Source organism: Nostoc sp. FACHB-888 (assembly GCF_014696655.1).
Classification (GTDB): domain Bacteria; phylum Cyanobacteriota; class Cyanobacteriia; order Cyanobacteriales; family Nostocaceae; genus Nostoc.
Window position 1 is genome coordinate 230,686 of record NZ_JACJQM010000001.1, and the last position, 57,671, is coordinate 288,356.

Here is a 57,671-nt window from a genome sequence, read left to right on the forward strand (position 1 = left end):
TGTGAGAGCAGTTGGATCAAGTTGACGATCTTGAGGAGAATAGACAGCGCCAGTAATTTGTTCGTGATTAACTTGAGGACAAATATTTTTGAGTTTAGCCGTATCCCATATTTCTAAATGCCAGCCTTGAGAGTGGCGAACTTCTACCAGTTTTTCCCATGCTGCTAAATTTTCCTCTTCCAAACCAAGACTGAGAATTCCCTGGCGATTAAAAGGAATTTTGCGACCTGTTAAAGCTTCTAGTTCAGGAATCAAAGTTTCATAGCGTTGGATGCTAGTTTGTCGCATCTGCCAAGCTTTGCCTTTAATTTTTTGGCTAACTGCGCCCATTAAAACGCCAAGTGCAGCGCCTGTAGAAGCTTGTGCTGGTGGTTGCCGATCGCAAACCGTGATTTTCAGCCCTTTTACTTCACTCAGTTCATAGGCGATCGCAGCCCCAACTACACCACAACCGATAATAACTACATGACTCATTGCTATTTTGAGGCGAAGATGGGGAGATTCGGGAGATGAGGGAACAGGGGGAGCAATTTTTACTCTCCCTCATCCTCCTCATTCCCCTCAGTTCATCTTAGCTTGCGCTTAACTTGCCTCTGCTTCACTGCTGGTTTTAGGAAGCAGATCGAGGAATTTGTCAATGTCTGCAAAAGCAGCTTGGGATTTACTCAAGGCAACTTGAGGATTGCTAGCACTAGTAGCTTTATCAAGTTTAACTAGGTCATTAAACAAATCTCGCGTTATCTGACGTGCTGCGGGTTGGTCTTTGGGCAGAAGGTTGGAAGTGACATAAGTCAGGTTCAGCCTCGCTTCTGTTATGGGCCCATGTATAAAGTTACGCACATTGATCCAATCACCTCTTTGGATTAGCCTTTTCAACTCATCTGAGCGATCGCGCACAGCCTGAATTTCAGGAACGTATGCTTGAATTCTTTCAAGTTGCGTTGCTGTGTAAGTAGGAGGTGCTACCGCGACATTAGGGCCGCCACAACTAATGAGGAATGTGGTCAATAATACTAGGACAAATGAAAAAATCGAGCGTTGACGCGCCATACAATGAACTTAATTGCTTTTTGTTTGCCGATTAACAGTGTCATTTTAGATCGTCGCTAGCGCAATTTATCGTTCTTGTCTGCCAAGGATTTTGCAGAAAATCTTGATATTTTTTAAAAAGGGCAGAGTTTCATCTGCTTTTCAGGAAAATTTAAGTACAATTACTTAATAGGTGTTAGACAGTCCCAACAAGAAGCTATTTTTTACATTTGTTAGTAACAACGATTGTTAGGGAAGTCTGATTTAGAGTTGCTAAATCTCAAAGGTCTTGATAAGCTGAAACACCAATAATGTAAGCCTTCTGGCGGTTTTTATATCTTCAGATACCCGAAGATGCCGACGCAATTATAGGAGTGTTTTTTAGTGAACGCAGCTGAACAGGCAACGAATCTTGAACTCGCCAGCAACATAGCTACAGTGGTTAATTTGTTCAAATGTGAGTTTCCTGATGCCAAATCTGATCTCAAACCCTGGAAGAATGATCCGGAAACCAGAGAGTTAGTCGATCCAGACTCTATAGATATTGGCTTTCACTTTCCTGGTATCAGCAAATCTTGGCGAAGTCGCAGTATTTTAATTCAAATCCGATTTTATCAAGATCCCATCAATAATTCCCGGCGTGCGATCGGCGTGGAGGTGGCTGGATTCGATCATCGCGGTGAAGCGTGGCGACTTTCTACGGTAGAAAACTGGAGTGTTGTCGGCGCATCTTCGCCTTCTGGTGAAATCGAGGATAAGCTCAAACAAATTTGCCGACAGATTTTAGAAGTTTTTAATAAATCAAGTGAATGAAATTAACTTGCGTCAGAGAAAGTAGCGAGGAATAATACAGAGGAAAGCTTTGCGATTACTCTTTTTTCTTCTTGAGTTTTGTTTAAGTCCAGTCTAAGCTTGTGAAATGCTTTTTCAGTTGATGTTAAGATGGCATTTGGATTGGCGGGACTAACCAAAATAAGAAAAGACTACCAATTTAAAGCTTGGAATTACAACAATCCATGCTTCGTCTTTGGAGGAGTAGTAGCTTCCTTTTTTAGAAGCAGGGAGAAGGATTTGAGACAACAGTGAACGACTTGCACCCGAACAACCCAAACCTGGCCAAGTGCCTTCACTCGTCCATGAATTGGGAACTGGTGTTTCTTTCCATGAACTATAGGTGTAGCGGCGCTCTTTGCTTTTTCTTGAATAGAGAGCGTCGTTAAAAAAATCGAGACCTTTACGGGAAATGGCATCCGCAGTTGCATCTGATAGTCGAAATATAGCTGCGCCACAACCCTCTCGAATAATACCACTCACACCGCCAATGTGTATGGCGTAGGTTATCTCAATTTTCGCGGGAATAAAACCACTATACCAATAGTAATTAAAAACCGAGCATACTACATATACAGTAATAATTATTGAGGTAATGATTTTTACAATTTTTTTCATTAGCCAGACAAAGGAGTTGAACAGTTCAAAGGGAACTCCCTATCATAGCAAAACCTTCCTTTTCGTCAACTTTTAAGGAATAAAAAGCCAAAATATCCCATTTCAAAGTTATTTAACCCTTGAATGATATTGAATAATTTTCTAAATTAAGGCAAAGTTGAAAGCAATGTCAGCTTTCTAACTAACTCTTTATCAGCAATATAATTAATTACACAATGTCATTGCGATCGCACCAAAGCAGAATAATGCGATCGCAACGCCTAGAACTACTTCTCTACGATATGCTTTGCGAAGGGAGCGATCGCAATGACTGTAAATATTTTTGTTTATCTACTTAACGAGCCTCTGAACTCCGTCAACAAGTATTTTATCTCCGTTAACGAGCCTTTTATCTCTGTTAACGAGTCTCTAAACTCCATTAATGAGCTTACAATTGACCACTAGTATCACTTATTATATAAGAGCAGTTTAGTCCTGATGATGAAGGCAGATAGATGCCTACTACTGGTTTTTGTCTAGTGGAACCAAAATGTAAGTTGTCTGGTTATTAGGTATATTAGCGCTTTCACTAGCAGATGGAGTCTCATCCTCAACTGCATTTGTAGCTACGTCCACTGTACCTTTTACAGTGTCTTTAACACCCTCAGCTGCACCCTTAACAATATCTACTGTATTGTTTACAGTATCGTTAATGCCTATAGCTGTACCTTTAACAGCACCCACTGTATCTATTGCAATACTGTTAACATCTAAAGCTGTATCTTTAACAGCATCTCCTACATCTTTTACAGTTTCGTTAACGCTGTCAGCTACAGTCTTTATTGCATTTCCGACATTTTTTACATTTTGATTAAAACTCCCAGTTGCACCTTTTACCGCATTTCCTACACTTTTTACAGCTTTGTCAACTTTTTCAGTTGTACCTTTAATAGTTAAAGCTGTAGCTATTGCGCCCACGGTAGCACCAATCAGCGCTCCAATTGCTACTTTAGCTAAATCATTCTTTGAGCTACTACCTGCTGTATAATTATTGGGTTGATCTGTAAGCGGATCAATATTTTCTTCAGACTGCTCTGAAAACTGCTGATTCTCATTCATAATAATCTTCTATTTTGTATTTTGTGCTAGGACAGGAAAGCAATATCTAAAAATTTTTCCTTGGTCTGACAGAGTCTAATTTCAAAAAACGTAAGTTTTTTGGTAACTAATAACTCATGAACTTTCTATGTTTGCAGGTAGTCCTCAAAAAGGGATAAGTATATATACTTTAAAAAAGAAACTATTGCTTATCCTTAGTCTTTAAGAACTACCCTATTAGTTGCAGCTATTTCCGCTTGTATGGATTGCTCTGATTTTCAGATGCTTTGGGATTTTCTGCTGTATCCTTTGCCTTGTCCGCAGCACCTTGTACAGCTTCATTAAGACCCTGTGATGTACTCTGTACTGCGTCTAGTGTTCCTACAGTGGTTTCCTTGGCTACGTCAGCGACATTTTCTGCTGTATCCTTTGCATTATCCGCAGCGCCTTGTACAGCTTCATTAAGACCCTCTGCTGTACTCTGTACTGCGTCTAGTGTTCCTACCGTGGTTTGCTTGATTCCCTCAGCGACATTTTGTGCTGTATCCTTTACTGTGTCCACAGTAACTTGTACCGCTTGATTCACACCTTGTGCTGTGTTCTGTACAGCGTCCAGTGTTCCTATAGTGGTTTGCTTGGCTAGGTCACTAACGCCCTCTACTGTGTCGATTGTACCGCCTACAACAGCTTGGATAGTACCCTCAGCGACACTCTTTGCCGCGTCCCCTAGACCTTTTGCGGTTTGACCAAGACCATCACCAATAGTCTTTGACGCGTCTCCTATACCTTTTACAGTGTGCTTAAAGCCTTGACCTATTCTTTTGCCAGCAAAAGCGCCAGCTAATGAGCCTAACGTAAGACCAATGAGTCCCCCTACTAGCGCTCTATTTAATGCAGGATTACTACCTTTGTTTGCAGGACGAGCATCGGATTCAGGCGTAATTGTAGGAGCATTTGCAGATACAGGTCTTCTAGTGCCTATGTTCGTACCAGTTGAATCAGCATAAGATTGACCCGTTGTTGTGCGGTTATCATACTCGGTTTCAGATACTCCAGCATTTATGTTTGTGCCAGTTGAAGCACCATAAGATTGACCCGTTGTTGTGCGGTTAGCATACTCAGTTTCAGGTAATCCAGCATTTATGTTTGTGCCAGTTGAAGCACCATAGGATTGACCTGTTGTTATGCGGTTAGCATTTTCAACCTGTTTATCTAAAGCTTGCTTATTCTCAACCATATCAACAATCTCCTTGATTAAAACCAGATGGCTATTAGTTAACTCTTACACCTAACCTAGCAAGCATAGAACACGACTTAATCGCTCCAAAGAAACACATCTGGGGTGAGATGATCTTGAGCCTGGGAAGATTTTACTAACGTCAAAGAGCCTACAATCAAGCCTTACGGTAGGGTGAAAAATGCTATATCCTTTAAGAAAAATTTCGGCAGTGAATGTCCAGATGTGGCAGCTAGCTTCATCAATTTGGCATTATAAATCTGGAATACTTGCGGCGGCGGAATCGTCAGCATTAAAGGGGATTTAAATTTACCTTAAGTATGTAAGTAACTATCGAGTTTTTAGTACGTTAGCAATGGCGTAATGCACCCTACAAAACTAGATCAAAATGTAATTTATAGTCTCAAACTGCTAGATACTTACAGCTTGAGCAATAATTGGAAGTAATGAAGGATCAATTGAAATACCCCACCCCTCAGCTACACGACGACCATACGGAACAAGGGGCTTAAGCCCCTTGTCTGGAACCCACGCAGGTGGGTTTTGTTCGTGTAGACGCGGTTTCTAACCGCCCTTTTTACGTTAATTTGACTAATCCTAATTTAAATGTTTGAGAATCAACGAGCAAACATCTGTCGCCTCAATGCGATTTTCACCAACTAGGTGAGTTTGATGGGTGATAAATAGAGGCCCTTCATCTGGAGAAGTGCTAACGTTACCGTGAGAACCGCGTACAAGGGAAGCATCCAGAGGAATCACATCCATTAAGTAGCGAAAACCCAGTTGTTTCTTCAGTAATTTGAGGGCAATTTTTCCTTGAGGAAATTTAATTTGCGGATCAAGGAAAAGTTCTACAGGATCGTAACCAGGTTTACGGTGGATATCTACAGTTCTGGCAAAATCAGGCGCTTTTGCATCATCGAGCCAATAATAATAGGTAAACCAAGCGTCAGATTGAGCGATCGCCACCAACTCTCCCGATCTAGGATGATTGAGATGGTAGGTTTGCTTACCCTCTTCATCCAATACCTGGGCTATGCCTTCAGTCGCTTCTAAAAGCGATCGCACTTTCGGGATGTATGCCGGATCGTTCACATAAACATGAGCAATTTGATGATCGGCAACAGCAAAGGCAATGCTAGCACCAAAATCGAGCAGTTCTCGCCCTAATTCTTCCCGCACAGCAATTAAACCGTTTTCCCGTAATACACGGTTGATATCCACAGCTTTAGAGACTTGGGTAATGCCATACTCGGAAAGAATAATTACCTGAGTATTACGTGCTTGATAATATTCAATTAAATCGCCACAAACAGCATCAATTTCTCGCAAATCAGCTTGGATGTGTTTTTCATCATGACCAAATTTTTGCAGACAGTAATCTAAATGTGGCAGATAAACTAGTGATAATGTAGGGCTGTAACGTTCCTCAATCCATTTTGCCGAATTGGCAATCCATTGACTAGAACTAATGGTAGTTTTTGGGCCCCAAAAATCGAATAAAGGGAAGTTACCTAAATCAGATTGAATTTGCGATCGCACATCACTAGGATGGGTATAAATATCAGGTAATTTTCTGCCATCTGCGGGATACATCGGGCGCGGCGTAATGGCATAATCTACTGATGAATACATGTTGTACCACCAAAAAAGATTGGCACAAGTGAAATTTGGATCAATTGATTTAGCTATTTCCCAAACTTTGGGAGCTTGCACTAGTTTATTAGACTGCCGCCAAAACTTCACTTCACATTCATCGCGGAAGTACCAACCATTAGCGACAATTCCATGTTCATCAGGCAATTTTCCTGTTAAATAAGTAGCCTGAACAGAACAAGTTACAGCAGGTAAAACTGTTGCGATCGGGGCTACTTGGCCAATCGCCGCCCAAGAAGATAAGAACGGTGTGTTTTCTCCTAGCAAACTGGGCGTTAATCCCACGACATTTAGAACAACAGTTTTCTGCATAAATTAATCTCCTTTTAATTTGCGGCAAATTCTTTTAATACCCACTCATATTCTCGCTGAATAGAAGTCAGCAAATCTATCTTCATTTCTGCTGGTAATACATCCCAAGTGTAAGTTTCAATTTCTAAATGGGAGCAAGCATTGTTTGTTTGAAGTAGATGTAAAACGGTAGCAATATCATCTTGGGTAGACTGCAAAATTTGATAATCATGAATAAAAATTGGGACATGAAAGTGAGTACGCCATTCTTCAGCTAGAGATTGTTCTAAATGCGGTAATGCAGTTATTAAGTCAGGATAGTGATGGAGTGTACCATCACTGCGACGTTCTATTACTTGGTGAAGATAAGTAGATTCAGCAAAAGGACTTAAGCGTTCAACTATCAAACTGCGTTTTTCAACATCAGCAGGTATTTTTACTTTAATTGCAGCACTGATTTGAATTTTGCCAATCTTAATTCCTGCCGATTGGAAACGTGCAAATACAGATTGTGGTTCCTCATATTCAACTGCAAAATGGCAGGTATCATAGCAAACCCGAACGTGTTCTAGCAATTTAGTTTCTGCTAGAGTCTGTTCAATATTTAATTTTTCTGATAAATAATTCCCGCCAATTGGTAATAGCCAATTTTGATAGAAATCAATTACTTCTGAGGTATTTTCAATTAATCCATCAGGCTCAGGTTCTAAATCAATATGAAGTATCTTTCCTGTTTCTTCGCAGATGCGAATCATTTCTACAACAACTGATGCTATGTTTAAACAACTCTTTTTCAAAACTGTCTCGATTGCTTGGTCTTTTTGCCACCAAGGTTTATAAGATAACGGCAGCGTAGAAATTCCGCCATCAAGTTCTTCTGGTAATAAAGTAGCTAAAATTTGTACCAAGTTTAATGTATAATCGACCCGTTCTTGTGTAGACCAATCTGGTGCATAAACTTGGTCTTTTACTACCTGTCGGTGGAATCCGCCATAAGGGAATCCATTTAAAGTGAAAACGTATAAATCTTCTTGACTAAGCCACGCTTGGAATTGAGCCAAGTTATTATTTTGTAACAGTTCTTTAGCAGCTACATCTGCTAATCTTAAACCAATACCAAAAGATGCTGTTGGCGATAAACGTGATTTGAGATTGAGAACATATTTTTCTAAATTGCTAAAAACCTCTAGCCAACTTTCACCAGGGTGAATATTGCTGCAATAAGTTAAGTGATTATTGTTTTTTGTAATTTTCATTTTCTAGCTTTATCCCTTGTATATGTAATTTCTTGGGCTTATACTATTTCACAAAATACCTGCCCCATATTCAGTTGTATGGGCGCATAGATGTGCGCCCATACAACCAATTCATGGTATTACTGGGTGTATACATTCAAATTTAAGTAACAGCAAATACTTTTGCTAACTTAATCGAAAATGGTAGCAAAATTAGAACAAATAAACCGTAATACAAACCAGCAAAACCAGATGCAATAGTTGCATCTAAAACTATTAGAGATAACACGCCTATTCTTACGGCAGTTCGGACATTTTCGGCGACTGGTTCACGCGCAGCTTTGATAAAATTAGGCAAGACTCTGATAGCTAATAAAACAGCAAATGGTAGTGCTGCGATCGCTGCATAGTCTCGTAATAATCCTAAAGCTAAAACAGCCGTTAAAACTATTGCAATCAGCAGTAATGCGAGTACTCCCGTAATCTTCTTACCTCCGTGAACTTCACCCTGACTAATTGCGGTGATAGCAGCAATGTAAATAACCGGAATTAGCGCTAAATACCAACGTTCTCCTATCATTGCTGGTACAGCACTTACGCCTAATAATAAGTTACTGCCACGACACAAACCCATATTTAAAGGGCCAAAAAAAGGATGATGTTTGGCAAGTGAATTATAGAGTAGGCATGAAAGAGTGATAAATATAGCGATCGCACCACTCACCAATGATACTTGAAAAGCAGCTAGAATCCCGATCGCAAATAGTATTCCCCCCAATAAAGTAGCATTTTCACGAGATACGCGACCACTGGGAATTGCTCTATTTGGCCGCTCTTTTGCATCTAATTCAGCATCAAAAACATCATTAAAAACTACACCACCGCCGTATAAACCAGTTGTAGCCAATAACAACCAAGCTAATGGAATTAGTATGGTAAAACTTGCTTCTCCATTGATTAATTGAGCAAAAATAATCCCAGAGCCAGAAGCTGCAAAACCAACAAGAATATCCGCCCAAGCAGTAACAATATTAGCAGGACGCATCAATTCCAGATAACCCCGCCAGCTTTGAAAATTTAAGCTTGCAACATTCACTTATCTGCCTCCGTACCTAATAATTTCTCAAAATAAACCGCATATTACATTATGCAATTCCTCATCCCTACTCCCTACTCCCCACTCCCCGCTCCCAATTTATTACTCAATCAACACATAATCTGAAACTGATTTGATTCCCGGTTCTTGTCCTCGCAACACAGAGTTGCCATTGAACAACTGACGCTGATCAATAGATTCGGGATTGAGCCAGTCTGATGCCTGCATCTGCCCAGTTTGACTGTAAGCAGATAAGGCATTTTCATAACAAACTGCTCGTACATGTTCTTCAGGAATACCCCTGTCTAACATCAACTGAGCCGTTTTTGGGACTGCCAAAGGATCGCTAATACCCCAATCAGCACTACTATCTACAATGATGCGATCGCGTCCATACTTACGGACAACTTCAACCATCCTGGCGTTACCCATCTTCGTCTGTGGATAAATTGTAAAAGCTGCCCAAAAACCTCGTCCTAATACTTCCTCAACGGTTTCCTCGTTGTTGTGGTCAATAATTACTTGCGAAGGATCTAAGCCATATTCAATACAGCGATCCATACTCCGACTAGCACCCGCTTTTTTATTACGATGAGGCGTATGAATTAGCACCAACATATCGAGTTCTTTAGCTAATGCTAACTGTTGACAAAAGTACTTATCTTCTGCTTCTGTCATGTCGTCGTAGCCAATTTCACCAATGGCAACAACTCCCTCTTTACAGGCATAAAGTGGTAGCAGTTCTATAACTTCTGCTGCTAGTGCCTCGTTGTTAGCTTCTTTCGGATTGAGGCCAATTGTGCAGTAATGTTGGATGCCAAATTGACTAGCACGAAACCGTTCCCAGCCCACAAGACTACTGAAATAGTCTTTGAATGTGCCAGCGTTCGTTCGCGGTTGTCCTAACCAAAAGGCTGGTTCAATAACGGCGACAATGCCATATTCCCGCATTACTAAGTAATCGTAAGTAGTGCGCGAACACATGTGAATGTGAGGATCGATAAACATAATGGTTTTAATGATTGGGGATTGGGAAAGAGGAGGCAGGAGGCAGGAGGCAGGAGGCAAAAGACAGGAGGCAGAAATACTTTAATTTTGATTTGATTTCTCCCTCATCCCCACTCCCCACTCCCTTTTATTTGTAAACAAAAAGGCCATCGCCGCTAAAACTATTCCAAGTCAGATTACCTTTTTGAATGGATGACTGTAAATCTGGGTAACGGGAAAGTAATGCTTGTGCTTGGGGTAAAGCAGACTCAGCACAAGCTAACGCTGCTGCTTCTTGCTCGTGTATATCCCCATTAGCCAGTACTTTTTCCAAATCTGTGATGATTGCACTATCCGCAAACCGCCCTACAGGTCGCCAAAGTTCTGGCGTAACTGAGCGTTTAGCTGCCCAACGTTCATGGGCATAGTCTGCTAACATCTTCGCCAATTCTGGGTTAGCACGCCGATCGAGTCCCCAAATTAGATGCAAAGGACTGCCAACAAACACAGCCTTCAGCACCATCTGATTCCAAGCAGCATTATCTAAATAATCTGCTGGATAAGGGTTTTGTAGTGCGATCGCTTGGAATACATTACTCATATTGCTGCGAATTCCCTCAGCAGCGCGATGGCGATGTAACTCTGGATGTGGTAGTAACGGCAAACTTTGATAAAGGACAACTAACTCCCCCATATCGGCAGTGGAGAAGAATTTATCAAGCGATCGCACATAGCCCTCAGCATCATCATGGGGCAAAGCTAGAAGTAAGAGTGTACGACCTGCTTGATCTACACTCCAATCACCAGGATACCAGCCGGGAATCACATCCTGTGCTGCTTCCAAGTCCTGGAATGTTATTTGCAAATCCTCTTTACCTAGATAACGCGGCACAGCACTAAAAGCCGTAAAAAACACTCTCTCAGCAGCGCCGCTAGCAATTTGTGCTTGCTTCTGTTCCAGCCAAGCAAAAGCTTTCTCTGAAACAGACTTTAACAGCCAGTGATGCAGTAACTCGTTTACTTTACTCATGATGAATTTTAGGAAAAGTTGCCCAACTTTTTTATGGCAACTAAGTATAAAATCTAGCACTAAACTTGATACTTTGTGATTCAAGCAGCTAGTTTATATACTACTGAGATTATAACTTCACTGAATCTATAAAAATATCCTGACTTTCGATAAGATACTGTAAAGATACCATTTCAATTAGATCAAGGATCAATTTTTTTGACGGAATAAAATTAGAATTTAATGTAATAATGATATTTATAAGCAATCTTAAATATAAAGTTTAGGCAATCAACAAAGCTATTAATAGATGTAGTTTTGAATTTTTCAAATTAAAGTAAACGCACTTAAAAAGTATGATATATTTTTTAGCTCAATTTTAATACTAAATTATTTTAAATTGTAGCTTTAAACTAATTTATTTTTTCTTTTACTATCATTGCAATTGCAATATTGCATATATTTACACTTACTTAATAAGTAATAATATTCCAATGGCTATTCAGCAAAAAACCGTTCTTAATCTTCAACCAATTAACCAATGTGTTCGCGTCACCTTTAATTATGATGTTCACTTTACTAGAGGTTTGTTTCAGTTAGATAATCCTTTACTCGCACAAGTGATCGCCGCAGATGGGGAAACGACCCCAAAACAAGTGCTAGCAGTGGTAGATGCAGGATTTTTACAGTATCAGGATGGGTTGTTAAAAAAATTATCAGTCTATGCTCAGTATTATCAAGATGTACTAACACTGAGCAGCGAGCCGATAATAGTTCCGGGTGGAGAAGCAGTCAAGAATGATTCTAGATTTATAGAACAAATTCATCAGCAGATAAATGCAGCTGGATTGTGTCGTCACTCCTACATCTTAGCAATTGGAGGTGGAGCTGTCCTAGACATGGCCGGATACGCAGCAACAACGGCTCACCGAGGAATTAGACTGCTACGGGTACCGACAACAGTATTAGGGCAAAATGATTCTGGTGTAGGCGTAAAGAACGGAATCAATGCCTTCGGCAAGAAAAACTTTTTGGGTACATTCATGCCACCTTATGCTGTCTTGAATGACTTTGATTTTCTTACTAGCCTTGACGATCGAGATTGGCGATCGGGTATTGCAGAAGCTGTGAAAGTGGCGCTGATTAAAGATGCAGATTTCTTCGATTTCATTATGACTAATGCCAATAAATTGGCTAATCGAGACATGGACATAATGGAAAGGCTAATCTATCGCTGTTCCCAGTTGCACTTAGAGCATATTGCTGGTAGTGGCGACCCCTTTGAAATGGGTTCATCGCGTCCTTTAGACTTTGGACACTGGGCTGCTCACAAACTAGAGCATTTAACTAATTACAGCCTACGTCATGGTGAAGCTGTAGCGATCGGCATTGCTTTGGACACAACCTATTCATATTTAACAGGGCAACTCTTGCAATCTGAGTGGCAAAGGGTTATAACTACACTCAAAAAATTAGGCTTTACTTTGTACGTATCGGCATTGACAGAGCAATTAGATCAACTAGATCATCCGCATTGTCTATTTAGGGGGCTTACGGAGTTCCGTGAACACTTGGGAGGAAATTTGACCATCACCCTTCTAAAAAGAATTGGGCAGGGAATAGAAGTTCACCAAGTAGATTTGTCTTTGTATAGAGATGCTATTTTGATGCTACAAGATTGGGAATTTTTACATTAATTTTCCTTTGGGTGCATCACCCAATTGCGATTATTCTATGCAAATATATTGCTTAAAATTCCAGGCGATCGCTACTTCGTGGTTCTAAATTGCGAAATACTTTTTAGTTCCTCTTCTTCTTCCTTAAGAACGTAGTAAAGTTCCCAATTCTGTTGGAGGTTTAACCAAAACTCTGAACTATTTCCAAAAAATTTTGATAACCTTATTGCCGTACTACCTCATCCCCCTTATTTCCTCAAGCCCCCTTGGTGTTCACAATGAAAACCTCGATTCTCCCAAGCTTGCATATCTACTTGAGTAAGTCTGGTTACATTTGAGCATTGCGGTTGAATAATTTGACTTACAATCGCCCAAAATAAGCTGCGTGTTACATCTAATCCAGTTTTGGGCCAAGATTCACGATTACCAGGAACACCCGACTCCTGAACAATCTCTGTTTCTACCCAAATACCATGAGCGCCCAAAAGAATCTGTGCCATCCATTTGGCTCTGGGTAAATGACTCTGCGAGGTAATCAACATGACTTTATGCACTCCCCAACGTCGCAAAATTGGAATACCATAATAAAAATTTTCAAAAGTAGAATTCGCGCACTTTTCTAACCAAACGTTTTGTAACTCTGCTAATTCTGCCTGAAAAAGTAACCATATACAGGGGTCTGGGGAACCATGAGAAATTAAAATTGGAGTTAGCGGGTATTGTTTTGCTTGTTGGGCAACATAAGTTTCTCGACGAATACTCCCACCAAGCACAAAGAAAGCATCTACTGGCTGGGAAGAAGCAAAAACTAAGGTTATAGTAGTGAAAATCAGCCAAGTGCCCAAAACAAAGTACAATCCACCAGTTAGTTTTTGTAACAGTTGCCACAAATCAGCAAAATTTTTTTTAATAGAAATTAATGATTTGATGGTAAATTTACGTTTCATGACTTAGGTAACAAAACACGATTTAATCGCTGTCTAACAGTGCTGCATTTCAGTGATCAAAGTGCTATCTTATAAAAGTAATAAAGAAATACAAACATGACGCTGATCAAAGTGTCACATATTGAGTATAGCCTTCCGGAGAAGGCTAAGAAACTAAGAAGTCGTTGTTAATCATGCAGTATTTTCAGCATCATTCAACGATAAAAATTATGAACAGAGCATAGCTTAGTTTGGGGTATAAAAACTTAAAAATTTCTAGAAAGCCTGATTGCTAAACTGTCAATAACACAATTATTCCAGCTTATATACATGAACCAATCTGCGAAAAGTTACTCGCCGCTCCAAGTAGCCTTGATTGGTGGAGCGATCGCCACTACTGCTACGATGTCTGTGTTCGGTTCCGCTTGGACTCGTGCTGTCCGTGCCTCTCTAGCCCTACAAGACAGCCCGAAAGTGATAGTTGACCAAGTTTGGCAACTGGTGAATCATGAATATGTTGATGGCAAATTTAATCAACAAAATTGGCAAGCAACCAGGCAAAGCCTGTTGAGCAAAGACTATTCTTCTCGTGAAGAGGCTTATGCTGCCATCCGTGAAGCTTTACAAAAGTTGGGAGATCCTTACACTCGATTCATGGATCCCAAACAGTTTGAAGCCCTCACTAGCCAAACATCTGGGGAAGTCTCTGGTATTGGCATTCGGATGGAAGTGAACGAAAAAACTCAACGGCTCACTGTTGTCGAAGCCATAGAAAATTCTCCAGCACTGAGAGCTGGGATCAAAGCAGGCGATGAAATTTTGGCAATTGACGGCAAACCCACTCTCAAAATGAAAGTGGATGACGCCTCTAAGCTAATTCGTGGCAAAGCGGGTACTCCTATCAAACTAAAACTGGGGCGGAGAGGGGTAAATGCCTTTGATTTGAAGCTGACAAGAGCAAATATTGAAGTGCCAACGGTACGTTATACCCTCAAGCAAGAAGGAAATCGCCGCATTGGCTATATCCGTTTGCGGGAATTTAGCGCCCACGCCGCAGAACAGATGCAACGAGCCATCCGCGATTTAAACACTAAGAAAGTCGATTCTTATGTCTTGGATTTGCGAGGAAATCCTGGTGGGTTGTTGCAGGCGAGCATTGAGATTGCCCGGATGTGGTACGATGAGGGCGGAATTGTCAAGACAGTAAACCGTGTGGGCGGCACTGACGAAACTAAAGCCAATCGCACTGCTCTGACAAATCGTCCATTGGCAGTCTTAGTGGATGGTAATTCAGCTAGTGCTAGTGAAATCCTTACAGGGGCACTCAAGGATAATAAGCGGGCGGTAGTCGTAGGTGGACAAACCTTTGGTAAAGCGTTAGTGCAGTCCGTTCATGAGCTTGCAGATGGTTCCGGCTTGGCAGTTACCATTGCCCATTACTACACCCCTGCGGGAACAGATATTAACCATAAAGGCATTGTCCCAGATATCAAGCTAGACTTGACAGAGGCACAAGAGCGGCAGTTAGCTTCTAATCCAGATTTAATCGGAACTAAGAATGATCCGCAATATGCCCGGGCGATCGCAATTTTATCCAATAAAAACTTTGCCCAGCCGCCAGCAAATCAGCCTACTCGACCCATGAGCCGCGCCGATAACCTGAAATTTTAGATTGACGCGAATGATTTGTTGTCAGGTGTTTATATAGTAGTATTCCCAAATCCAGATTTTTGGAGTTATGAAAACTGCTTGATATACCGTTCTAGGATTTTGGATTGGGAATACTAGCTAGAAATCCCATCTCTAAAATCTCAGATTTATGAATCATCAGCCAGTTGATGCAACCACCGCCACCAGTTTTTTACCAATGGTGTCGGTGGTTGTCCCTATTTATAACGGTGAGGCAGATTTACCAGAGTTAATCGATTGTCTGTTGTCTCAAACTTACCCGAAAGACCGGGTAGAGTACTTGTTGGTGGACAATAATAGTAGCGATCGCACTCTCACCATCCTCAAAACATTTGCCGAAAATTACCCGATTACAATTCGCCCCTTAAGCGAAAACCAAATTCAAAGCTCCTATGCTGCTCGTAATACTGCTATTCGCGCCGCTACGGGTGAAATTATAGTTTTTACCGATGCAGATTGTCGCCCACAACCTCAATGGTTAAATTCATTAATTCAGCCTTTTGTCAACAAAGAAGTGATAATTGTCGCTGGTGAAATTTTGGCACTACCAAGCACAACTTTGCTAGAACAGCACGCAGATCGTCAAGAAACTTTGTCGCAAAAGCATACCCTTAACCATTCCTTTTGTCCCTATGGTCAGACGGCTAATTTGGCAATTCGACGCATTGCCTTAGAAAAAGCGGGTTTATTTCGTCCCTATCTTACCACTGGTGGCGATGCCGATATTTGCTGGCGGATTTTGGGGGAAAACATCGGACGTTTGGAATTTGCCCCGAATGCGATCGTTCAGCACCGCCACCGCGCCACACTTAAAGAACTGCAAAGTCAATGGCGGCGCTATGGACGCTCAAACCGCTATCTACATGAACTGCATGGTGTAGATTTGATGCGAGAGATTACACTCAAAGAATGCGGCTATCGTTTAGCACGTTGGTTATTGAAAGAAATACCAAGGGATATTAAAAAGGCGTTGGCGCAGCCCGCCGCAGGCATCGCGGGTCAAGCTACCCTTGTAGATTTATTGAATACTCCCATTGGTTTGTTCACAGCTAGGGCACGTACTGTTGGGCAACGAGATGCCAAGCTGCCAGAGAATGCTAAGATAATTGATCGACTGTAATAATATTTAGGGGCTAGCAGTCAATTCTGTAGGGAGTGTAAAATGCGGCGTTGCATAAATGCGGGATGAATTGGCGGTTGAAACTATTGAAAACTCGTTCTAAATTAAGCGAAATCATCCCATAATTCAGCAACGCCTAAAATGCTTCTTAAACTGTAAGTTACTGGCTTATAAACTTTCGTTGCCTAGCTTTTAGTCCTTCGACATTTATTTTTGCTTGCATTGAAATGCTCCCGTTATGTATTACATTTTATACTACGAATACTCGACCAAGTCAAAAATAAGCTAATGAACATTTAAGTTGCATAAAACCAGGGCTGAAGCCCTTATTACAAGCGAATCAGTCTGGAAAAATGAATGACGATTAGCTTAATGGGTAAAGGCAAAGGGAGAAAAGAACTTGGTTTTCTTACTATAAAACCCCACTGAATTTCTTTAATGGACTACTAAGCAGCTAAGTAACAAAAAACGCTTTTGTCATTAATATCACAAAAGTGAATATATCTTAAGAAATATTTAAAAAATAGGCACAGCAAGTATACTGTTATGGTAAAATTTAACTTTAATAAATTGAAATTGTATTTAATAAAGTAAAAATCTTAACAAGTAGGGCTTGCTCCAACTTTGTACTTTGGTCATTAATGGACAAGTTTGTGGCACTGAATAGTGCGAAGAGTTGATTTGAGTGTGGACAAATTTGTTTGCTTTCTCATCATTGATAGATAAATTAGTAAATCAATAAAATAAGTTCTGCCATATTTATTTATAATATGTCCGCTCTTGCAAGTAACCCAATTCTCGCTTGCTCAAAAGGATTTGAACCCTTGAGGAAGGTATGGTGTTTGCTTCTCTTACTCTCTTCATTCACACCTACGTTTCATAGTTTTGTGAGTTGAGCAACATGAACGTGGATGCATTTAGCCAAGAGATAAAAAAATTGTGCTTACAGATACAGGGACTATTACAATGCAATGGAACTAAAGCAAGCTCACAACAAGACATAATAACAGAGGCTTTCGAGGAACTCCACACCGCAATGGAAGAACTATTGACAGCCTCCGAGGAGTTAAAGCTAACACGAGCGGCAGTGGAGAAAGAGCGCCAGCGTTACCAAGATTTGTTTGAGTTCGCTCCAGATGGTTATTTGGTAACTAATGCCGCAGGGATAATTCTAGAGGCTAATTATACCGCAGCAACCTTGCTTGGTGTCCACCAAAAACATTTGGTAGGTAAACCATTAATTCTGTTTATTGCTCAACAAGACCGTCAGTCCTTTAGCTTTCAGATGAACAATTTGCAGGAGCTACTGAACTGGGAAATTAACCTACAACCACGGGGAGGAGATCCTTTTCCTGCTATGAGTAAGGCATCTGTGGTGTACGACTTCCAGGGGAAGCAGGTTGGCTGGCGTTGGCTTCTATGCAAGGTCAGCGAACACAAACAAGCTGAAGAAATGTTGTACCAAGCTTACGATGAGTTAGAAATACGAGTAGCAGAACGGACAGCCGAACTGGTAAAAGCAAATGAGAAATTGTTAACTGAAATTACAGAGCGTAAACGAGTCGAATCACAACTGCTGCACCTTGCGTTTCACGATGCACTGACGGGTCTGCCAAACCGCGCTGCATTTATGAACCGCCTAAGACGTGCGATTAATTATTCAAAACGACATTCAGATTATCTATTTGCGGTACTCTTTATTGACCTAGATCAGTTTAAGGTGATCAATGACAGTTTTGCACACTTAAAAGGAGACCAGTTTCTACTTGCTATTGCAGGTAGGCTAGAACTATGCGTACGCTCCATAGATACAGCCGCACGGCTTGGAGGAGACGAATTTACAATCCTGCTTGAGGGAATCCAGGATGTGTCAGACGCTATCAAAGTTGTTGAACGGATTCAACAGGAACTGAAGTTACCCTTTGAGCTTGACGGACAAGAAGTGTTTACAACAGCAAGTATTGGCATCGCGTTGAGTTCGACAGTAGACTATAAACATCCAGAAGAACTGTTGAGGGATGCTGATACAGCAATGTACCGAGCCAAGTTGCTGGGCAGAGCGCGTTATGAGCTATTCAACTCAGATATGTATGCTAATACTCTGGCAAAATTGCAGTTAGAGAGCGATTTGCGCCGAGCAATTGAACGCCTTGAGTTTCGAGTTTATTACCAACCGATTGTTTCGCTTACTAAAGACTCTATTTTAGGTTTTGAGGCTTTGTTGTACTGGCAGCATCCTGAGCGTGGCTTACTTAATCCAGCAGATTTTATTCCCTTGGCAGAAGAAACTGGACTAATCTACTCCATTGGCAACTGGGCGTTGCATGAAGCCTGTCGCCAGGTGCAAGCTTGGCGAATGTGCCATCATTCCAACTTTATAGAGAAAATCAGTGTCAATCTCTCCCTCAAGCAATTTTCCCAGCCCGATTTGATTGAGCAGATTCGGCAAATTTTGCGCTCAACTGGTCTGGATGCTAGCACTCTAGTGCTAGAAATTACTGAAAGCGTAATTGTGGAAAATGGCGATAAGGCAACTGCCGTACTCTTACAACTTCGAGAGATGGGCATTGAGTTATCAATTGATGACTTTGGTACGGGCTACTCCTCATTAGGTCGTCTTTATAACTTTCCGATTAGTGTGTTGAAGATTGACCGTTCTTTCATCAGCCTGATGGCCAGTAATAGTAAAAATTTAGAAATTATTGAGATAATTATCACATTGGCACACAAACTGGGTATGGATGTGCTAGCCGAAGGAGTAGAGACAAAAGAGCAACTAGCACTTTTAAGAAAGTTGAATTGTGAATATGCCCAAGGAAATTTTTTCTCTGTTCCATTAAATAGTTCAGTAGCAGAGGCATTAATTATGACAAATCCTCGGTGGTAAGAGTTATTTAAAAAAGTTTGTAATGGTAATTAAAGACAGTTTCAAATGGGCATATAGCGCAAAACCGGAGCGGAGGCTTCCTCAAATCTAGATTTTGTAAAATAGTCTTCGGCTGAAACAAACCCGTTACCGTCGTTATCAGACATCACCAACGTTAACAAGCTCTCTCGTTTTTCCTTTATCCCTTTTGTTCAATGACTGTCAACTTTCGCTAAATTGGAAAAAGGTAAACTTAAGGGAATTTTAAATGTCAGCACAATTGTTACTGGTGGATGATGAACCAGGGATACGGGAAGCCGTGAAAGACTATTTGCAAGAGAGCGGTTTCAGCGTTCAAGTCGCCAGTAACGCCCTTGAAGGTTGGGAATGGATGCAAATGAATACACCCGACCTAGTGATTTCCGATGTCATGATGCCTCAAGTGGATGGCTATCAGTTCCTGAAACAACTGCGAGAAGACCCTCGCTTCCAAGCGCTCCCAGTAGTATTTTTAACTGCTAAGGGTATGACAGGCGATCGCATCCAAGGCTATCATGCTGGTGTCGATGCCTATCTACCCAAACCCTTCGATCCAGATGAGTTAGTGGCTATAGTCGAAAATTTGCTCGCCCGCCGCGCTGCTAAGGCTCCAACTACGGGAGATGACGTTGAAACGCCTGATCTTGCTGAACTAGCCAATCAGATTGCTCAAATTAAGGCATTGTTAACTCAAAAAAATGCCATTTCTCAATCGCCAGCCCCTTTCAAAATTGATTTGACTCCCAGAGAACAAAGTGTTCTAAATTTGGTCGCTGAAGGGCTGATGAACAAAGAAATCGCCCGTCGCTTGGAAACCAGTGTCCGCAATGTAGAAAAATACGTCAGCCGTTTGTTTAGTAAAACTGGCACCAATAGCCGTACAGAGTTAGTTCGTTTCGCCCTAGAACACGGTCTTGCTAAATAGACATTGGGCATGGGGCATGGGAGAATATTCTCCCATGCTCCCTGCTCCCTGCCCTCCTCTTTGCGTCCTCTTCGTTAAATGTTTTTTTGATATGGGTAATAGGTAACTGGTTGCTAAACCATGACCTATTACCAGTGATAGATAAAACATAAGTATTTCAGCAAATCAGGCACTTAGCTAAAGTAAAAAGCTAAAAGTAAGTTATTTATTTTAACTTTGGCCTTTTAGGCTTTCATTGAATTCGCGCCTGTTGTTCAATTCCCCATCTGTAAAGACACAGGGTTTTGTTCTTCCTACAATGTCTTGATAAAAACTCGGTAAAATGCACCCGGCTGAATTTGCTTTCAGATTCTACCAGTACCCTTTGCTACAAAGTTTTTAATAGAGGAAACTGTTCCTGGGACTTCGTGCTGCTAAATAAGACTTTCACAAACTAGAAATCACAATATTTTATGAATTCTATTTGCTGCTTAGTTTTTATGGCAACGGGGCTATGGGATCAACATTTGATTTGATACCCAATTCATGTTTTTTCACTACTTAAATTACACCCTTAAGTTTGGGGATTTTCAGCAGCATTACGTAAACGCATCAGTTGACGTCGCATTTGAGGTGAGGCTTTAAACTCTGATACTTCTTGCGCTTTAACGGAGGCTTGCAGCGTCTCTAGAAAGTCGTCAGAACCCTCAGTCAAGGCATCAAGTAATACCTGTAAGAGTTGTTCGCGATCGCCTAATAGACTCTTTTCCTCAATCAACCGAAATTTGAGATGGATTTCGCACTCATAAACACCTACTTCGAGATTATTTATCTGGCGTGGTAATGCTTTGGAGTTCATAGCTATTGAGATTCCTTTACTTGGTGGTCATGAGGGTAAGGAGGTAGATGCCCAGCAAAATTCTTTATATCTTCTTTGAATCCAAAGTGCTTGAATTAAGAATTTTTCTTCATCAATCACCTTTGTATTCCATTTCAGTCTCCTGTGTTTTATTTTCAAGCTAGATTTTGATGTTCTTGTGCCAGATGTAGCTTAATGGTAAGCCATAACCATTATTCAGTTTTTAAGATTCTACACAATAAAGTTTCTGTAAGAAGTTGTTCGACCTTTTTAAAGCTTTTTACACCAACTTTATGTTAACGTCAATAACAGTTGGACTTGTTACTTGAATTTTGGTGTTTATACGTAAGTAAAACCGCTTAATTTTTTTGAGTTTACTAAACCCAGAGGTCGATGTAGCGCTATTCAGTAATATTACTTGATGTGCGTTTTTTTCAACATAAAATTCTGGAGAAATTAATCAGCATAATTATTAAGATAAAGATTTTAGTTACCCATAAAAAAATGTACATAGATTAAATTATTCTTGCCGAGCGCCCCGCCCTACTGCCTTCTATGCTTGATAGAGTACAAAAATCTTAGCTTTAGGTAAGACTGGCACAGCGCTTAGACTTGTCTGTATACGCCAAATAAAAACACTCCAACTAGTAATTTTTACAGAAAAATAATTAGACTACTGTCAGTACTAGCAACTAAATTTATCTTCAATTCCTAACAGAAGTAGCAAGTTCATCAGTAGAGATGATATTTTTACTTATGCCCATTCAATATACCCTTTTGAAATTGCTTTCAAAGCTTGTAGATTGAGAGCATTCACGCTTGAATATAGCGTTTACAATAATTTCAGTGTAATCCACCCAAATCTTACACCCTTTTATGGCTAACCCGATGCTGCTCAAGTCCACAACCCGGCATATCCGCATTTTTGCAGGTGAAATTGACCGGGATGGCGAACTGGTTCCAAGTCAACAGGTCTTAACGTTAGATGTTGACCCAGATAACGAATTTAACTGGAATGAAGATGCGCTGCAAAAAGTTTATCGAAAATTTGATGAACTAGTAGAAGCATCTAGTGGCGCAGACCTCACAGACTATAACTTGCGCCGTGTTGGGTCAGACTTAGAACATTATCTGCGATCGCTCCTACAACTTGGGGAAATCAGCTACAATCTTTCTGCCCGTGTTACCAACTACAGCATGGGAGTCCCCCAAGTTGCAATTGACGGCAAACAATAAGCTCACGCAATGTCAACTTCATATTCAGAGGCTCTCTTTTATAAAAAGAGAGCCTCTGAATTCTCCCTTTTCCCCAAAACTACGGTGTACACAAAAGTCTTTTAGAGTTGCCCCAAAGGTTTCTGATCCCCCAACCTTCTTTAAAAAAGGGGCAATAAATCTCAAAGTCCCTTTTTTAAGGGTGGCTTAGGAGGATCACACGATGTTTTGTATTGTGTGTAGAGATGTGTGTACACCGTAGCTAGTGCCTCGTTCCCAGCCTCTGGCTGGGAATGCCCTCTGTGAAGCTTTGCGATTTCCCCAAAGACGAACCCGGAAACAAAATTACGGCGTTGCAGAACAGTAGGATAAATTGGGGCAAGCAGGAGAGGAATTTTAGAAGTTGCCAAATCATCCCGCAGCTATGCAACGCCAAAATTACAAAATTTTTAAAGTCACTTCATTCGTCAGGTACTTTTGCCAAAATTATATTTAATTATCTTAATTCTTAATTAAAGTTAATTGTTGCTATCCTACTTATAAACTAAATAAATACCAACATTATCTACCTCTTGATGGTCGAGAAATTCAGCAAAAGCTTGGGGCGCAGTTATGCTTGGGTTATGCTTTGGTAACAGGGTTGGAGTTAGTTGCTTTGGCGATGGAGAGTCACAGAGCAATAGAAGCTATGATGAGGCTGTAGGGTTGACTTAGGAGCGTATTCTTTAGATAAATAAGTATTAGCACCTGCTGATATCCGCCAGCTAAAATCATCATCTAAAGTCTGGGTACGTGAAGTTTAAGAAAGATGAGCGGTCTAGATTGTCCCGAATAATGCTGTTAAAGAAATTGCCAATCGCTTCCCGGTGCGAAAACTATGGAAAATGACGCGGCAACGCTCTACTGTCCAAATGAAAATTGTCAGGCTGCCAACCCCCTGACTCACAAGTTTTGCCAGCGATGTTCTACGCCCCTACCCAAAAATTACCTCTGGGCTGTGGTAGATGGCCCGAGTGTGGGTAGTCCTGGAGAAATATTAGCCGATCGCTATTTAGTTATTGATAAATTTGTTCTTTTAGATACGAAGCCAGGTTTATTAGCTTTAACACCTGAAGTAGATCATTTACAGCCTCTAAAAGCTTACCTGAGACTGGTTCCCTACCGTTTAAATGTACCGCAGGTATATGGAGTGCTTTTTCTCGCTGACGGCCCCTCCCATCGAGAAATATTACTTTTAGAAAAACCTCCATTATTAACTGTAGATGAAAAAATCCAACAAGTGCGTTTGGGCAACGATTTAACCACCGCTTGGCGTGATGCTACATCGATGCGCCAGCTCAATTGGTTATGGCAAATAGCTCATTTGTGGCAACCTCTTGCAAGTGAAGGTGTCGTCTCTAGCTTGCTTGACTCAGATGTATTACGGGTAGAAGGATCATTAGTCCGTTTGTTAGAATTGCGTTTCGACGCAGCAACATTACCAGAATTACCCCAATTAGGTCAATTTTGGCAGCAGTTGGTTAGTGGTGCTAAACCAGCCATAGGTGAATTTGTTGAACACATTAGCCTTTCTTTAGTTCAAGGAAAGATTAATTCAACTGATCAATTAATTGCAGTTTTAGACCAGGGACTAGCACAATTAGGGCGATCGCAAACACCCACAATCAAAATTATCACCAAAACCGATACTGGGCCAAGCCGCCAACGTAACGAAGATGCTTGTAGCCCACCCAGTGGAACTCTAGTGAGTAAACCACCGCAGTCAACAGCCTTAGCAATTGTCTGTGATGGCATCGGTGGACACGAAGGTGGCAATGTCGCATCAAATTTAGCCATTGAAACAATCCAGCAGCAGGTACAGCAACTCACAAAAGTTCCCTACGACCACATAGACCCCTCACTGCTACTGAATGACTTAGAAAAGGCAGTGGCAATCGCCAATGACAAAATTAGTCAGCGCAATGACGGTGAAAATCGCCAAGGTCGTCAACGGATGGGTACGACTTTAGTAATGGCATTGCCTGTTGCTCATGAAATGTACATTACCCACGTCGGTGATAGTCGTGCTTACTGGATTACCCGTCACGGCTGTTATCAAGTAACCCTGGACGATGATGTTGCTTCCCGTGAGGTGCGGTTAGGCTATGCCATTTACCGTGAAGCTGTACAACAAAGCGCTGCTGGCTCTCTTGTCCAGGCTTTGGGCATGGGGCCTAGTACTTCGTTACACCCCACATCTGCACGGTTTATGCTCGACGAAGATGCTGTTTTTCTGCTCACATCCGATGGTTTGAGTGATTTTGATCGGGTGGAGGAATACTGGGAAACAGAAATCTTGCCGATTCTAGCTGGGGAAACAAATATAACAAATGTTGCGGATAGATTAATCGAAATCGCTAACGCTAAGAATGGACACGATAATGTCACCATCGCTTTAGTTCATTATCAAGTCCAATACTGGGAACCAGAAATCACGATCAAAGCCGTAATTCCAGAGAGTTATTCTGCCAAAACTGTTGATTTGGCATCCAGAAAGCCTGATGCGACACTTTTAGGTAGCCCAAACCACAAAACTCAGGTGATTCCAGACACTGAGTCTGCAAGAACTCCTAGTTTACCGCTACAGTGGATTGTTCCGTTAATATTTGTAGTAGCAGCAGGTTCTTTAGGATTGTTCGTGAAGCAACTGCGATCGCAATCAGGGCGTTCGCCAATCTTTTCCAATCCATTACAAACTCAAAACCCTACCATCGAAGCAACACCCGCAGCGCGATCGCTTGCTAATCTTTCTCCTGGTTGGGTTATTCAAACCAACAATCAAATATCCTTGGGAAAAAACCAATCACTTCCCCCTAGAGCTTTTTTAGAAGTTATCAACATAAAACCAAATTCTCAACCAGCTTCTGGGGATTTGTTGGTGTCTATGCGAGTCTGTCCAAATAAAAGCACACAAACTTCAGCTAATACTAATAATCCCGCAGGAACTTCCTCTGTTTCATCAAATTCAAAACCTTTGCCGGAAGAGAAAACAGTATTGCTGTTATCCCAACTGAAACGCTTTGGTGTCTCTGTTTTACAATCAGATGTAAAAAGCCCATGTACAACCGACACACAACCGCCAGCGATTCAATCACCTGCACCTGACACCAGTCCAACTTAATCAAATACTCGTTAAACTGGTAAAAACCTGGAATAATAATCAGGTAACAATTAAAGTAAAACTTACAAGGTAAAAAAGTAAAAAGTTTTAACCTTGGAGAATTCTTATTTGAAATTATTTGTTTTAAATTTTAATTTAATGAATCCATGCCATCCCTGAATTTGGCGATCGCCCGTCTCCTAAACACTGGCACTGATAATTTCGCTATTTGGGTGGTCAAAGCTCCCTATCCCAGTGGCTACGTTTTACGTGACTCTGTATGGCCTGATGAACTCAATCAAGTCTGGCAAGAATGGCAGCAGATGTTTGCTGGTCACAGTCATTTAGATATTTCCCCAAACTCAACATCTCAAAAGTCCAACCCATTCCCCATAGATTGGATTTCTCCCCCTTCAGGTCAAACCACTGGTCCCTACAGCAGCCGTCTGATGCAATACTTGGGAATGAATTTATGGCGCTGGATATTCGACGGGCAAATTCTCGGTAGTCTAGAACGCAGTCGCGGTATTGCTATGGGTCAGCATACACGTTTGCGCTTCCGACTAGAAATCCGCGACCCGGATCTAATCGCTCTCCCTTGGGAAATTATGCAGCGTGAGCCTGGTCAATCGGCTATGTCTCTCTCCCAAGATTTGCTATTTAGTCGCACCAGCAGTGAAGTTGACCCCTTACCGTATTTGCGAACTGACCAAGCTTTAAGTATCCTGCTGGTTTTAGGTCATGACGACAAGTTAGAACTGGAACAAGAAGCTGCGATGTTACAGCAAACTCTTGCAGATACTTCTGTGGATGGTAATTCCCAAAGATATGCACCTTGTATAGTGAATCAACTCCTACAACCAACTCCACAGGAGTTGATTCAAGAATTAGAAACTAGAGCATACAATGTTTTCTTTTACGCTGGACATGGTTTGCCAGACCCAGACGGGGGGTTACTGTTTTTGCGCTCAGATATGCCCTTGAATGGGATAGAATTGGCTCAAGTATTGACCCGCACCGGCGTGAAATTAGCGGTTTTCAACGCCTGTTGGGGCGCACAACCAGCTTCTATCAATCATCAAGCTATACCTGCCAGCAGTTTAGCAGAAGTGCTGATTCGTCATGGTGTGCCTGCGGTTTTGGGGATGCGCGATGAAATCGCAGACCACGAAAGCCACAGTTTTATTCAAGCCTTTACCGAAGCTTTGCGATCGCACAAACCAATTGATGAAGCCGTAGCACAGGCTAGGCAAGAGTTGTTAACACTGTATAAATTTAATCAACCTGCTTGGACTTTGCCTGTTCTCTACCTGCATCCAGATTTTAATGGCGAACTAATTAAGAATCTGGATGAAGGTATTACTGAGCTACCAGACACAGCCATTCCTGATGTAGGTTCCTCCCTTCCAGCTGCAACTTTGCGATCGCTCGCCCCAAAAGGTAAAACCTGGTTGCTGCGTAATGGAGTCACCCGCATCGGACGCACAAAAGACAATGATATTGTCATCCCCGAACCATCTGTATCTAAACGTCACGCCGAAATCTTCTGCCGTAATACCCTTACTGATGCTACGTTGGTGCGAAGTTATTACTTGCAAGATTTTTCGACCTACGGGACAACCTGGTTTTTAGGCCCTAATGGTTGGCAACAAATCCTCCGAGAGGAAGTCCCCTTGAAATCGGGGATGCAGTTAAAGTTTGGAAGTGCTAGAGGTGAAACCTGGGAGTTTATTATTGAAGACTCGTAGCACAATAGCAGAAAAGGATTTGACCCTTTAGCATCAGCCTTTAAAATCTATTTTTACTGTAGAAAAATTCAACTGTTTTTGCGGAAATCTCTTCTTAGGAATTGTAGCTGTCAATACTACCAAATAAATAATTGTGAGGAAATAAAAAATGGCTAATAAGATTAACGGCTCAGATACTTTCTCTTCTTTGCCATCTCAAGTAGATTTAGAGTTATTAGAAGCCCTACTGGAACCAGACGATGCTACCTATCCGTGGAATCCAGCTGATGAAGAGTCAGAAGCTTATTTTCAGGAATTAGAACAACAGTTCGGAATGCAAGATTTGCTTGACGAAGAACTGACAACGCGATCGCAAGATTTTTACAATAATCTAGATATGCTTTGGTCTGGTATTACTTCTACACCAGAGTACAATCACAATCTACAACAGTCAGTAGTGCTTAATCTTCAAGAAACATTATGTGCTACTTTTGCCGCCTGTGTCCCCCAAGCATTGCTCAAGACCATCGCCATCAAGGCTGCTGAAATTCTAGCTGCCCAGCAATCAATCAGTGAACAACTGGTTGAGTGTGTTCAGACAGTACTACCAAATTGGGGAACCGAGGATCTTTTAGTTTTGGCTCGTCCTTTTGCTTACGCGATGCGAAGTAGCGAATCGCAAAACGCAGCATCTGCGCTTAGTAGTCTTCAAGATACGGAGTGGACAGCTTTATCAGAAGTAGAGAAAGCAAAGGTTAGTTTAGCGATCGCTTCCTATGCTTTCAATGAAATCAACAAGTCTCAGTCTGAAGCATAACTTGAGCTAACTGTCTATCTTTTCTACATAAATTTCAGGGGCAGGCATATTTATCTGCTGATAACGGCTGATAAACTTTGAGCTGCAGTTTTGAGCATCCACTAATTTTCAATTTTTTTGTATAGTGAACTTTAAGTAACATTTAAGCTAACTGTCAGATTAGGCCATCTATCCAAAGATATAAATATTCAAAAGTCAAGGGTTATTTTCTTCGTTTTCCCTTTCCATTTTTTATTTTGGGCCAAGAAATCGGGTAGCAAAATTTTGCGATCGTGTTGGTGACAGCGCCCGGGCCTTGAGAATTGCCGCCATCAAAAAGGCGTAAGATAACACTCCAACAACTACCAACAACAATGCATTGATTGATCCTGTAGCATTCCATAGAGCGTGAAGAGCAGAAGCACTAAGATAACCAATAGAAAGAATTTGCCAACTTCTACTGGGTTTGAGAACAGCCAGCCCGATAAAATAACCCAGGTAGCCACTATAAGCCATGTGTCCAGCTACAGAGCCTAAAATTCGCGGAATCAGCAGTTGTAAACCCGCCAGTTGACCAGCAGCGCCTATACCCACCTGTTGCGTGACATTTTGAGTGATATCTGGCACATACTGTCCGAGAGTTTCCAGTAAAGTGAAGCCTACAGCAGAAGCCGTTCCCAAGAGAATACCATCTAGAGGTTCCAAGACCCCAATCCGTTCCCGCCAAGGTGAAGGTAATCCACTGCCGATAAAATATGCACCGATTATAGGTAATGCCTTGAGTAATTCCTCCATCAGCCCAGCGCCAAAAAACATCCGCACCAGCAACTCTGTGAAGGTAATTGATTCTTGAGGTGAGGACAAGTTTCCAGGTAGAACGGTGCGAAACACAAAGATAAATAGATCCAACACCGGACTTATTAAAATCAGTATCGTACTCAATGCCGCAGCCATTAGCACCCACCAAGGCTTCTGTTTGCCGCAAAGTTGGTAAACAAAATAGTAGGCAGCAAAGGCGATGTAAGTTGCTACGATCACTTGATTATCTTGGGGCCGACCGACTGTAGCAAACATTAGCACCACAAAGATTACGGTCAGTATTCCCGGTACGAGATAAGCTTTACGAGTTAAATCTTTACCAGTGGAAATAATCGGAAAAAGCTGGGTGAAGCTAACAGAATCTGGCTGCTTTAGTTGTGTGTGACCGTGGTAGTTCGTCGCCGAAGGCAGTGGCACAACTTGGTTCACTGTCGTCGCCGGGGTAAGTGAGGTATACTCGTACTCAAAAACGTATTGTGGCCCATCAGCACCTAGAGAAATGCGATCGCCTGGGTGCAATTCTTGACATTCATACAAGCGTTGTCCATTCAAATAAGTGCCATTAGCACTATTCAAATCACAAAGCACCCAGCTGAATTTGCTATCTGGCGATAGAGAGAGGGGACGAACCACTGCATGACGACGAGATACCATTCGGTACATCATGGCATCCAAGACAACTTGGCAGCTGGGGTCGCGTCCAATTACCATCTCTTTACTGGGGGGCAGCGAGTAGCGAGATCCTGATCCAGAAGCTGCCCCATTACCAGACACTAGCCGCAGAAATGCATTATGTCTTGCGTGTTTGCCTGTCATCGATAAGAAGTGCGTTTCTAAACTAATTCTTCACATAATTTGGCAGCAGGACTAACCTTAGCCACATTGCTAAATCCACTATAGCTTCACTTACTGCTAAGAAATTTAAATTCTAAATGCAAAACTTTAAATTCTTTCACTTAATGTAAATAAGTATTCAATTTACTAAGATTTTGTCCCAAATCTGGTTTGTTAGGCGGATAAATCAGATTGTATCAGTAGTGTACTCTTGCGATTCTGGCTACAAATTTAACCTACAGCAATTTATCAAAAAGAGTAGTTTTTACTGCATTTAGTTTTATTCCAAAAATATATAATTTTCAGTGGCCTGTTATGGGCCAGTACTGATAATTGACTAATCTCCTTCGGAGCAAGGAGTAGGGAAAGAAACTGCCCCGAAGATGGAACCAAAAGATTTTTGGGATCTTGCCTCAAACAACTTTAGCTAGTTCTGGGTGTTCAATTTTAGTTCCAAGTACTGTGAGGAATTCTGCCAACCAATGGGGGTGAGCAGGCCAAGCTGGTGCTGTTACCAAATTGCCATCAACTATTGCCTGGTCAACAGGAATATCAATATAAATACCTCCAGCACTCTTGACATCTGGGCTACAAGCAGGGTAACCAGTACATCTTTTGCCTTGCAGGACATCAGCAGCTGCCAATAACTGCAAGCCGTGGCAGATGGCAGCAATCGGTTTATTCGTTTGGGCAAAGTGACGAGTGATTTCTAGCACCTGCTGATTCAGGCGGATATATTCTGGTGCCCGGCCTCCAGGAATGACTAAAGCATCGTAGGTTGCGGCTTCTACTTCTGCAAACGTGGCATTTAAAGTGAAGTTGTGACCGGGTTTTTCGCTGTAAGTCTGATCTCCTTCAAAATCGTGAACTGCTGTCCGCACCTTGTCGCCAGCTTTTTTGTCTGGGCAAACTGCATGGACAGTGTGTCCCACCATTTGCAACGCCTGGAAAGGAACCATCACTTCATAGTCTTCTACATAGTCCCCAACGAGCATCAAAAGTTTCTTGGCAGCCATATTTTTCTTACTCTCACTTATTAGTCCATAGATAACTATTGACTAATTAAAGCAGATCAAATTCTGTGATCGCTCTCTTAAAGTTTTTGCTTTCATGTCCTGGGCGGCTGAGTTTAATCAAGGCAAAACGCTGTAAGGGTGTTAAAGCTGCCCAATGTTGCTCTGTCAGGGTTACACCTAGTTCTTGAGCTTTTTCCTGGAGGCTAGGTGGTACAGTGGCAGAGTCTAGCCATGCGGGATGTGGCTCAATGGGCAATTTTGTAGCAGGTATACCCGTACGTTGTAAAATTAATTGCTGGATATGCTCGCGGTAAGACTGAATTTCCGTTTCTGTAGTGCAAGGTAATTCGACTAAAGCTCGACGCTCGGCTGTAGTCATTTGATTCCAATCAGATAATTTTAGCTTAATGCCACAGGTATCTAATTTGCAACGCACTTGCATAGGGATACAACGCAGGGAATCAACAAAGTCTGCTTCAAATTGAAAGAAATCTGTCACGTTGCTTCGCTCCGAATTCATAGTTCAAAATTCAAAATTAACAATCCCCATAAATAAGTTTGGGGGTTTGTATCCTTTTATTTTTCAATCATAAGAAAGTATTTAAAATTAGCTTATTATGCTGTTGCTCAACAGATTTAAAACTACTGAATGAGTATTGGGAGTAGAGAGTAAAATAATATTTGTTAAATACACAAAAGTGTTTTTAATTTTTTATCTTGCGTCTCTAGAATTACTAAGACGAATTATTAAATAACTAATCGATAGAGCGAGAATAGCAATTCCTAAACCAATTATATCAATACCTCCAACTTTTTCTAAGTCAAGAATAATAATTTTCCTGGCAACAGCAATCAAAGATGTAACAATAACTAATTCAACCTGAAAAACGTGTTTTCGCAAATAGGCTGTAATGTTTTCTAATATTTCTAAAGCGATTAAAATATTTAAAAACAAACCAAAAATTTTATACAATGTTGTGTTAAATTTACCATAAGGCGCTGTAAATAACTCTTTAAAAATAAATACTCCTAAATCTGCGATCGCTACCAAAATCACAATTACCATGAATAGAGATAGAGCTTTAGAAACTAGCACTTCTATGTTTTCAATAAAGTGCATGAAGTTCTCATCTTTGGTAGCTTCTGAAATTCGCCTCAGTAACCTTTTCATGTGATGCACCCAATTTTTAAATAAAATAAAATCCTATAGATAAATCTAGAGGATTAAAATAAGATGATTTTTAATACTATCTAATTTTCATTCTTTACCATAGCTCAACTCGACGCTAGTAAAACTTCTGGTTACTCCAAATTTAGCCTCTTTAGATATGGTAATCGGTATGAGTCAAGAGTAGAGAGCCATAAAAAATGATAATAACTATTAGCTATTGATTATTGACTAAATTACCTATTGGTGACTATTAATTATCTCTTGAGCGGTACACTTAGGAGCTTACCATTGGGAGGACTGGAGTTGATAATCTTTAACTGTAACTTCTACAGAGATTGGTATCAGCTGCACAGCACAGGCTTTTAATTCTGGTTGCAGCGAATCGGGGCAAGATTCTGGATGAGTTAGGGCGTTGGCTTCGGCATTATCTGCCCATAGATAACCCCAATGCATGGGGACAAAAACTGTACCAGGCGCGATCGCTTTTGTCACTTTAGCAGGAAACTTAGCTTTACCCCGACGCGATCGCACTTCTACATACATACTATCTACAATACCTAACCGAGCAGCATCACGGGGATGAATTTCGATAAACGGTTCGGGATGCATTTTACAAATTTTTTCAATTCGTCCGGTGCGTGTCTGCGTATGCCAGTGTCCGTAAAGTCGTCCATTAGTTAGTACAAAAGGATAATCTGGGTCTGGCGGTTCTGCCAATCCCTTTGAGTAATATGCCCCAAATCGAGCGCGTCCATCAGAGGTGTGGAAACGCAAGTTAGTATATAACCGTTTCCCAGAGCGATTGGCAAATACTTCTCCCCCTGCTTCCCCTGCTTCTCTGCTCCCCCTGCTTTCTTCTGGGTGAGGCCATTGAGTCGGGCCTTCTGCTTGTAATTGCGCGTGACTGATACCCGTCATATCGCAGGGACGAGTTTTAGTTAATTTGACAAACTCAGCATAAACTTCGGCGGAGTTAGCAAAGGCAAATTCTTTCTCAAAACCTAATCTCCGTCCAACTTCGGCGAAAATTTCCCAATCGGCTTTAGCTTCTCTTGGCGGTTGGCGAAATGCTTGACACAAAGTTACCACCCGTTCGGAGTTTGTCATTACACCAGTTTTTTCACCCCATTGGGCGGCTGGTAACAGAACGTGAGCGTAAGCAGAGGTTTCTGTAGGATAATATGCGTCTTGGTAAATAGTAAAAGGCGATCGCAATAATGCCTTTTTCGTGCGCTCCAAATCTGGCATACTCACAGCTGGATTAGTAGCTGCAATCCACAGTAACCCTACAGCGCCATTTTCCAAGCCAGTTATCATATCCCAAGCAGTCAAACCGGGATTGGGCGAAATCTGTCCTGGCTTAAGTCCCCAAAACTGCTCAACTTCTGCTCGGTGCTGAGGATTTTTCACCACCCGATAACCCGGTAATAAATGCGCCAAACCTCCGGCTTCCCGTCCTCCCATTGCGTTTGGCTGACCAGTGAGGGAAAAAGGGCCAGCCCCAGGTTTACCAATCTGTCCAGTCATCAGGTGCAGGTTAATGATAGTTCTTACCTTAGCCGTCCCTTCTGACGATTGATTCACACCCATTGACCACAAAGACAGTACGCGCTGTGATTCACCCCAATAGCGAGCTGCTGTTTCTAAATCTTCAATGCTAATTCCACATTGACGAGCCACCACTTCTGGCGGATAATGCCGAATCACCTCAGCGTATGCGGGAAAATTACTGGTGCAGTCGTCCATGAACATCGTATCGATGTAGTCCCAGCGCATCAACAAGTGAGCGATACCGTTCAACAAGTCGATATCTGTACCGGGACGAATCGCTAAATGCAAGTCAGCAGCTTCTGCGGTTGGCGTGCGACGGGGATCAACCACAATCATTTTGACTTTGCGGTTCTTTTTGTGATATTTTGCCAGCCGATTGAAAACGATGGGGTGACATTCGGCTGTATTAGTACCAATTAAAAATGCACAGTCAGTTAATTCCAGGTCTTCGTAACAGCAGGGCGGGCCATCTGCGCCAAAGCTTTGAATGTAGCCAGACACAGCACTCGACATACATAAGCGAGAGTTGGCATCAAAATTATTAGTACCCAGACAGCCTTTCAACAGTTTCTGGGCTATGTAATAATCTTCAGTTTGAAACTGACCGGAACCATACATGCATAAGGCTTCTGGGCCTTGGGTGAAGCGTACTGTTTGAATGCGCTGCGTGATTATATTAAAAGCTTCATCCCAACTAACCCGGCGAAACTCTTGATCTAAGGAGTCTCGCACCATTGGGTAATGTAATCTATTTTTATCTAAAGATTCTGCGATTGTTGCGCCTTTGACGCAAACCATTCCTTGACTAGATGGATGGGCTTTATCGCCACGCACCCGCCAAGTTGGATTTCCTTGGCTATCTCGATTAGTTGCTTTGTTATGTTGGGCTGGAGGTGAAACTTCTAAACCGCAGCCAACACCACAGTAAGGACAAAGAGTTTTGGTAAATTCACTCATGGCGGTTGTACCATTTTGTTATTTTGATTGTGCAACCTCAGATGTAGCGACTGTTTGAAAAGCGCAAGTTAATACAGCTTTGCGTAAAATCGTGGTGAATTGAGGGGTGAAATTTAAACGCAGAGGGGCGCAGAGTATAGCGCGGAGGAACGCAAAGTTTGTTTGAGTCCATTCGCTACGAACTATAAGAATTTATTTTCCCTACTCTCTATTTTCAAGACACGTCTATTCTTCCGCTAAAAAGTTAGGGTTTTTAGTTGCGGTTTCTGGTGGTTCACCTTCGTAAGCAGCGGCAAAGGAGCCTTTTGGTTCTTTGAGGAAGAAGGCACACATGAAAGCACAGATTAAAGCAGCTATACCCATCGTGGTAAATAGTGTTGGAGCGTCGGTTAAGCTAAAAATTGTTAGGTAAACTACGCCGCCAAAATTACCGTAAGCTCCCACATTTCCAGCAATTTGTCCAGTGGCTTCCTTCTTAATCATGGGTACGATGCTGTAGGTTGCACCGCAGCCAGCTTGGGCAAAGTAGGCGGCAAACATTGTAACTGCGATCGCTAGCGGAATCGGCCAGTTACTATTAATAAAATGTGCCATTAGATAACTAACACCAATGCCGACACTGATAATTGTCATTGTCCATTTACGCGAACTAAATTTATCAGAAATTAAGCCACCACTGGGACGAGAAATCAAATTTAAGAAGGGATAGGTAGCAGCAATCATCCCAGCTACAACATGCTCTAAAGCAAAGGTTTTTTCAAAAAATGCCGGGAGCATAGAAACAACTGCCAATTCGCTGCCAAAGTTAGTTATGTAAGTGAATTCTAGTAAAGCTACTTGACCAAATTGAAAGCGTTCCGATGGAGCGTAAGTTTTTTTACCACTTAGAAGTTCTCGGTTTACCTGCCAAGCTTGGTAACTTTGGTAAGCAAACAATCCTGCTAATAGCAACCAAGCCAGATACATTTGGCTTAAAGTTAGAAAGTGAATATTCTTTTGTTCTAAACGCCAAGCTAATAAACCGAGAGCGAAAATTAAACCAAAATTAGAGACAATTAGCGCCCAGAAGCTTTTAATGCTGGTCACTTCTAGAGAACCATTTTTCTTAGGTTTCTTGTAGACTTTACCAGTGGGTGTATCTTGAACGCTGTTGTAATAGATTACGCCGTAAATAGCAGCAATGATCCCTGTAAGTGCGATCGCAAATCGCCAGTTAGAAGCACCACCAGCAAAAAAGCTAGTAGAAACTGCAAGTATCGGCAAAGCAAACTCTGCGCCAAAAGCCCCAAAGTTGCCCCAACCGCCATAAATGCCTTGAGCAATTCCCATCTCCTTCGGCTGGAACCATTCCGCCACCATGCGAATACCGACGACAAATCCAGATCCAACAATTCCCATCAGCAAACGACTGATGACTAATTGATTGAAATCTTGCGCTAGCGCCGTTGCTAAACAAGGAACAACCGCAAACATCAGCAGGATTGAGTAGGTGATTCTGGGGCCAAAACGATCCAGAAGCATCCCAATAATGAGCCGTGCAGGGATTGTAAGGGCGAGGTTACAGATGCCCAAAGTTTTGATTTGCTCAGGCGCTAAACTGAGTTCTTTGCCAATAGTTGTAGCGAAGGGAGCGAAGTTAAACCAACAGACAAAAGTGAGGAAGAAGGCAAACCAAGTTTGATGTAAGATGCGGTAGCGATCGCTGAATGAAAATAAATTTTTAAGCATTCAAATCTTCCTAAATTAAAGAGGACACATAGAAGAGGCAGGGGAGCAGGGAGCAGGGAGCAGAGGAGCAGGGAGCAGGGGAGAATAATAATTCCTGACAAATGACTAATGACTCCGCGAAGCAGTAATTACTCGTCAGCGTGAGCAAATCGCCGGAATAGGAAGTCTAGAGCGTAGTTTCGCAGGTTGTAGTATTCCGGATCTTCCATGATGCGGCGGCGATTGCGGGGGCGGGAGAAGGGAATATTCAGGATTTCACCGATGTGAGCAGATGGGCCGTTAGTCATCATTACAACTCTGTCTGCAAGGAAAAGCGCTTCATCAATGTCATGAGTAATCATCAGTACGGTAACTTGATGTTCACGCCAGATTTGCAGGAGTTCTTCTTGTAATTCTTCTTTTGTGATGGCATCTAATGCCCCAAAGGGTTCATCAAGAATCAAAACTTGCGGACGGATAGAAAGGGCGCGAGCGATCGCAACTCGCTGTTTCATGCCACCAGAAAGCTGATTGGGTTTCTTGTCAGCTGCTTCTGTGAGTCCCACCATTGCCAAATGTTCTCTGACGATCGCCCGTTTTTCTGCCTGGGGTTTTTTAGGAAACACCGAATCAACCGCGAGATAAACGTTATCAAAGACACTCAACCAAGGCAGTAGACAATAATTTTGGAACACCATCATCCGGTCGGGGCCTGGTTCGGTGATGGGTTGGTCTTGCAGCAGGACAATACCATCGGTCGGAGTGTTAAACCCGGCAACCATGTTGAGCAGGGTTGATTTGCCGCAGCCAGAGTGACCGATTATGCAAACAAATTCGCCTTCTTGAACTTTCAGGTCAACTCCATCCAGTACCTTGTAAGGGCCTTCAGAAGTTGGATAAATCTTGCTTACCCCTTCAATCACCAAAAAATCTTCTGCTTTTTTCGTTTGCAGTTTATGAGTTTGGGTATTTCTGTTTACTATTTGCATCGTAAGTTTATCTATGGGTAGTTTGTTATTTGTTCTTTGTCAGTCACAAATGACTAATGACCAATGACCAATGACTAAATAAATACTTCTTCAATACGTATTTGTCGTTTAATTTCCAGACTTTTGAGATACTCTATCGGCTCTGATGGGTTAAAAACTTTCCCATCAAATAAGTGAACAGGGTCATCTTCTCCGATGTCGAGTAAGCCGAGTTCGCGGGCAGCAGCACCAAATATGTCTGTGCGACAAACTCTTTCAATTACCTCTACCCAGTTTTTCGGGAAAGGTGTTAAACCCCAACGTGCTAGCTGAGTGGCCATCCACAAAATTTCAGTGCGGTTGGGATAGTTGGTTTGATTGAGATAAAACTGGTTGTAGGCTTTAAATTCTTGTGGTTCTGTACCATCGCCGCGATCGTAGCGATCAACGAAACCAGGACGAACATATATAGGATCTATATCTAAGTACTCGGGACGGCAGAGTATTTCTAAAATTTCTTCGCGGTTGCGGAAATCGTCACAGTATTTACAAGCTTCTAGCAGTGCTTTAACCAGAGCAAGATAAGTTTCTGGATATTTCTGCGCCCAATCTTCTCGCACTCCCAACACTTTTTTCGGCTGTCCTGACCAAATTTCTAAAGCTGTGGCGGCAACAAAGCCTAAGTCTTGATGAACAGCAAGATAATTCCAGGGTTCTCCAGCACAGTAACCGTCAATATTTCCGGCTTTGAGTTGAGAAACCATTTCCATTGGTGGAATCACCGTTAAGCTGACATCTCTATCAGGATCTATACCGCCAGCCGCCAGCCAATAACGCAGGATTAAGTTCACCATTGAAGTAGAGTGAGCTACACCCAAAGTTAGAATTTGGTCGGGAGCAGCGTTAATTGCTGTTTTTAAGTCAGCCAAATTTCTGACACCTTGGCTATACAATCTTTTGCTTAAGGTGATGGCGTTCGCATTGCGAGAGATATTTAGGGCATTGATTATAGGAATTGGTTTTTTACCACCAGCACCCAAAGTTAGGGCTAAGGGCATTCCCGCCAGCATTTGGGCTGCATCTAATTTGCCACTAACAACCCCTTGAGCTATTTCCTTCCAGCTATTAGCACGAGTGAGGGTGATATTTTCTAAATCGTACTGAGCAAAAAAGCCTTTTTCTTGAGCAACCATTAAAGGTGCAGCGTCAGTCAGAGGCATAAAGCCAATTTCTAAATTGACTTTTTCTAAGCCGTTGCGGGATATGGCTACTGCTGCTGAAGCCTGCTGTGCTTTACGTTTCTTAACCAGCTTTTGTTGGTTGAGAAAGTAAATCATTTCATTCCGCAGACTGTAGTAGCTGGGATGTTTGACGACTTCCAAGCGTTGACGCGGGCGAGGGATTGGCACTTCGAGAATCTGCCCGATGTGAGCTTCTGGCCCATTAGTGAGCATGACAACGCGATCGCTCAATAAAAGCGCCTCATCTACGTCATGTGTCACCATCACACAAGTAACGTTGTGTTCGTTGCAAATTTTCATCAGTTGTTCTTGCAAACTACCCCGTGTTAGGGCATCCAAGGCTCCAAAGGGTTCGTCTAGCAGTAATAACTTGGGACGGGTTGCTAAGGCGCGAGCGATCGCTACCCGTTGTTTCATTCCCCCAGATAACTCGCTAGGACGTTTATTTGCCGCCAAACGCAGCCCCACCATATCGATATGTTCTTCGATAATGCTTCTGCGATCGCCTTTGGACTTACCTTTGTACACTTCATCCACAGCTAGGGCGATATTTTCCCGTACTGTTAACCAAGGCAGCAAAGAGTAGTTTTGAAACACAACCATCCGATCTGGACTGGGTTCTCTAACTTCCCGCCCTTCTAAAGTCACACCTCCAACACTTGCTCTATCTAAACCTGCAATGATGTTGAGCAAAGTAGACTTACCACAACCAGAATGTCCAATTAGAGAAACAAATTCCCCTTCTTGGATTTTCAAATCAATGTTTTTTAGAGCAATATATTTGCCGCCATTCGGAAGTTCAAATACACGGTCAATGTGGTCAACTTCAACAAAAGTAGTCATTTGTTAATTCGTAATTCGTAATGACGCTCGAAGACTCGCTAACGCTACGCTAACGTAATTCGTAATTGGGGAAGTAACTTATTTGCTATTCCCTATTCCCTATTCTGGTACAACTTTGCTAGCTATAAAGCCAACCATTCTATCTAGAATCAATCCGACCAAACCAACATAAATTAGTGCGAGGATAATTTCGCTTAAGTTAGTTTCTGTGGTTGTGTTGTAAGCATCCCAAATAAATGAACCAATCCCCACGCCGCCGACTAACATTTCTGCTGCAACGATTGCTAGCCAAGATAAACCAATGCCAATGCGTAACCCTGTGAATATATAAGGAACAGTGGCAGGAAACACAACTTTTAGGAAATACTTTAGTCCTTTCAAACGTAAAACTCTAGCTACGTTTACATAGTCTTGAGGAATTTGTTGTACGCCTACCGTGGTGTTGATCACAATTGGCCAAATGGATGTAATGAAAATCACGAAAATAGCTGAAGGATTCGCTTGTTGAAATGCTGCCAGGGAAATTGGTAGCCATGCTAGAGGCGGTACTGTCCGCAACACTTGGAATATAGGATCTACAGCATTATAGAGTAACTTATTAGCACCAACAAAAATCCCCAATGCAATGCCAACAATTGCTGCTAGTGAAAAGCCCAAAGCAACTCGTCCCAAACTACTAAGTATCTGCCAGCCCAAGCCTTTATCACTTTCACCATTATCGAAAAATGGATCAATGATAAAAGGATTCCAGGTTTCTGAAAAGGTTTCTATTGGGCCAGGCAAACCAAAGTTAGGCGTTAAACAAACTAGTTGCCAAATCACTAAAAAAATAGTTAATGCTACCAGTGGTGGCACAATTTTTTGCGAAACTAATTTATTGAGATTTTTGCGGTTATTTTTTCTGAAATTGCGACTTCCAAGAATAGCTGTCATTTTCTTTGTTCTCCGGTTGCCTTTACGTAGCTAGGCGTAAAATTAAAGTTTGTAGTAAGTTAGCGCAGTATTATCACAAAGGGAGATTGTGCCTAAATACTTCATTAAACTTTCTTGATTTTTAAACTTTGCAAATATTCTTCTGGTTTCTCAGGGTCAAATTTAACTCCATCGAAGAAAGTCTCAACTCCCCGAGAAGTACTCTTAGGAATCTCAGAATCAGCAACACCAATAGCTTTAGCTGCCTGTTTCCACAAGTTCTCTTTATTCACTTGATTAACTATTTCTTGAACTTTAGTATCTTTTGGTAAATAGCCCCAGCGAATTTCTTCTGTTAAAAACCAAGTATCATGACTTTTGAAAGGATAGGAAGCATTATCTACCCAGAATTTCATTGGATATGAAAAGTTTTGCTCAGTCCGTCCATCGCCGAAGTCAATATTGCCTTTAGACCTTTCTAAAATATCTGCAACAGCAACGTTAAAGTATTTACGACCAGAACATATTTTGCACATTTCCTCTTTATTTTCGGCGCGATCGCACCATTGTTGAGCTTCCAAAACTGCCATCAACAATGCCTGTGCAGCATTAGGATTTTGATCAACCCAATCTTTCCGCATCGCAAAGGCTTTCTCTGGATGATCTTTCCACAACTCGCCTGTAACTAAAGCTGAATAGCCTAATTTTTGGTTGACCAATTGAGCATTCCAAGGCTCTCCTACACAGAAAGAATCGATAGTAGCAACTTTCATATTCGCCACCATTTGTGGTGGTGGTACAGGTGATAAAACCACATCTTGATCTGGATTAATACCGCCAGCCGCTAGCCAATAGCGCATCCATAAATCGTGAGTGCCGCCAGGAAAAGTCATACCAAATTTCAAGGCTTTTTGCTCGGCTTTGGCAAGATTCGCAGCTTCTTTCAGGGCCTTGCTTTCTAATTTTACATTCAGGTCTTTAAATTTATTTGCAACAGAAATAGCCTGACCATTGGTATTTAATCTTGCCAAAAGATACATTGGCACTTTATCGTTAATGGTCATCAAATAAGGCATGGGACTGAGGATGTGTGCGCCATCAATACCACCGCCAGATGAGCCTATTTTTAAGTTATCACGGGTGACAGGCCAAGATTTTTGTTTGATGACCTCAACATCAGTCATACCGTATTTGGCAAAGAAACCCTTTTCTTTAGCAATAATTAGGGGAGCAGCATCAGTTAGAGCGATGAATCCTAATTTGGCTTTGGTTGTTTCTACCTTTGGCGCATTCGCTACTGTAGAGACATTGGCAGCCGGAGCCGCAGAGGGTGTGTCACCACCTGTTGACGCTGTATTGCTACCGGAAGAACAACCATGAGCCAGGATAGAAGCCGCCGCCGCAGTAGTGGTGGTTAAAATAAATTTTCTACGCGAAATATTTTTCATTTGTCCTTTATTATTTGTCATTCATTAAGCACTACCAATTCAGTAACGAGGCGTAAATAAATTCAATTTTGTAGTGAGGACTTTAGTTCTAATAAACTTTGCTCACTCACTACGAACTAGGATTTTATTTCCTATTTCATGCTCCCCAGCTACTTACTAACTGTTAATTACTAAAGCTTCTTGCTTGAGTTTTGCCCCAAAATTTTTGATTAGTAAATCTTGCAATACTGGCTGTAAATCTTCGCATGGTATGCCTTTGGTAACGCAAGTTCCTAAATGAGCGTCTTTGCCAACTTTGCCACCCATATATATGTCAACGCCTTCCAAGGTTTTGCCATTTTTACGAGTTTTAGTTCCCATCAAGCCAATATCTGCAACTTGAGGCTGTCCGCAAGAGTTGGGGCAACCTGTCCAGTGAATTCGGACTGGATTGGTGAAGGTTAAATCTTCTTCTAAGGCTTTAATCATTGCCAGGGCGCGGTTTTTGGTTTCGATGAGGGCAAAGTTGCAAAATTGTGCGCCTGTGCAGGATACTAGCGATCGCGTTAGCAAACCTGGATCAATAGAAAACCTTTCTAGCAAAGGCTCTGTCAAAAATGTTACTAAACGCGAGTCAGAAATGTTGGGGATAACGATGTTTTGCTCAACCGTGAAGCGAATTTCGCCACTGCCGTAAACTTCTGCTAGACGGGCAATTTCAAACATATCTTCGGCATACAACCGCCCGACAGGAATGTTCAAACCTGCGTAATTTAATCCTGGTTGTTTTTGTTTATATACCCCGGTATGGTCGCGTTTTTCCCAGTCAATTTCGTCTTTTGCGGCTGCGGGTAACAATGATTTACCCAAACGGCTTTCTACTTCTACTCGAAACTTTTCTACACCCCATTCATCAATTAGCCACATTAGGCGCGATTTTTGCCGATTAGCACGCGGGCCATGATCACGAAAGACTTCCAAAACGGCTCTACATACAGCAACTACATCTTCGGGAAGTACCCAAGCATTCAGAGGAATCGCCGCCTCACAGCGTTTAGCTGAGAAAAAGCCACCGACAATAATGTTGAAACCAAATATTGGTGATTGGGAAAATTCTTGCCCAGTACCAAGTACCCAGTCCCCAGTCCCTTCCTTAAATGCTGGAACAAAAGCTAAATCGTTAATTTCAGCGTGAACTGAATTGTCTCGTCCACCTGCGATCGCAATATTAAACTTCCGTGGTAAGTTGCTAAACTCTGGGTTCCCTTCGCCTTTGTTGGTGAGCATATCTTGAATTTGCTGTACCAACTCTCGTGTGTCATACAACTCATCCGCATCTAGCCCCGCTACCGGATCGCCTGTGATGTTGCGGACGTTATCCATTCCTGACTGGATACTGGTTAAACCAACTGCGTGAAATCTATTAAAGATATCTGGTAAATCTTCAATTCTGATCCCCCGTAATTGGATATTCTGTCTCGTAGTAATATCAGCGCAACCATCATCACCGTAACGTTGCACTACTTGGGCTAAAATACGCATCTGACTGCTGCTGAGAATACCGTTAGGCATCCGCAACCGCATCATAAACTTACCTGGGGTGACTGGGCGAAAAAACACACCCACCCATTTGAGTCGATGATCTCGATCGATTTCGTCCATTGCTTCCCAACCAAGGGCAGCAAATTTCTCTATCTCACCCTTGATGGTGAGTCCATCTTTTTGCGCTTTGAATTTCTCGAACTTATTGAGGCTGGTAGTGGTAGTTGCTGTGTCTGTCATGATCTGACTCTCAATGCAAATTACTGAATCTAGTGATAACTTGTGATGATGCTTGCTCAATATCAATTAACCCGTAGTTCCATCAGGTGTTGTATCTACGAGGCTTAGGAAATAAAAACTTAATATTTGCTTATGGCTGATTATTTTTACTTAAGAGCATTCCAAAGCGAAACTCCAAATCCGTGATTAGTTAAGAAAAACTTATTGCCATTTACATCTTGGAAATTTGTCAAGCAGGTTTGGATAATGTTCATGTAACAATTTCGATACTCATAAGTTAAAGCCAGATTTATGTTAAAATCGTATAAATTGTTACGGTTTTTTGGTAAAATTGCTGAAAATGAATAAATTATATGCATTTTTTGCATCAAAGCCAGCCAATGAGCCACGCAAAGCGCTTAATGCAGGGTATTTGAAATGATCAAAGGGATTTTGGATTGCTGTAGATCAATTCTGAATCCAAAATTGAGTAGCAGATGTTAGCTAAAACTTAAATATCATTTCAGCACCTATGAAACGTCGTGATTTTATTAATTGGGTAGGTTTGGGTGGGATAGCGAGTTCTCTACCTATAGCGATCGCAGCTTGTTCTTCTGGGACAACTTCAGCAACGGGAGATTGGCAAACAGTAGGAACTTCGGCAGAATTAGATAAAACAGGTCAATTGCTGGCGAAAAACTCACCTGCTGGGCCTGTGTTGGTAGTCGGTACATCTAAAGGCGCAAATCTGACTGCTGTTAACCCTACCTGTCCTCACGCAAATTGCACCGTAGCATGGCAAGCTGAGGCAAAAAAATTCGCCTGTCCCTGTCATGGTTCGGAATTTGGCATTGATGGTAAAGTGCAAAAAGGCCCAGCGACAGAAGCGCTTAAAACTTACGCCGCCAAGATTGAGGGCAATTCAGTTGTAGTCAAGCCAAGTTAAACAATACAATTTAGGTTATCGTGAGTAATATCAACCAGCTTTTAGTGCAAGCCCAGACAGCACATGATACGGCTGATTGGTCATCACTAATTCAATATTTACAACAATTAATTTTAGGGATAGACTCTGAGCATCCAGAGATAGTTAAAAATCGAGAATATCTGCTGAAATTAACACTTTCAATGTTAGAAATGGGGGATTTTCAGCAACGCTGGGAAATCACTAAGGCGTTGACTCGCTTGGGAAATATTGCCATCCCACCACTCATTGAGATATTAGAAGACGAAGATACAGAGGAAGAATTACGCTGGTATGCAGCACGGACTTTAGGCGAATTTCAGCACCCAGAAGCGATCGCACCCTTGGTTGAATTATTGAAAACTGATGACGATGAAGAACTCAAAGCGATCGCAGCTACAGCAATAGGGCAAATGGGTACTGTTGCGATCGCTGCACTCTCTGAACTTTTATTAGATGAAGATACAAGGCTTTTAGCAGTGCGCTCGCTTTCCTGTATTCCTCAAACAGAAACCATCACACCTCTATTGAGTGTAGTGCAAGATTCACAAGCAACAATCCGCACTGCCGCAATTGAAGCCCTCAGCAGTTTTCATGACGAACGTGTACCACCAGTATTGTTAAACGCTTTGGATGATATAGCCGCCACAGTTAGGCGTGCAGCAGTACTTGGTTTAGGTTTTCGCCCCGACTTACGCGAAGCATTAGATTTGGTGACGAGACTACAACCCAAGCTTTACGACTTTAATATTGATGTTTGTTGTGCAGCCGCAGTTTCCCTTTCTCGGATGGGTTGTGATGAGGCAGCCCAGGAATTATTATTTAAGGTGCTAATATCACCCCATACACCGCTACCACTGCAATTAGAAACCATCCGCACTTTGGTTTGGGTGGGGACACCATCCAGTTTGGAATATTTGCAAACAGCATTTAATCAAACCACTTCAGAGACACTTTGGCAAGAAATTGTTACAGTTCTGGGGCGAGTGCAAAAGCCGCAAACTACACAAGCCGCAGAAATTTTACTGCAAATACTGCAATCGCAGCATCCAGCCACAAAGATTGCTAATGTAAAAAGTGCGATCGCTTTATCTTTAGGACAGTTAGGTGAAATGCAAGCTATTGAACCATTGATTTCACTGCTAGCTGATTCTAATGTATCGGTGAGACTGCACGCGATCGCTGCACTGAAAAATTTGGATGGGGAAGTTGTACATCAACAATTGCAGCAGTTAGCAAATAACCCCGAACTAAAACCAGATATACAACAAGGAATAGCGATCGCTTTGGCGGAATGGTAAATTCCCTCAAATAGCAACAAGACTGATTTGTATCAGCAAATGTATCAAACCCAGATTTCACAGTTATAAATGGTCTCTCAAGGTATTTTTAAAATAACTCTATAAGGATTTTACTATAAATACCCTCTGATAAATATTATCCTCACAATCAAGGATTTATGGCTTTTTGAGCGACAATATGTCATCAAGCCGAGTATATTTGATGAAGACAAGAATATCTTGTCTTTTTATTATAGAAAACTACCAGCTAAATGCGAGTCCGTTTTTTTATGGCTGACACTTATTACTTTATTAAAGACTTGATTAATGATTTGGAAAGAGGAAGAATTAAGATTCCATCTTTTCAAAGAGGTTTTGTTTGGGAACCAAACCGCGTTGCCTATTTTATAGACAGTATTTATAAGGGTTTCCCTTTCGGCTCTGTATTACTTTGGAGAACTAGAAATCCTCTACGAACTGAAAGAAATCTAGGCCCTTACAAGCTTCCTGAGAATGATCCAGAGTACCCTATAGATTACGTTCTTGACGGGCAGCAAAGAATAACCTCTATTTTTGGGATATTTCAAAACTCTCTTATTGCTGAAGAGGATGAAGGAACTGATTGGACAAATTTGTTCTTTGAACTTAATAGTAAAGAATCAGTTCCATTTAAGCATCTAGATGATTTTACAAATTATGACAGCCAGAAGTTTTTTCCACTAAAATATGTTTTTAATTCTCCTATATATAGACAACTAACTAGAAATTTGGATGAAGATTTAGCACAGCAAATAGACAACTTAGTTGAAAAATTTACAAAAGCTCGAATACCGGTAGAACGTTTTGAAAGCGAGGAAAGAAAATATGTCGCAACTGTTTTTGAGAGGATAAATCGACAAGGTGTTGAGTTAGATACTTTTCAGCTCTTATCTGTATGGAACTGGAGTGAAGATTTTGATCTCCAGGAAAAGTTTAAGGAACTTACTGAAGAGTTACAACCATTTGGCTTTAAGGAAATCGGTTCAGATTTACTTCTAAAGTGTTCTTCTGCGGTAGTAATGAATCGTGCTGATCCAGAGAATTTTATGGAGCTTCCCGGTAGTGCAGTAAGAGAAAAGTTTGATGAAATCAGGACAGGTATATTTAGAGCTATAGACTTTCTAAAAACTGATTTAAATGTTTTCTCTCTCAAGCTTCTACCAATGGAGAATATTTTAACTGTTCTCACGGCATTTTTCGCTTCTTCACAAAAACAACCTCCCCCTATTCCTCAAGATCAGTATGAAGTTATCAAAAGGTGGTTTTGGCGTGCATGTTTTTCTCAGAGATATGCAAGAGGAGGAGCTAAAAGTACTGATCAAGATTTGCTAGAAGTTCAGAAACTTAAGGCTGGTGAAGATCATAATCTCGGTGATTTTGACGTATCTTTAGACACTGATTTTTTCACAAAAAATGTCTTCAGAATGTCTTCAGTGGCAACTAATACTTTCATTCTGCTTCTAGCACAGGCTAAACCCTTAAACTTTATTCAGGGTACAAATATATCTTTACAGGATGTTTTATCTCAAGGTAATCGAAAAGAGTTTCATCATATCTTTCCTAAAGCCCATCTACAAAGATTAGAAAATCAATATAAGGATGAACAAATCAATTGTCTGGCCAACTTCTCAGTGCTTTCCAGAACCGATAACAACAAAATTAAAGATCAATCCCCTAGTAAGTATCGTTCTGAAATGCCTACTGATGATCAGATTCTTGACCAAATCTTGGCAACGCATTTTTGCCCAATTAATGTGTTTACAGACGATTATGAAGGCTTTTTAACTTCAAGGGCTGAATTGCTTCTAAAAAAAGCAAAAGAACTGTCACAGGTTATTTAATATGCTAGACCGTTCCAGTGAACTTAAGTAGACGGCAAGAGCATTTGACATGGAATTTGAATGGAACCCAGACAAAGCGGCGTTAAACCTTGAGAAACATGGTATTTCCTTTCCCGAAGCCGCAACCGTATTTAACGATCCGCTATCTGTGACCTTTCTCGATCCTGACCTTTCTATCGGAGAAAGTCGTTATATTATCATTGGTGTATCTAGGTTTGGACAACTCTTAGTCGTTGCACACACTGATCGAGAAGAAAAAGTACGAATTATCAGCGCTCAAAAAGCCACCCGTAAAGAGAAAAGGTTTTATGAAGAAAGAAATTGAAAATGAAATGGAAGACGAATTACGTTCTGAGTACGATTTTGCTCAAATGGAGGGAGGAATCAGAGGTAAGTATATTGAGCGGTATCGTCATGGGACAAACTTAGTACTTTTAGATCCCGATGTTGTCCAAGCTTTTCCTAATGATAAAACGGTGAATGATGCATTGAGGTTGTTAATTCAGGTTGCCCAACGCCAGCAGCCTAACACTGTGGTGCAGCAGACAGAATAGAAATAATCAATATAATTCGTAATTAGTAAATGCAAGTATGACGCGATCACAGGCGTATCCGCAAATTGCACAGCTATCTGCTTAAGGTTACACAGAAACTTACTTGTGTTGGCCAAACTTCATAATCCGCCGCATATTTTAAAAGTCTTATCTAAAAATTTATATATTTCAGCAGAAAATAGTCAATTTTTTTGGCGATATTTTCCGAAAAAACCCGTGCAAAGCGGATAATTGACGATTAAGGCAGTCAAATCTGTTTTACACAAATGTAAATCAGAGAAAAATTAACGTAACAAACTATACTAAATTGCAGATAATAAACCGTTAACTTTAATGAAAGTTATAAATGTAATTCAGGCTACATAAAAATGCGCCTAGAGCAGTTGCAAGCCTTTCTAGCGATCGCACAAACCGGCAGCTTTCAACAAGCAGCGCGAACATCTGGTGTTACCCAATCGACGATTAGTCGCCAAATCCAGGCGTTAGAAGCAGATTTGGGTGTCGAACTGTTTCATAGAAATAGTCATGCAAAATTGACGCTGGGAGGCGAATGTTTACTACCCCGTGTCCGCAAAATTTGCCAAGAGTGGCAGACAGCTACAGAAGAATTAGCCGATTTAATCGCCGGAAAGCAACCAGAACTTTGCATTGCCGCGATTCACTCCCTCTGTGGATCTTACTTACCCCCAGTGTTGCAAAAATTTTGCCATGATTATCCAGATGTGCAATTGCGAGTGACTTCATTGGGAAGCGATCGCGCCTTGAAAGTCCTTAAAGATGGATTGGTGGATTTAGCAATTGTGATGAATAATCGCTTTTTAACCACTGGTAGAGAAATGGTGGTAGAAGTACTTTATGATGAACCGATAGAAATTCTAACCGCAGCCAATCATCCACTAGCTCAATATGAATGCGTTCCTTGGTCGGAGTTAATTCGTTATCCTCAAGTAGTTTTTAAAGATGGTTATGGGATGCAGCGCTTAATACAAGATAGATTTGAACGAATGGAAGCTACACTTCAAGCAGCTTTAGAGGTAAATACGCTAGATGCCTTCCGGGGAGTGGTGCGCCAAGGAGAACTGATAGCTTTACTACCTCAATCAGCATTAATAGAAGCACGTCTTGACCCTACCCTGGCGATTCGTTCCTTAGCCAGCAATAGTAGCAGTGGTTTAGCAGATGGTTCCAGTTTGACTCGGCGGGTAGTAATGGTAACAACTCAAGATCGACTGCAAATTCCCCCCATCAAGCACTTTTGGCAACTCGTGCGCGAAAATATCCCATTACAAATTGATCAGCAGCGATCGGCTTCTTAAATGTCATTAGTCATTTTCAGGAGAGACAATGGACAAATGAAAGTGGACAAAGGACAAAGGACAAATGAGCAATGCATTTAGAGAATTACTGAAAAAAGTGGGTAGCGGAAACCATACAGGCGAGAACTTAACTCGCGCCGAAGCGGCTACCGCCACTAAAATGATGCTGCTGGGTGAAGCTACACCAGCCCAAATTGGAGCGTTTTTGATTGCTCATCGAATCAAACGTCCTACAGGAGAAGAGTTAGCAGGAATGTTGGATGCCTATGATGAACTGGGGCCAAAACTGCAACCATTCGACTCTCGGCGACCAGCGATCGCTCTTGGCATCCCTTATGATGGCAGAACACGCACAGCACCAATTAGCCCGGTAACAGCTTTACTACTCGCCGCAGTTGGACAACCAGTGGTAATGCACGGTGGCGATCGCCTTCCAACAAAGTACGGCTTACCTCTAATAGATATTTGGCAGGGTTTAGGAGTTGATTGGACTACCCTACCACTAGCAAAAACTCAACAAGTGTTTGAGCAAACGGGAATCGGCTTTATTTATCTACCTCAGCATTTTCCCTTAACTACAAGTATTTGGGAGTACCGCGACCAACTTGGCAAACGTCCGCCATTGGCAACAATGGAGTTAATCTGGTGTCCTTATGCCGGGGATGCTCACGTAATTGCTGGGTTTGTTCATCCGCCGACAGAAGGGATGTTTAAGATGGCTCTGGGACTGCGGGGAGTAATAAAATTTACATTAGTGAAAGGATTGGAAGGTAGTTGTGATTTACCGCGTGATCGCACTGCGATTATCAGCTTATCTTCATCCGTAGCATCCCAAGAGGTAGAACGATTGCACCTCGTACCGCGTGATTACGGCTTTACTACCAAGAACTTACCCCTTGGAACTACTGAAGAATTGGTGGCGGATATTCAGAAAGTTTTGGCAGGTGAACCAGGCGAATTAATGCAAACAGCCTTGTGGAATGGCGGATTTTACCTCTGGCGGAGTGGTATTTGTCGAGATATGCCAGAGGCTTTAGCTAAGGCAGAAGAATTATTAACCAATGGTGCAGTAGCAGCTAAACTTCAAGAACTTAACCAGGTAATAAATTCCTTGTTAGCAGCATTTATGTCAGTGTAATTAATTACTAATTACGAATTACGAATTACGAATTACGTAGTTTGCTTCTCGCCTTTTCTACGAGACGCTACGCGAATGGCGAGTATTACGAATTATTCCGTCAGCAACTCCTCTAAAATAGATTTTTGTTGCAACCAATCCTGGCCTACTTGGATACTAATATCTGAGCCAAGGTTGCCAGTACTTTCTACACGCACTTCGCCAAATCCCAAAGTGTCACGAATTAATTCGGCACTTTCACCATCTCCTTGCTGGGCGACAATATGAGTCACCTCTAGAGGTTCACCCCATGCCTTGGCTACATAGATGTTGCGATATCCAGATTTTTCCAAGGCTCTAATCAATGGTCGCAGGTTAGAGCGATCGCCACCTGTACTATCTTGAATTGCTACACGCAAAGAGCCTGGATCAGCCATTTGCTGTTCCTGTTCTGATTCCAAACCAAAGTGTTGAGCCATCAGTTTGGCAATACCATCTTTGTTGGGCAACCAATAGCTAGCATCAAACTCACTCTTTTCGCTAAAGCGGCCTGGCAGCATTAACATTTGCATATTAGAGCGATTTGTTCGCACCCCAAAACCCATTAACGCCACTAACTCTTCAACCGTCAAATTGGTATCAATGTGGTCTTTCACTACCTCAAGAACTTTAGGTAATTGAGCAACAGTAGCTGGGTTGAGTGTTTGATCCATCAAAGCCCGCATGACCATTTGCTGGCGTTGAATCCGACCAATATCACCGAGTTCGTCATGACGAAACCGCAACAATTGCAATGTCTGTTCGCCGTTGAGATGCTGCTTACCCGCCTTCAAATTGATGTACAAATGCTGAGAATCATCTTGGTACTTCATATCTTTGGGGACGTAGACTGTTACGCCTCCTAAAGCATCGATCAGCTTGGCAACTCCCAGAACATTAATTCGCACATAGCGATCAATTCCTGCCCCACCTAAGAGATTACTGACTGTTCTGGCAGTCAAAGCTGGCCCACCTTCAATATTGGCGGCATTAATTTTTCTCACCCCATACCCCTCTATTTCTGTACGGGTATCTCTGGGAACAGAAAGCATAACTATTTTTTTCGTCTCTGGATCAAATTTGACCAAGAGCATCACATCGGCAAGACCATCAAAGGAGTTTACCTGGGGCAGATATCTCAGGTTTTTGGTTTCTTCGGGAGGGTTTTGAACATCTGGGGGAAGTACGCTCATCCCCATAACTAAGAGATTGACTGGGCGAGTTAATTCTGAAAATCGCAGCACACCTCCAGAAATGCGATCGCCATCAAAGGCTGCCTCCTCCTGTGGACTTAGCTGGGCTTGTTGCAAAGGCGTACTGGTTAAAGACACCGCCAAAAGCGCCCCTGCTGTTGCTGACACCATTGCAATCCCACTCATACCTACCCAAAACCACAGCCAACGTCCTGATTTCGATTTATGGGAAAGGGAAATTCTTTTACTGGACTTTGAGGCTTTTCCCGACTGATTTTCTTCCGCCGAACTTCTTTGAATGGTCACAGACTTCCTCACACTTACTCAATAATCAAATTCTGTAAATTTGCCGACTAAAAACATACAGATAAATCAACCCATAATAACTAACTCTTAATTATCAGCGCTAACTTTTTTAATGTAGTGTCAACCACAACACTTATAGCAGCATTTTTCCTTTTTTTTGATTAACCTGGATATGTTTTTCTGAAGTATGGCAATAATAAACTGGATTTGACTACATATATAGATAAATCAACTGTAATTTTTTCGGAAATAGGTAAAATTACTGAAAAATTATCACCCTAAAATATTAAGATAAGTACTTGCCGAACACTCGTTCTGCTAAATTAGTAAACCCTGGTAAACGCCCAGATTTGCCCTGCATCAGGCGCAAAATCAACCAAACACTTACTAAAAAGTAACCCGACGTGAGAAAGCTATTCAGGATAAATAGACGTAGCGAAAAAAAATCTGAAGTTGCTGCTCCGGTAGCTAATAATAAATATCCCAACAGCCAAGTAACTGCCAAAGTAATAGATAGACGGCTAATAGCAAGTTGTTCGCGACTCCCCTGGCCCCGATAGAGAGTCCACAAGGAGGGGAAAAAGCCGATGATCGGAATTAAATATAAAAGTAACTGTGTTTTGGGGATTGGGCATTGAAAAGAGGCAGAGGGGCAGGGGGCAGGGGGCAGAGGAGAAAATTCTTCTCCCTTGCTCCCTGCTCCCTGCTCCCCTGCTTCTTCCCCAGTCCCTACTCCCCGCTCTCCATTCTCTTTCGGTTCAAAATTTTTCATTTGGGTTAGTCTAACTCCTAAACTAGAAGGATGAATAAGACTCATATAGTTAGAGATAATAAACTGTAAAGAAAGATTTCATTTAGTTGTATCCCGCAATCAGCTCAAAATGCAGACACGCAAGCTACTCGACTGGTGGCAAACATTTACACCAATAGCGCGAATCGGGGCGATCGCGTTATTCCTGCCGCTACTAGTTCTTAATGGTTGGGCACTTTCAGTATTTTTTGATTATTTCCATTCTCTCATAGTCATTTTAGTTGGAGCCTCAGTCTTAGCATTTCTGCTCAACTACCCCGTGAGTTGGATGGAGCATCATGGTGCTAGGCGAGAGCAAGTCGCTATTTTAGTATTTCTCTTGGCTTTATCGATTTTATTGGCGTTGGGTGTGACACTTTTTCCACTGGCCCTTACCCAAGCTCAACAACTAGTGGTTCGTTTGCCAGAGTTAATCGACTCTGGACGCTCTCAGTTAATGATATTAAACGAAAAAGCTGAGACTTTTGGCTTGCCGATTAACCTCGATGCTCTGGTAGTGCAAATCAACGATCGCGTCAAAGGACAATTGCAAGCGATCGCTGGACAAGTTTTGAATCTAGCGGTAGTTACAGTTACTAGTCTGCTAGATATTCTCTTAACGATGGTTTTGACTTTCTACCTTTTACAGCATGGGGGTGAACTCTGGCAAAGTTTAGTGGGATGGCTACCTACTAAATTTCGCGATCCTTTCTCGAAAACAGTCCGCCTAAGCTTTCAAAATTTCTTCATCACCCAGTTGATTTTATCAACTTGCATGGCATCAGCCCTGATTCCTACCTTTTTGTGGCTGAAGGTGCCATTTGGTCTATTATTCGGTCTAAGTATTGGTCTGATGGCTCTCATCCCCTTTGGTGGTTCTGTAGGCATCGCCATGACTACATTATTGGTAGCGTTGCAAGATTTCTCAATGGGTGTGAGAGTTTTGATAGCAGCAGTAATAGTACAGCAAATTCTGGAAAACTTAATTGCCCCCCGAATTTTAGGCAGCTTTACTGGTTTAAATCCGGTTTGGATTTTAATCTCAGTCTTAACAGGGGCCAGAGTTGGCGGGCTGTTGGGTGTAATTGTGGCAGTACCTACAGCTGTTGTAATTAAGACCGCTTTAAGCGCCCTACGTCCGGGAGCGCTAACTAGCGACACAGACGACAGCGCCACTGGGGAAATAAATGCATCTGTTGCAGCAAAAGAACCCCCGAAAGCTGACACCAAAAATACTCTGAGTATTTCTGAACCAACATTACCCTAAAATTCAATTCAAAATTCAAAATTCAAAATCCAAATTTCTTCATTTTGGATTTTTTACTGTGGCTCAATGATGGAACCCATAAACAAAATGTTTCCCGTTTGATTATCCCTAATAGCACAGAAGAAGGGACGATCAACAATCATTCGGAATGGTTCTGGTTCTTCTCTCAAAGATGTTGTTACTATTCCCACTGAAGTAGCCGCAGCCGCTTCGGTTCCTTCTTCATTCACTTCGACAAAAGTTTTATGCTTAACTTGGCTAATGGCAAAATTCTTACCCATGCCGGAAAAATTGGCTTTGCTGCTAAAAGCTTCTTCCATGCCTAAAGTTTTCAAAGCATCATTTAGGGTAACGTCGTAATCTGTTTTGAAGCGGGGTAGGCGAATAAACCCTTTTTTTTCATTGAACTGAGTCATCCATTTTTCCCAATTCTCAATATTCAAGTCTTGATAGAAAGCTTTGAAGTTAGAGTTTTGTTTGGGTAGGAAGATATAAAAACTCACTTTCCCATCTTTGCCGTAAGGTAAACTAACTGCCTGAAATTGTTCGCTTTCATAGTATCTATAGTTACCTTCCTGCGACATCATCGGGTGTTGTTTTCGTCTGCCAGATGTGATGTAAAAAGGGGATTGAGCGGTTTGACTTTTATCAAACTCGTTACTCCAATTACCTTTAAAATATATGGCATTAATTAAAAACAACACTTGATTGGGTTGAATTGTTTCAACTATTTTAGTAATTTTGCCCTTAGTATTTTCTTCTACCCAATTATTGATAATAGTAGATGCGGCGGCATCTTTAAAGTTTAAATTGCTGACCTTAGCTTGATAGAAATCCTGGGTTCTCTTGAGGAAGTCTCGGGCAAAGCTAACATCTTGATTTGCCCAAAGTGAGTTAGCAATGCTCAGTTGCAGTTTCGCATCCTGAGTGTCTAAAAGCTGCTTCAATGCCGCCGCATAAGAAGAGTTGATTTCTGGTAGAGTCATCCCCTGTAATTCCAGGGTTTTTGCCATTGCTTGTTGAGTCGAGCCGCTAGCGCCGTTGTAGGTCATAGCAAGAGCGATCGCGACGCTCGAAGGTGAGATAAAAACATTCTTTTCACCTTTATCATCTTTCAGAACTTCTGAAAATAGTTTGAAGCCAAACTTATTGCTAGACTCAACTATTCTTGTATCAGAGTTGACTGTTTTTTTTTGCAATGGAGTTTCTGATTGAGGCAAACTAGATTGGGCGAGGGCACTTCTGTTACTCTCGACTTGAGAACATCCTAATACGCTGAATAGAACAACACTTGCAGCTGCTAGAGCATAACGTCTGCCCAGACTAACACCGTAACGTCTTTGCAGAAAATTTTCTTTTGCATCACTAAATTTTTGTCGATTCATTCTGCTACCTCACTTGCCAAAGATTCCCGATCTGTGCTCATGGTTGACGCAGAAACTGTGTCAATGATTAACTATTGCATTTGCTTCAATAGAAAAATGGGACTGTTACAGTTTTTGTAACAGCAAGTTAATAGTTCGGAGGAATTAAACACAACTTCTTAAGGCTGCTAATTCCTAATTGAGGCGGTTATGCAGGCGGATTATGAAAAATCCCGATTTGCAGGAATTTTTATATTTTTCAATAAAAGTATTCTAAACTACCTAATCACAAAAGAACCACCGTTCTTGATTTTTAAAGATGAAATTATGTTTCTCAGTTCACGAAATACGAAATTTTTCTAAGGAAGCACGGCTTGCGCCCCGATAGGATAGCGTTGTTCAAATAGATGAAAACGCTGTAAGTTGACAAAGTTGTGCATCCATCTTTCAATTGATAGGTACACTCCACCAAGCTAAACTATAGGGTTGAGTCGCTTCATTGAACTTTTGACGAAACTGGACGCGGATTTTGTAATTGCCAGCAGCAGCAACGGGGCAAAAAATATGTTCTACACTATCAATTTGGCTGATTGAGGAGCAAACAGCACCAGTATCTGAATTTTGAGCATCGGCCTTTACTAAGTAAAGATCGAGATTATTTAAGCCGCGATCGCGAAAATTTTCACCCACATCATATTGCTGGTTTTGATTTTTATCGTTGAGTTCTACCAATCGATCCCAACTCAGGGTAACAGCAACAAAACTTCCTTGCTTTAACGGTTTTGCCAATATATAGTCAACAGAAGCTCCAAGATTTACTGTGCGATAATCCCAACCAATAGCTGGCACCGCAGCTGATGGTTGCCATTGACCGGCACTAAATTGCTGATAAGCACGAAATACATTTAAATGACCCGCTCCCATTTGGGCATCTAAGGGAATCTTTGGATCTTTATAAGCATCAGAATCTAGCCAGTTTTGATTTTGTTTATCAATTAGGGTTCGGGTCATTCCCAACCGTAAGCCATCGCCACTATCTAGAATTTTGTCTCCTGAATTCAGCAATACAGCTTTCATTACTTGATGACGTCGAGAATCGATGCTCCAGTGGGGTTGTTTTGTCCGCATCTGTCTGTCAGCGAATTCTTGCAACAGAGCAACAGTAGCCGTAACTTGAGGCGCTGCAAAACTTGTACCTGTAACCTTGTTCAATTTGCCATCTGGATTGATCAGGGGAATATTATTCCCAGGAGCAACTAAACTGATAGCGGGACGCCCATCAATATTAAATTCCTTACCAGCTAACCGTCTGGTCGCTCCTTGGTTAGTACCAGCCAGATTAGCCACATCTACTTTGTTAAAAACTCTCCCTCTGCGGGATGAAAAGGCCACGTTCATTGCGTTAAAATTATCTGTAGGAATAGGAATACCACCCTTACCCTGGTTGCCTGCGATCGCATACAAAACATCATGAACGCGGCTAGACCAGTCAATACATAAAGTTAGTAAAGCATTGCCGTCTAAAGTAGCCTCTGGTCTAGGATCGCGGCTTAGAGGTTCACCAAAGCTAAAGTTAATAGCACGGACATCGCCACTATTTTGTAGCGCTATATGCTGGGCTGATAAACACTCTTCTGGTTGACCCATGTTTTTAGTTGAACCCACCGCAGACGAATACAGTCGCGCTCCCGGAGCAATTCCCGGCAAAGCTTTGTCTCGACTTACCATCACACCAGCAACATTGTAGGCGTGGGAGTCAACACCGCTATTAGATTTAGCTGGCCCATTGCGTAAGAATACTCCCGCTAAAGATATGGCGCGATTTTTAGACACCGCCTTATCCCACCCAAACATTCCCGGTCGGCCAATTTCCACTTGACCAATAGCAATCTTACGACCGATTAAATTATAAGGAGCTTGGTGTAGCTTTAGAGCATCAATGCCATTAGTTCCTAAAGCAGATTCTAAAGCTAAAGCAATTACCGGCGCACTCAGACAAGAAGCACTTAATCCCCAAATTATCCAGGTTAGTTTTTTAGTCATTTGTCATTTTTCATTGGTCATTTGTCATTGGACATGGCATTAATTATTCTCCCCCTGCTTCTCCTGCTCCACTGGTTCTTCTCCACTCCCCAAAAAAGCCGGGATCAAAGTTATGAGTCTTGCTCAATGTTTTGTTACAATGCGTACAGACGAGGACGCTTAAAAACCCACTAGCCATGACCCAAAACCTATCTCAAAAGCCCATTGTAATTTCTCCATCTATCCTATCGGCCGATTTTAGTCGTCTGGGTGACGAAATTCGCGCCGTAGACGCGGCTGGAGCGGATTGGATTCATGTTGATGTCATGGACGGTCGTTTTGTACCTAAT

General features: G+C 41.8%; 47 protein-coding genes (2 of these 47 only partly in view). 20 read left to right on the forward strand and 27 right to left on the reverse strand.

Translation table 11 applies throughout. The features are described from left to right. On the reverse strand, positions 1–474 hold the beginning of the coding sequence (locus H6G26_RS00945; RefSeq protein WP_190727468.1) for an FAD-dependent oxidoreductase. 639 nt of this gene lie to the left of the window's left edge; the window shows 474 of its 1,113 coding nt (coding positions 1–474); its start codon is at positions 472–474; the stop codon falls past the left edge of the window. A gap of 108 nt (positions 475–582) precedes the next feature. After that, complete coding sequence (gene psbQ, locus H6G26_RS00950) at positions 583–1,050, reverse strand: photosystem II protein PsbQ (RefSeq protein WP_190727469.1); 468 nt, start codon at positions 1,048–1,050, stop codon at positions 583–585. A 363-nt stretch (positions 1,051–1,413) separates the two neighbouring features. Between psbQ and H6G26_RS00955 the strand changes: the two genes are divergently transcribed. Beyond that, positions 1,414–1,842, forward strand: a complete 429-nt coding sequence (locus H6G26_RS00955; protein ID WP_190727470.1) for a hypothetical protein — start codon at positions 1,414–1,416, stop codon at positions 1,840–1,842. Between the two features lie 150 nt (positions 1,843–1,992). Here H6G26_RS00955 and H6G26_RS00960 read toward each other — a convergent pair whose 3' ends face one another. Continuing rightward, on the reverse strand, positions 1,993–2,478 hold the full coding sequence (locus tag H6G26_RS00960; RefSeq protein ID WP_190727471.1) for a hypothetical protein: 486 nt from the start codon (positions 2,476–2,478) through the stop codon (positions 1,993–1,995). Positions 2,479–2,693: 215 nt separating this feature from the next. On the opposite strand from H6G26_RS00960, the gene H6G26_RS43670 reads away from it, so the two are divergent. After that, positions 2,694–2,816: a hypothetical protein gene (locus tag H6G26_RS43670; RefSeq protein WP_277883749.1), complete on the forward strand. Its 123-nt coding sequence runs from the start codon at positions 2,694–2,696 to the stop codon at positions 2,814–2,816. A 163-nt stretch (positions 2,817–2,979) separates the two neighbouring features. On the opposite strand, the gene H6G26_RS00965 is transcribed toward H6G26_RS43670, so the two are convergent. The 7 genes from H6G26_RS00965 to H6G26_RS00995 form a co-directional block, all read right to left on the reverse strand. After that, positions 2,980–3,576, reverse strand: a complete 597-nt coding sequence (locus H6G26_RS00965) for a hypothetical protein (protein ID WP_190727472.1) — start codon at positions 3,574–3,576, stop codon at positions 2,980–2,982. A gap of 226 nt (positions 3,577–3,802) precedes the next feature. After that, positions 3,803–4,792: a hypothetical protein gene (locus H6G26_RS00970; protein WP_190727473.1), complete on the reverse strand. Its 990-nt coding sequence runs from the start codon at positions 4,790–4,792 to the stop codon at positions 3,803–3,805. A 597-nt stretch (positions 4,793–5,389) separates the two neighbouring features. Continuing rightward, entirely contained in the window at positions 5,390–6,760 is a 1,371-nt protein-coding gene (locus H6G26_RS00975) for a nucleotide pyrophosphatase/phosphodiesterase family protein (protein WP_190727474.1), read from the reverse strand. A 14-nt stretch (positions 6,761–6,774) separates the two neighbouring features. Continuing rightward, positions 6,775–7,995 carry a metabolite traffic protein EboE gene (gene eboE / locus H6G26_RS00980; protein WP_190727475.1) on the reverse strand — a complete coding sequence of 407 codons (1,221 nt, stop codon included), beginning with the start codon at positions 7,993–7,995 and terminating at the stop codon, positions 6,775–6,777. A 142-nt stretch (positions 7,996–8,137) separates the two neighbouring features. Beyond that, positions 8,138–9,070, reverse strand: a complete 933-nt coding sequence (gene eboC, locus H6G26_RS00985) for a UbiA-like protein EboC (protein WP_347242414.1) — start codon at positions 9,068–9,070, stop codon at positions 8,138–8,140. Positions 9,071–9,172: 102 nt separating this feature from the next. Further along, complete coding sequence (locus H6G26_RS00990) at positions 9,173–10,078, reverse strand: TatD family hydrolase (RefSeq protein WP_190727476.1); 906 nt, start codon at positions 10,076–10,078, stop codon at positions 9,173–9,175. A gap of 127 nt (positions 10,079–10,205) precedes the next feature. Further along, positions 10,206–11,087, reverse strand: coding sequence for an EboA family metabolite traffic protein (locus tag H6G26_RS00995; RefSeq protein ID WP_190727477.1), 882 nt, complete (start codon positions 11,085–11,087; stop codon positions 10,206–10,208). Positions 11,088–11,560: 473 nt separating this feature from the next. Here H6G26_RS00995 and H6G26_RS01000 point away from each other — a divergent pair, with 473 nt between their 5' ends. Further along, positions 11,561–12,763 (forward strand): 3-dehydroquinate synthase, encoded by a 1,203-nt coding sequence (locus H6G26_RS01000; protein ID WP_190727478.1) that lies wholly within the window; start codon positions 11,561–11,563, stop codon positions 12,761–12,763. 227 nt (positions 12,764–12,990) lie between these two features. Here the strand turns inward: H6G26_RS01000 and H6G26_RS01005 are convergent, their stop codons facing one another. Continuing rightward, complete coding sequence (locus H6G26_RS01005; RefSeq protein WP_190727479.1) at positions 12,991–13,689, reverse strand: YdcF family protein; 699 nt, start codon at positions 13,687–13,689, stop codon at positions 12,991–12,993. A gap of 309 nt (positions 13,690–13,998) precedes the next feature. Here H6G26_RS01005 and ctpB point away from each other — a divergent pair, with 309 nt between their 5' ends. The 4 genes from ctpB (at position 13,999) to H6G26_RS01025 (ending at position 20,307) form a co-directional block, all read left to right on the forward strand. After that, the gene (gene ctpB, locus H6G26_RS01010) at positions 13,999–15,339 is read left to right on the forward strand and encodes a carboxyl-terminal processing protease CtpB (RefSeq protein ID WP_190727480.1); all 1,341 of its coding nucleotides are present in this window, start codon (positions 13,999–14,001) and stop codon (positions 15,337–15,339) included. A gap of 148 nt (positions 15,340–15,487) precedes the next feature. Then, positions 15,488–16,477 carry a glycosyltransferase gene (locus H6G26_RS01015; protein WP_190727481.1) on the forward strand — a complete coding sequence of 330 codons (990 nt, stop codon included), beginning with the start codon at positions 15,488–15,490 and terminating at the stop codon, positions 16,475–16,477. Between the two features lie 901 nt (positions 16,478–17,378). After that, entirely contained in the window at positions 17,379–19,364 is a 1,986-nt protein-coding gene (locus tag H6G26_RS01020; protein ID WP_242053540.1) for a GGDEF and EAL domain-containing protein, read from the forward strand. A 247-nt stretch (positions 19,365–19,611) separates the two neighbouring features. After that, positions 19,612–20,307 (forward strand): response regulator transcription factor, encoded by a 696-nt coding sequence (locus tag H6G26_RS01025; protein ID WP_190727482.1) that lies wholly within the window; start codon positions 19,612–19,614, stop codon positions 20,305–20,307. Between the two features lie 553 nt (positions 20,308–20,860). On the opposite strand, the gene H6G26_RS01030 is transcribed toward H6G26_RS01025, so the two are convergent. Then, entirely contained in the window at positions 20,861–21,145 is a 285-nt protein-coding gene (locus H6G26_RS01030) for an Npun_R1517 family heterocyst differentiation transcriptional regulator (protein WP_138498346.1), read from the reverse strand. A gap of 876 nt (positions 21,146–22,021) precedes the next feature. On the opposite strand from H6G26_RS01030, the gene H6G26_RS01035 reads away from it, so the two are divergent. The 4 genes from H6G26_RS01035 to H6G26_RS01050 all read left to right on the forward strand — a co-directional run bounded on the left by H6G26_RS01035 (position 22,022) and on the right by H6G26_RS01050 (position 28,043). Beyond that, positions 22,022–22,381 (forward strand): NAD(P)H-quinone oxidoreductase subunit M, encoded by a 360-nt coding sequence (locus H6G26_RS01035; RefSeq protein ID WP_190727483.1) that lies wholly within the window; start codon positions 22,022–22,024, stop codon positions 22,379–22,381. 856 nt (positions 22,382–23,237) lie between these two features. After that, positions 23,238–25,520 carry a protein phosphatase 2C domain-containing protein gene (locus tag H6G26_RS01040; RefSeq protein WP_190727484.1) on the forward strand — a complete coding sequence of 761 codons (2,283 nt, stop codon included), beginning with the start codon at positions 23,238–23,240 and terminating at the stop codon, positions 25,518–25,520. 146 nt (positions 25,521–25,666) lie between these two features. Beyond that, positions 25,667–27,247 carry a CHAT domain-containing protein gene (locus tag H6G26_RS01045; RefSeq protein ID WP_190727485.1) on the forward strand — a complete coding sequence of 527 codons (1,581 nt, stop codon included), beginning with the start codon at positions 25,667–25,669 and terminating at the stop codon, positions 27,245–27,247. Positions 27,248–27,395: 148 nt separating this feature from the next. Next, on the forward strand, positions 27,396–28,043 hold the full coding sequence (locus H6G26_RS01050; protein ID WP_190727486.1) for a hypothetical protein: 648 nt from the start codon (positions 27,396–27,398) through the stop codon (positions 28,041–28,043). A 231-nt stretch (positions 28,044–28,274) separates the two neighbouring features. On the opposite strand, the gene H6G26_RS01055 is transcribed toward H6G26_RS01050, so the two are convergent. The 11 genes from H6G26_RS01055 to H6G26_RS01105 form a co-directional block, all read right to left on the reverse strand. Next, positions 28,275–29,657 (reverse strand): PrsW family glutamic-type intramembrane protease, encoded by a 1,383-nt coding sequence (locus H6G26_RS01055; protein WP_190727487.1) that lies wholly within the window; start codon positions 29,655–29,657, stop codon positions 28,275–28,277. 431 nt (positions 29,658–30,088) lie between these two features. Further along, positions 30,089–30,691, reverse strand: a complete 603-nt coding sequence (locus tag H6G26_RS01060; protein WP_190727488.1) for a DJ-1/PfpI family protein — start codon at positions 30,689–30,691, stop codon at positions 30,089–30,091. Positions 30,692–30,737: 46 nt separating this feature from the next. After that, a complete protein-coding gene (locus tag H6G26_RS01065; RefSeq protein ID WP_190727549.1) occupies positions 30,738–31,190 on the reverse strand; it encodes a nitrate reductase associated protein in 453 nt (150 codons plus the stop codon). 213 nt (positions 31,191–31,403) lie between these two features. After that, positions 31,404–31,862, reverse strand: a complete 459-nt coding sequence (locus tag H6G26_RS01070; protein ID WP_190727489.1) for a phosphate-starvation-inducible PsiE family protein — start codon at positions 31,860–31,862, stop codon at positions 31,404–31,406. A gap of 282 nt (positions 31,863–32,144) precedes the next feature. Then, positions 32,145–34,370: a nitrate reductase gene (locus H6G26_RS01075; RefSeq protein ID WP_190727490.1), complete on the reverse strand. Its 2,226-nt coding sequence runs from the start codon at positions 34,368–34,370 to the stop codon at positions 32,145–32,147. A gap of 225 nt (positions 34,371–34,595) precedes the next feature. Continuing rightward, positions 34,596–36,098 (reverse strand): NarK family nitrate/nitrite MFS transporter, encoded by a 1,503-nt coding sequence (locus H6G26_RS01080; protein ID WP_190727491.1) that lies wholly within the window; start codon positions 36,096–36,098, stop codon positions 34,596–34,598. A gap of 128 nt (positions 36,099–36,226) precedes the next feature. After that, a complete protein-coding gene (locus tag H6G26_RS01085; RefSeq protein WP_190727492.1) occupies positions 36,227–37,066 on the reverse strand; it encodes a nitrate ABC transporter ATP-binding protein in 840 nt (279 codons plus the stop codon). 74 nt (positions 37,067–37,140) lie between these two features. Next, positions 37,141–39,129 carry a nitrate ABC transporter ATP-binding protein gene (locus H6G26_RS01090; protein WP_190727493.1) on the reverse strand — a complete coding sequence of 663 codons (1,989 nt, stop codon included), beginning with the start codon at positions 39,127–39,129 and terminating at the stop codon, positions 37,141–37,143. Positions 39,130–39,228: 99 nt separating this feature from the next. Further along, positions 39,229–40,062: a nitrate ABC transporter permease gene (gene ntrB / locus H6G26_RS01095; RefSeq protein ID WP_190727494.1), complete on the reverse strand. Its 834-nt coding sequence runs from the start codon at positions 40,060–40,062 to the stop codon at positions 39,229–39,231. Positions 40,063–40,166: 104 nt separating this feature from the next. Then, the gene (locus tag H6G26_RS01100) at positions 40,167–41,489 is read right to left on the reverse strand and encodes a CmpA/NrtA family ABC transporter substrate-binding protein (RefSeq protein WP_190727550.1); all 1,323 of its coding nucleotides are present in this window, start codon (positions 41,487–41,489) and stop codon (positions 40,167–40,169) included. A gap of 156 nt (positions 41,490–41,645) precedes the next feature. Then, on the reverse strand, positions 41,646–43,250 hold the full coding sequence (locus H6G26_RS01105) for a ferredoxin--nitrite reductase (RefSeq protein ID WP_190727495.1): 1,605 nt from the start codon (positions 43,248–43,250) through the stop codon (positions 41,646–41,648). A 511-nt stretch (positions 43,251–43,761) separates the two neighbouring features. Between H6G26_RS01105 and H6G26_RS01110 the strand changes: the two genes are divergently transcribed. The 7 genes from H6G26_RS01110 to H6G26_RS01140 all read left to right on the forward strand — a co-directional run bounded on the left by H6G26_RS01110 (position 43,762) and on the right by H6G26_RS01140 (position 50,361). Then, a complete protein-coding gene (locus H6G26_RS01110; protein WP_190727496.1) occupies positions 43,762–44,175 on the forward strand; it encodes a ubiquinol-cytochrome c reductase iron-sulfur subunit in 414 nt (137 codons plus the stop codon). Between the two features lie 17 nt (positions 44,176–44,192). After that, complete coding sequence (locus H6G26_RS01115; RefSeq protein WP_190727551.1) at positions 44,193–45,494, forward strand: HEAT repeat domain-containing protein; 1,302 nt, start codon at positions 44,193–44,195, stop codon at positions 45,492–45,494. A 269-nt stretch (positions 45,495–45,763) separates the two neighbouring features. Then, positions 45,764–47,353: a DUF262 domain-containing protein gene (locus H6G26_RS01120; protein WP_190727497.1), complete on the forward strand. Its 1,590-nt coding sequence runs from the start codon at positions 45,764–45,766 to the stop codon at positions 47,351–47,353. A 49-nt stretch (positions 47,354–47,402) separates the two neighbouring features. Further along, a complete protein-coding gene (locus tag H6G26_RS01125; RefSeq protein WP_190727498.1) occupies positions 47,403–47,678 on the forward strand; it encodes a BrnT family toxin in 276 nt (91 codons plus the stop codon). Further along, positions 47,662–47,907 carry a hypothetical protein gene (locus tag H6G26_RS01130; protein ID WP_190727499.1) on the forward strand — a complete coding sequence of 82 codons (246 nt, stop codon included), beginning with the start codon at positions 47,662–47,664 and terminating at the stop codon, positions 47,905–47,907. Before H6G26_RS01125 ends, H6G26_RS01130 begins: the two co-directional genes overlap by 17 nt. 368 nt (positions 47,908–48,275) lie before the next feature. Continuing rightward, on the forward strand, positions 48,276–49,223 hold the full coding sequence (locus tag H6G26_RS01135) for a LysR family transcriptional regulator (RefSeq protein WP_190727500.1): 948 nt from the start codon (positions 48,276–48,278) through the stop codon (positions 49,221–49,223). Positions 49,224–49,287: 64 nt separating this feature from the next. After that, entirely contained in the window at positions 49,288–50,361 is a 1,074-nt protein-coding gene (locus H6G26_RS01140; protein ID WP_190727501.1) for an anthranilate phosphoribosyltransferase family protein, read from the forward strand. 92 nt (positions 50,362–50,453) lie between these two features. On the opposite strand, the gene H6G26_RS01145 is transcribed toward H6G26_RS01140, so the two are convergent. Then, on the reverse strand, positions 50,454–51,878 hold the full coding sequence (locus tag H6G26_RS01145) for an LCP family protein (protein ID WP_190727502.1): 1,425 nt from the start codon (positions 51,876–51,878) through the stop codon (positions 50,454–50,456). A 286-nt stretch (positions 51,879–52,164) separates the two neighbouring features. Next, positions 52,165–52,650, reverse strand: coding sequence for a hypothetical protein (locus H6G26_RS01150; protein WP_242053541.1), 486 nt, complete (start codon positions 52,648–52,650; stop codon positions 52,165–52,167). A gap of 109 nt (positions 52,651–52,759) precedes the next feature. Here H6G26_RS01150 and H6G26_RS01155 point away from each other — a divergent pair, with 109 nt between their 5' ends. Then, entirely contained in the window at positions 52,760–53,935 is a 1,176-nt protein-coding gene (locus H6G26_RS01155; RefSeq protein WP_190727503.1) for an AI-2E family transporter, read from the forward strand. Between the two features lie 53 nt (positions 53,936–53,988). Here H6G26_RS01155 and H6G26_RS01160 read toward each other — a convergent pair whose 3' ends face one another. Together H6G26_RS01160 and H6G26_RS01165 are read right to left on the reverse strand one after the other, a co-directional pair. Beyond that, positions 53,989–55,320: a serpin family protein gene (locus tag H6G26_RS01160; RefSeq protein ID WP_190727504.1), complete on the reverse strand. Its 1,332-nt coding sequence runs from the start codon at positions 55,318–55,320 to the stop codon at positions 53,989–53,991. Between the two features lie 426 nt (positions 55,321–55,746). After that, positions 55,747–57,342 (reverse strand): S8 family serine peptidase, encoded by a 1,596-nt coding sequence (locus H6G26_RS01165; RefSeq protein ID WP_190727505.1) that lies wholly within the window; start codon positions 57,340–57,342, stop codon positions 55,747–55,749. A 176-nt stretch (positions 57,343–57,518) separates the two neighbouring features. Between H6G26_RS01165 and rpe the strand changes: the two genes are divergently transcribed. Further along, positions 57,519–57,671, forward strand: the 5' end (the start) of a protein-coding gene (gene rpe / locus H6G26_RS01170; RefSeq protein ID WP_190727506.1) for a ribulose-phosphate 3-epimerase. It continues 555 nt past the right edge of the window; the window shows 153 of its 708 coding nt (coding positions 1–153); it begins with the start codon at positions 57,519–57,521; its stop codon lies beyond the right edge, outside the window.

Excerpts from the sequence above, each read along its gene's own strand:
- psbQ (WP_190727469.1), bottom strand. The coding sequence starts at position 1,050 with ATGGCGCGTCAACGCTCGATTTTTTCATTTGTCCTAGTATTATTGACC.
- H6G26_RS00960 (WP_190727471.1), bottom strand. The coding sequence starts at position 2,478 with ATGAAAAAAATTGTAAAAATCATTACCTCAATAATTATTACTGTATAT.
- H6G26_RS43670 (WP_277883749.1), top strand. The coding sequence starts at position 2,694 with ATGTCATTGCGATCGCACCAAAGCAGAATAATGCGATCGCAACGCCTA.
- H6G26_RS00965 (WP_190727472.1), bottom strand. The coding sequence starts at position 3,576 with ATGAATGAGAATCAGCAGTTTTCAGAGCAGTCTGAAGAAAATATTGAT.
- H6G26_RS00970 (WP_190727473.1), bottom strand. The coding sequence starts at position 4,792 with ATGGTTGAGAATAAGCAAGCTTTAGATAAACAGGTTGAAAATGCTAAC.
- H6G26_RS00975 (WP_190727474.1), bottom strand. The coding sequence starts at position 6,760 with ATGCAGAAAACTGTTGTTCTAAATGTCGTGGGATTAACGCCCAGTTTG.
- eboE (WP_190727475.1), bottom strand. The coding sequence starts at position 7,995 with ATGAAAATTACAAAAAACAATAATCACTTAACTTATTGCAGCAATATT.
- H6G26_RS00990 (WP_190727476.1), bottom strand. The coding sequence starts at position 10,078 with ATGTTTATCGATCCTCACATTCACATGTGTTCGCGCACTACTTACGAT.
- H6G26_RS00995 (WP_190727477.1), bottom strand. The coding sequence starts at position 11,087 with ATGAGTAAAGTAAACGAGTTACTGCATCACTGGCTGTTAAAGTCTGTT.
- H6G26_RS01000 (WP_190727478.1), top strand. The coding sequence starts at position 11,561 with ATGGCTATTCAGCAAAAAACCGTTCTTAATCTTCAACCAATTAACCAA.
- H6G26_RS01005 (WP_190727479.1), bottom strand. The coding sequence starts at position 13,689 with ATGAAACGTAAATTTACCATCAAATCATTAATTTCTATTAAAAAAAAT.
- ctpB (WP_190727480.1), top strand. The coding sequence starts at position 13,999 with ATGAACCAATCTGCGAAAAGTTACTCGCCGCTCCAAGTAGCCTTGATT.
- H6G26_RS01015 (WP_190727481.1), top strand. The coding sequence starts at position 15,488 with ATGAATCATCAGCCAGTTGATGCAACCACCGCCACCAGTTTTTTACCA.
- H6G26_RS01020 (WP_242053540.1), top strand. The coding sequence starts at position 17,379 with ATGAACGTGGATGCATTTAGCCAAGAGATAAAAAAATTGTGCTTACAG.
- H6G26_RS01025 (WP_190727482.1), top strand. The coding sequence starts at position 19,612 with ATGTCAGCACAATTGTTACTGGTGGATGATGAACCAGGGATACGGGAA.
- H6G26_RS01030 (WP_138498346.1), bottom strand. The coding sequence starts at position 21,145 with ATGAACTCCAAAGCATTACCACGCCAGATAAATAATCTCGAAGTAGGT.
- H6G26_RS01035 (WP_190727483.1), top strand. The coding sequence starts at position 22,022 with ATGGCTAACCCGATGCTGCTCAAGTCCACAACCCGGCATATCCGCATT.
- H6G26_RS01040 (WP_190727484.1), top strand. The coding sequence starts at position 23,238 with ATGGAAAATGACGCGGCAACGCTCTACTGTCCAAATGAAAATTGTCAG.
- H6G26_RS01045 (WP_190727485.1), top strand. The coding sequence starts at position 25,667 with ATGCCATCCCTGAATTTGGCGATCGCCCGTCTCCTAAACACTGGCACT.
- H6G26_RS01050 (WP_190727486.1), top strand. The coding sequence starts at position 27,396 with ATGGCTAATAAGATTAACGGCTCAGATACTTTCTCTTCTTTGCCATCT.
- H6G26_RS01055 (WP_190727487.1), bottom strand. The coding sequence starts at position 29,657 with ATGACAGGCAAACACGCAAGACATAATGCATTTCTGCGGCTAGTGTCT.
- H6G26_RS01060 (WP_190727488.1), bottom strand. The coding sequence starts at position 30,691 with ATGGCTGCCAAGAAACTTTTGATGCTCGTTGGGGACTATGTAGAAGAC.
- H6G26_RS01070 (WP_190727489.1), bottom strand. The coding sequence starts at position 31,862 with ATGAAAAGGTTACTGAGGCGAATTTCAGAAGCTACCAAAGATGAGAAC.
- H6G26_RS01075 (WP_190727490.1), bottom strand. The coding sequence starts at position 34,370 with ATGAGTGAATTTACCAAAACTCTTTGTCCTTACTGTGGTGTTGGCTGC.
- H6G26_RS01080 (WP_190727491.1), bottom strand. The coding sequence starts at position 36,098 with ATGCTTAAAAATTTATTTTCATTCAGCGATCGCTACCGCATCTTACAT.
- H6G26_RS01085 (WP_190727492.1), bottom strand. The coding sequence starts at position 37,066 with ATGCAAATAGTAAACAGAAATACCCAAACTCATAAACTGCAAACGAAA.
- H6G26_RS01090 (WP_190727493.1), bottom strand. The coding sequence starts at position 39,129 with ATGACTACTTTTGTTGAAGTTGACCACATTGACCGTGTATTTGAACTT.
- ntrB (WP_190727494.1), bottom strand. The coding sequence starts at position 40,062 with ATGACAGCTATTCTTGGAAGTCGCAATTTCAGAAAAAATAACCGCAAA.
- H6G26_RS01100 (WP_190727550.1), bottom strand. The coding sequence starts at position 41,489 with ATGAAAAATATTTCGCGTAGAAAATTTATTTTAACCACCACTACTGCG.
- H6G26_RS01105 (WP_190727495.1), bottom strand. The coding sequence starts at position 43,250 with ATGACAGACACAGCAACTACCACTACCAGCCTCAATAAGTTCGAGAAA.
- H6G26_RS01110 (WP_190727496.1), top strand. The coding sequence starts at position 43,762 with ATGAAACGTCGTGATTTTATTAATTGGGTAGGTTTGGGTGGGATAGCG.
- H6G26_RS01120 (WP_190727497.1), top strand. The coding sequence starts at position 45,764 with ATGGCTGACACTTATTACTTTATTAAAGACTTGATTAATGATTTGGAA.
- H6G26_RS01125 (WP_190727498.1), top strand. The coding sequence starts at position 47,403 with ATGGAATTTGAATGGAACCCAGACAAAGCGGCGTTAAACCTTGAGAAA.
- H6G26_RS01130 (WP_190727499.1), top strand. The coding sequence starts at position 47,662 with ATGAAGAAAGAAATTGAAAATGAAATGGAAGACGAATTACGTTCTGAG.
- H6G26_RS01135 (WP_190727500.1), top strand. The coding sequence starts at position 48,276 with ATGCGCCTAGAGCAGTTGCAAGCCTTTCTAGCGATCGCACAAACCGGC.
- H6G26_RS01140 (WP_190727501.1), top strand. The coding sequence starts at position 49,288 with ATGAGCAATGCATTTAGAGAATTACTGAAAAAAGTGGGTAGCGGAAAC.
- H6G26_RS01150 (WP_242053541.1), bottom strand. The coding sequence starts at position 52,650 with ATGAAAAATTTTGAACCGAAAGAGAATGGAGAGCGGGGAGTAGGGACT.
- H6G26_RS01155 (WP_190727503.1), top strand. The coding sequence starts at position 52,760 with ATGCAGACACGCAAGCTACTCGACTGGTGGCAAACATTTACACCAATA.
- H6G26_RS01160 (WP_190727504.1), bottom strand. The coding sequence starts at position 55,320 with ATGAATCGACAAAAATTTAGTGATGCAAAAGAAAATTTTCTGCAAAGA.
- H6G26_RS01165 (WP_190727505.1), bottom strand. The coding sequence starts at position 57,342 with ATGACTAAAAAACTAACCTGGATAATTTGGGGATTAAGTGCTTCTTGT.